Annotated in this window: 36 protein-coding genes (1 of these 36 running past the window's edge); 26 read left to right on the forward strand and 10 right to left on the reverse strand. The window is 45.0% G+C overall.

The features are described from left to right. The first annotated feature begins 243 nt into the window (after positions 1-243). From G8O23_RS10195 to G8O23_RS10205, 3 genes are all read left to right on the forward strand, one after another. A complete protein-coding gene (locus G8O23_RS10195; protein WP_166364428.1) occupies positions 244-2,790 on the forward strand; it encodes a tetratricopeptide repeat protein in 2,547 nt (848 codons plus the stop codon). 88 nt (positions 2,791-2,878) lie between these two features. After that, positions 2,879-3,967 carry a methylmalonyl Co-A mutase-associated GTPase MeaB gene (meaB, locus tag G8O23_RS10200; protein ID WP_166364430.1) on the forward strand — a complete coding sequence of 363 codons (1,089 nt, stop codon included), beginning with the start codon at positions 2,879-2,881 and terminating at the stop codon, positions 3,965-3,967. 42 nt (positions 3,968-4,009) lie between these two features. Further along, positions 4,010-5,110, forward strand: a complete 1,101-nt coding sequence (locus tag G8O23_RS10205; protein ID WP_166364432.1) for a TlpA disulfide reductase family protein — start codon at positions 4,010-4,012, stop codon at positions 5,108-5,110. A gap of 73 nt (positions 5,111-5,183) precedes the next feature. Here the strand turns inward: G8O23_RS10205 and alaS are convergent, their stop codons facing one another. Continuing rightward, positions 5,184-7,808, reverse strand: a complete 2,625-nt coding sequence (gene alaS, locus G8O23_RS10210; RefSeq protein WP_166364434.1) for an alanine--tRNA ligase — start codon at positions 7,806-7,808, stop codon at positions 5,184-5,186. Between the two features lie 158 nt (positions 7,809-7,966). Here alaS and G8O23_RS10215 point away from each other — a divergent pair, with 158 nt between their 5' ends. The 6 genes from G8O23_RS10215 (at position 7,967) to G8O23_RS10240 (ending at position 13,386) form a co-directional block, all read left to right on the forward strand. Continuing rightward, a complete protein-coding gene (locus G8O23_RS10215) occupies positions 7,967-8,923 on the forward strand; it encodes a M23 family metallopeptidase (RefSeq protein ID WP_166364436.1) in 957 nt (318 codons plus the stop codon). A 124-nt stretch (positions 8,924-9,047) separates the two neighbouring features. Next, positions 9,048-10,019, forward strand: coding sequence for a M23 family metallopeptidase (locus G8O23_RS10220; RefSeq protein ID WP_166364438.1), 972 nt, complete (start codon positions 9,048-9,050; stop codon positions 10,017-10,019). Positions 10,020-10,057: 38 nt separating this feature from the next. Then, positions 10,058-11,161, forward strand: coding sequence for a CapA family protein (locus G8O23_RS10225; RefSeq protein WP_166364440.1), 1,104 nt, complete (start codon positions 10,058-10,060; stop codon positions 11,159-11,161). Between the two features lie 4 nt (positions 11,162-11,165). Next, entirely contained in the window at positions 11,166-11,501 is a 336-nt protein-coding gene (locus G8O23_RS10230; protein WP_166364442.1) for a MerR family transcriptional regulator, read from the forward strand. 10 nt (positions 11,502-11,511) lie between these two features. After that, complete coding sequence (locus tag G8O23_RS10235) at positions 11,512-12,606, forward strand: Nif3-like dinuclear metal center hexameric protein (protein ID WP_166364444.1); 1,095 nt, start codon at positions 11,512-11,514, stop codon at positions 12,604-12,606. 6 nt (positions 12,607-12,612) lie between these two features. Continuing rightward, a complete protein-coding gene (locus tag G8O23_RS10240) occupies positions 12,613-13,386 on the forward strand; it encodes a zinc ribbon domain-containing protein (protein ID WP_166364446.1) in 774 nt (257 codons plus the stop codon). A gap of 57 nt (positions 13,387-13,443) precedes the next feature. Here the strand turns inward: G8O23_RS10240 and G8O23_RS10245 are convergent, their stop codons facing one another. Genes G8O23_RS10245 through G8O23_RS10255 form a run of 3 tightly spaced genes read right to left on the reverse strand, consistent with a single transcriptional unit; the run spans position 13,444 to position 15,295 of the window. Then, positions 13,444-14,235: a TPM domain-containing protein gene (locus G8O23_RS10245; protein ID WP_166364448.1), complete on the reverse strand. Its 792-nt coding sequence runs from the start codon at positions 14,233-14,235 to the stop codon at positions 13,444-13,446. 8 nt (positions 14,236-14,243) lie between these two features. Then, a complete protein-coding gene (locus tag G8O23_RS10250) occupies positions 14,244-14,678 on the reverse strand; it encodes a TPM domain-containing protein (RefSeq protein WP_166364474.1) in 435 nt (144 codons plus the stop codon). Positions 14,679-14,704: 26 nt separating this feature from the next. Next, complete coding sequence (locus tag G8O23_RS10255) at positions 14,705-15,295, reverse strand: LemA family protein (RefSeq protein ID WP_166364477.1); 591 nt, start codon at positions 15,293-15,295, stop codon at positions 14,705-14,707. Between the two features lie 143 nt (positions 15,296-15,438). On the opposite strand from G8O23_RS10255, the gene G8O23_RS10260 reads away from it, so the two are divergent. The 3 genes from G8O23_RS10260 (at position 15,439) to G8O23_RS10270 (ending at position 23,258) form a co-directional block, all read left to right on the forward strand. Then, on the forward strand, positions 15,439-17,451 hold the full coding sequence (locus tag G8O23_RS10260) for a urocanate hydratase (protein WP_166364479.1): 2,013 nt from the start codon (positions 15,439-15,441) through the stop codon (positions 17,449-17,451). Positions 17,452-17,680: 229 nt separating this feature from the next. After that, a complete protein-coding gene (locus G8O23_RS10265; protein ID WP_166364481.1) occupies positions 17,681-20,725 on the forward strand; it encodes a PAS domain S-box protein in 3,045 nt (1,014 codons plus the stop codon). 142 nt (positions 20,726-20,867) lie between these two features. Continuing rightward, the gene (locus tag G8O23_RS10270; protein ID WP_166364483.1) at positions 20,868-23,258 is read left to right on the forward strand and encodes a sensor histidine kinase; all 2,391 of its coding nucleotides are present in this window, start codon (positions 20,868-20,870) and stop codon (positions 23,256-23,258) included. A gap of 69 nt (positions 23,259-23,327) precedes the next feature. On the opposite strand, the gene G8O23_RS10275 is transcribed toward G8O23_RS10270, so the two are convergent. Beyond that, on the reverse strand, positions 23,328-25,235 hold the full coding sequence (locus tag G8O23_RS10275; protein WP_166364485.1) for a methyl-accepting chemotaxis protein: 1,908 nt from the start codon (positions 25,233-25,235) through the stop codon (positions 23,328-23,330). A 35-nt stretch (positions 25,236-25,270) separates the two neighbouring features. Next, entirely contained in the window at positions 25,271-25,993 is a 723-nt protein-coding gene (locus G8O23_RS10280; RefSeq protein WP_166364487.1) for a TorF family putative porin, read from the reverse strand. Positions 25,994-26,252: 259 nt separating this feature from the next. On the opposite strand from G8O23_RS10280, the gene G8O23_RS10285 reads away from it, so the two are divergent. The 5 genes from G8O23_RS10285 (at position 26,253) to G8O23_RS10305 (ending at position 42,310) form a co-directional block, all read left to right on the forward strand. Continuing rightward, on the forward strand, positions 26,253-29,156 hold the full coding sequence (locus tag G8O23_RS10285; protein ID WP_166364489.1) for a CheR family methyltransferase: 2,904 nt from the start codon (positions 26,253-26,255) through the stop codon (positions 29,154-29,156). Between the two features lie 313 nt (positions 29,157-29,469). Next, entirely contained in the window at positions 29,470-29,934 is a 465-nt protein-coding gene (gene tnpA, locus G8O23_RS10290) for an IS200/IS605 family transposase (protein WP_166364491.1), read from the forward strand. A gap of 501 nt (positions 29,935-30,435) precedes the next feature. Beyond that, the gene (locus G8O23_RS10295) at positions 30,436-38,532 is read left to right on the forward strand and encodes a PAS domain S-box protein (RefSeq protein WP_166364493.1); all 8,097 of its coding nucleotides are present in this window, start codon (positions 30,436-30,438) and stop codon (positions 38,530-38,532) included. A gap of 105 nt (positions 38,533-38,637) precedes the next feature. Beyond that, a complete protein-coding gene (locus tag G8O23_RS10300; protein WP_166364495.1) occupies positions 38,638-41,316 on the forward strand; it encodes a PAS domain-containing sensor histidine kinase in 2,679 nt (892 codons plus the stop codon). A gap of 25 nt (positions 41,317-41,341) precedes the next feature. Continuing rightward, entirely contained in the window at positions 41,342-42,310 is a 969-nt protein-coding gene (locus tag G8O23_RS10305; protein ID WP_166364497.1) for a response regulator, read from the forward strand. Between the two features lie 328 nt (positions 42,311-42,638). Here G8O23_RS10305 and G8O23_RS10310 read toward each other — a convergent pair whose 3' ends face one another. The 4 genes from G8O23_RS10310 to G8O23_RS10325 form a co-directional block, all read right to left on the reverse strand. Beyond that, entirely contained in the window at positions 42,639-43,070 is a 432-nt protein-coding gene (locus G8O23_RS10310) for a response regulator (RefSeq protein WP_166364499.1), read from the reverse strand. 20 nt (positions 43,071-43,090) lie between these two features. Then, the gene (locus G8O23_RS10315) at positions 43,091-43,612 is read right to left on the reverse strand and encodes a chemotaxis protein CheW (protein ID WP_166364501.1); all 522 of its coding nucleotides are present in this window, start codon (positions 43,610-43,612) and stop codon (positions 43,091-43,093) included. Between the two features lie 219 nt (positions 43,613-43,831). Further along, on the reverse strand, positions 43,832-45,928 hold the full coding sequence (locus G8O23_RS10320; protein ID WP_166364503.1) for a methyl-accepting chemotaxis protein: 2,097 nt from the start codon (positions 45,926-45,928) through the stop codon (positions 43,832-43,834). A gap of 34 nt (positions 45,929-45,962) precedes the next feature. Then, positions 45,963-46,340, reverse strand: a complete 378-nt coding sequence (locus tag G8O23_RS10325) for a response regulator (RefSeq protein ID WP_166364505.1) — start codon at positions 46,338-46,340, stop codon at positions 45,963-45,965. Between the two features lie 317 nt (positions 46,341-46,657). On the opposite strand from G8O23_RS10325, the gene G8O23_RS10330 reads away from it, so the two are divergent. From G8O23_RS10330 to dnaN, 9 genes are all read left to right on the forward strand, one after another. Beyond that, complete coding sequence (locus G8O23_RS10330) at positions 46,658-47,245, forward strand: Crp/Fnr family transcriptional regulator (RefSeq protein ID WP_166364507.1); 588 nt, start codon at positions 46,658-46,660, stop codon at positions 47,243-47,245. Positions 47,246-47,332: 87 nt separating this feature from the next. Next, a complete protein-coding gene (locus G8O23_RS10335; protein WP_166364509.1) occupies positions 47,333-49,189 on the forward strand; it encodes an aldehyde ferredoxin oxidoreductase family protein in 1,857 nt (618 codons plus the stop codon). A gap of 281 nt (positions 49,190-49,470) precedes the next feature. Next, positions 49,471-50,595 (forward strand): iron-containing alcohol dehydrogenase, encoded by a 1,125-nt coding sequence (locus tag G8O23_RS10340; protein ID WP_166364511.1) that lies wholly within the window; start codon positions 49,471-49,473, stop codon positions 50,593-50,595. A 25-nt stretch (positions 50,596-50,620) separates the two neighbouring features. Next, a complete protein-coding gene (locus tag G8O23_RS10345; protein ID WP_166364513.1) occupies positions 50,621-51,163 on the forward strand; it encodes a hypothetical protein in 543 nt (180 codons plus the stop codon). A 165-nt stretch (positions 51,164-51,328) separates the two neighbouring features. Further along, positions 51,329-52,579 (forward strand): iron-containing alcohol dehydrogenase, encoded by a 1,251-nt coding sequence (locus tag G8O23_RS10350; protein WP_166364515.1) that lies wholly within the window; start codon positions 51,329-51,331, stop codon positions 52,577-52,579. Positions 52,580-52,911: 332 nt separating this feature from the next. Further along, on the forward strand, positions 52,912-53,643 hold the full coding sequence (gene gldF / locus G8O23_RS10355; RefSeq protein WP_166364517.1) for a gliding motility-associated ABC transporter permease subunit GldF: 732 nt from the start codon (positions 52,912-52,914) through the stop codon (positions 53,641-53,643). A gap of 28 nt (positions 53,644-53,671) precedes the next feature. Beyond that, positions 53,672-55,375 carry a gliding motility-associated ABC transporter substrate-binding protein GldG gene (gldG, locus tag G8O23_RS10360; protein WP_166364519.1) on the forward strand — a complete coding sequence of 568 codons (1,704 nt, stop codon included), beginning with the start codon at positions 53,672-53,674 and terminating at the stop codon, positions 55,373-55,375. A gap of 5 nt (positions 55,376-55,380) precedes the next feature. Further along, entirely contained in the window at positions 55,381-56,385 is a 1,005-nt protein-coding gene (locus tag G8O23_RS10365; RefSeq protein WP_166364521.1) for a hypothetical protein, read from the forward strand. A 214-nt stretch (positions 56,386-56,599) separates the two neighbouring features. Continuing rightward, a protein-coding gene (gene dnaN, locus G8O23_RS10370) for a DNA polymerase III subunit beta (RefSeq protein ID WP_166364523.1) crosses the window boundary here: on the forward strand, positions 56,600-57,671 show its 5' portion. Its footprint extends 59 nt past the window's final position; the window shows 1,072 of its 1,131 coding nt (coding positions 1-1,072); it begins with the start codon at positions 56,600-56,602; its stop codon lies off the right edge, out of view.

Consider the following 57,671-nt stretch of genomic DNA (forward strand, 5'->3'; position numbering starts at 1 on the left):
GAGAAGAACTTATTTTCTGGATAGCTCGAATTTTTAGGCGTATTCAGTGGGGCTTATAGGTTTTTTTTGCTTATTTTCGAAAAGTTTCGGATGCTAGTGGTATCTTACACAAAGTTCTATTGCCTTTCAATGTTTTGTGCGGCATTATTTGTATTTTTTTGAAAGATATTGGCGTAAGATAATTGGGCAAGTAAACAGTTGAATTTATTTTTTAATTACTTTTGGTGATAAATATTGATTTTGATGCAACGTTTAATTACCCTTTTCCTACTAACCTTTGTAACGACACTATCGTTTGGGCAAGAGCCACAAAGTAAAGCGGATAGCCTACTTTATAGCCTAAGCAAAGCTAATGATTCCGATAAGGTAGCAATACTTCTCGAGCTGAGCGAACAGTTTATCGACAGTGAGATTGGTTTTGACTATGCCGAGCAGGCTCTAGAAATTGCAACATCGCTCAACAAGCCCAACTTAAAAGCAGATGCACTGTACTCCTTGGGCAGATATTTTAACGTGAACTGGCTGGATGATGAGGCCCTTGAGGCATATAGCAAAGCGCTCGAGATTTACACCTCAATAAACGATAAGGAATCAATAACACAAACCAAGCGACAAATAGGAAGGACATATCGTTACCTCGATTCGATGGATTTGGCTATTAGCTATACTTTAGAATCATTAGAACTAGCCGAAAGTATTAACGATAAGGTAAAGGTTGCTGATGCCCTTTTGGACTATGGCGACATCCTAATTAAGCTAAACAAATGTGCTGAGGGAATAGCAAAACAGAATGAAGCCCTAAGTATTTTTCAAGAGTTTGGGACACAAAATGAGCTCTACAGTGCCTATAATAAGTTGGGTAGTTCTTACTTTAATTGTGGGGAGTACCAGCTATCCATTGAATCGTACCTGCGGGAAATAGAGATTAGAGAATCGTTGAATGATATTCGAGGGGTTGCTCTTGCTCAGCACAACCTTGGCCGAACACATAGGGTTATTGGCAATTTTCAGCTTGCCATAGAGCAGTATCAGAAGAGTTTAAGGTTATCGGAGGAGCTAGGCGAGAAGGTCTTTATAGCTGCCAACAGCAGCGAGATAGGCTTGGTTTACGAATCCCTTTCGCGAAGTCCGCTGGCAGTTATGGAGAATGAGCAAAATTATCGACGAGCCCTAATGTATCATAAAGAAGCTTTGGCGTTATATCGTGAGATGGAAAATCAGGGTAGGGTGGCAGAGTCGTTAAATAATATTGCGAACATCAGCTCCCTTTTGGCTATGAACAAATTTGTGGCAGAGTATGGCGAGGAGTGGGAAGACTCACTATCAAGACTAAAAGTGAATGATGTCGATTCGGCCTACCAAAGCACATTCGATTACTACTACCAAGCATTGGAAATTTTTAAAAGCCTAGATAATACCAAAGAGATTGTCAATGTTAACATAAACCTAGGTAGCCATTACATTTATACCCGCGATTGGAGCAGGGTAAGGAGTCACCTAAATACTGCCTTTGACCTAGCAAAGGATATTAATAGCCAGTACGATATTGCGCTAATCCACTTCTATTTCGGTGAGTACCATAGCAAGCTAAGAAATTTCGACAGTGCAGAGCAAAGTTTCCTGCTAAGTCTTAATATATCCGAAGATTTAGGGATTAAAGATCTGGCAAGGCACACTCACCAAAAGCTATCAAAGGTATACGAGAGTACTGGTAATCTGGGTAAAGCTATAAAGCACATTAAAGCCTACAATAAGATCAAGGATGAGCTGTTCTCGGAGCAAAGCCAAAAGATTATTACCGAGATGCAAACCAAGTACGAAACAGAGAAGAAGGAGCAGGAGATTAAGCTGCTGAATAACGAGAAGGAGCTACAGCGATCGGTAATTCAGCGCCAGAAGCTTACAATAGCCATTTCCATAGGTGGTATTATTGTGATTTTGGCTTTTGCAGGTCTGCTAATAAATATGGTACGGCAAAAGCAAAGGGCTAACCGAATTCTGGAGGAGAAGAATGAGCTGATCTCGCATCAAAAGCAAGAGATTACCGATAGTATTAGGTATGCAAGCCGAATTCAAAACGCCATACTACCATCACCCACCATACTTAGGGAGGAGTTGAACGAGCACTTCGTGCTTTTCCTTCCGCGCGACATTGTAAGCGGCGATTTTTACTGGTTTACCAAGCAACAGAACAAAATGGTGCTGGTTGCAGCCGATTGTACAGGGCATGGCGTTCCCGGAGCTTTTATGAGCATGCTGGGTGTGTCGTTCCTTTACGAGATTGTGAACAAGGAGGGCATTATGCAGCCTGCCCAAATACTGAATATGCTTCGCGATTTTATTAAGCTAACCCTATCGCAAACAGGAAAGAAGGATGAGCAGAAGGATGGGATGGACATTTCACTTTGTATGCTCGATACCGAGAATATGAAGCTGGAATGGGCAGGGGCATATAACCCATTGGTGCTTATACGAGATAATGACATTATTGAGTACAAGGCCGATAAGATGCCTGTGGCAATTCACATAACCGATCATCAGCCATTTACAAATCACGAAATCGACCTTCAACCCAACGATCGCTTCTACATGTATTCCGATGGTTTCCCCGACCAGTTTGGTGGAGCCGACGGACGCAAGTTCATGTCGAAACGGTTTAAGCAGCTGCTTCTCGATATCCACCAAAAGCCCATGGAGGAGCAGAAGCAAATACTGTACAACGAGCACCTTGCTTGGCGAGGTGATACCGAGCAAATAGATGATATAGTGGTGTTTGGGGTTAGGGTTTAGTCTCATTTAGCTTGGTGCCCAGGGTTACCATTAGATTAATGATTCAAAATGCCTACCTTTGTCTTTTCTGTAGAGCAATTTTAATGATATGACATCAAAGGAAGGTTTTAGATCTGCACTAAAGGTCAATCCTGGAGTAGAGCAGCCACCCACAATCAATAGCAATATCGCTTCGCGCTTAAAGAGTAAAAAGCGTAAACTGCTTGACCCCGATCAGTATGCACAGGGGATTTTTAATCGTGATATTTCTGTGTTAAGCCAAGCCATTACGCTAATCGAAAGTTCCCTGCCTAGCCACCATGAGCTGGGCCAAAAGGTAATTGAAAAGTGCTTGCCGCATACTGGAAAATCCATTAGAATAGGAATTACCGGTGTGCCGGGTGTAGGCAAAAGCACTTTCATCGAGGCGTTGGGGGGTGCCATTACCCAGGCTGGAGGCCGCTTAGCCGTACTTGCCATTGACCCCAGCAGCGAGCGAAGCAAGGGCAGTATTCTGGGCGATAAAACCCGGATGGAGACACTCTGCAATGATCCTAATGCATTTATCAGACCTTCGCCCTCTGCAGGTTCACTTGGGGGGGTAGCCCGAAAAACCCGCGAAACAATTATTCTGTGCGAAGCTGCTGGCTTCGATACCATCTTTATTGAAACGGTGGGCGTAGGCCAAAGCGAAACGGCAGTGCACTCCATGGTTGATTTCTTTTTACTGCTGATGTTAGCTGGTGCCGGCGATGAGCTGCAGGGGATTAAGCGTGGAATAATGGAGATGGCCGACCTGATTGCCATAACTAAGGCCGATGGCCAGAATGTAAACAAGGCCAAAAGCGCTAGGGTACAATACGAGAGTGCACTTCACCTATTCCCTATGCCCGAATCCGGGTGGTTACCCAGGGCAAAAACCTGCTCTTCGGTTACAAAGGAGGGGATAAACGAGGTGTGGGAACAGATACTCGAGTATGTTGAGTTTACCAAGCAGTCCAGTTTTTTCCAAAAGCGCAGGCTCGAGCAGGCCAAGTACTGGATGTTCCAAACCATAACCGAGTCGTTAAAGGATGACTTGTTCCACAATCCACAGGTTAAGGCGTTGATTAAGGCTACTGAGCAGGATGTGCTTGCCGACAGGATCAGCTCCTTTGCTGCTGCCAAACGAATTCTTGATTTCTACAAATCAATATAAACCTTATTGTTTTTTAATTGTTATCAACCAAAAAAAAGTAAAATGAGAAAACTATTAGTAATTTCTTCGGTAGCCTTAATGCTACTTTCGTGCTCCAAAAGCGAGTACAAAATAAATGGAACCATCGACGGAGCAACCGATCAGATGGTTGTTTTAAAAACTATGCAGGACAACGAGTTGATTTCGGTTGATTCCACCATGATGACCAACGGCAAGTTTCAATTTGCTGGATCGGTTGAGGTGCCTGATATCTATGCCATTGATTTTAAGTTTCCCGAGGATAGGCTTATCCTTTTTCTTGAGAATTCCAATATTACCATTAAGGGTAATGTAGATAATATTATGTCGAGCGACATCAATGGTTCGGCAACTCAGGATCTTTTGCTCGAGTTTAATCAGTTGCAGGAAGAGTTGTCTGGCCCAATGATGCAAATTCAGCAGAAATTTCAGATGGCGGCCATGGATGGTTCGCTTACCCCTGAGCTGGAGGAGCAGCTGCGTGAAGAGTTTATGGCTGAGAACGACAAGATGATGGAGGCGGTAAAAACGTTTGCTATTGATAATAGTAATTCTGTTCTTTCGGCATATATCACCTTAACCCAGCTGGCAAACCAGCTGTCGTTCGAGGAGCTTGAGAGCATTGTATCGAAATTTCCCAAGAGCATTCAGTCGTCGCCATTTGTTATTGCCCTAAACGAGAAGTTAGATACCGATAAGCTTACAGCAGTTGGCCAACCCTTCATGGATTTCACGCATCCCGATCCCGATGGCAATATGGTAACATTCTCATCAGTTACTGGCGAAAACTATGTGTTACTCGATTTTTGGGCAGGATGGTGTACTCCTTGCCGTCGTGAAAACCCCAACCTTGTTAAGCTTTACAATCAGTACAAAGATAAAGGCTTCGATATCTTTGGCGTTTCGCTGGATCGCAGGCAGCAGGAGTGGTTAGACGCGATTAAGGACGATGGCCTTGAGTGGCATCAGGTTTCGGATGTATCTGGATGGGAAAACTCAATAGCCAAAATGTATGGTGTTCAGTCCATACCAGCCAGCTTGCTAATTGGCCCCGATGGTAAAATTATTGCCAAGAATTTAAGAGGCGATGAGCTAGCACAGAAGCTTGCCGAGCTGTTGGACTAACTTTTCAACCATTATAAGTCAGAATAGGAAAGGGGCCGCAAGGCCCCTCTCTTGTTTATGTAATTAGTTTGAATTATAGCTTCACAAATATTTCAACCGCTTTGGCAATGGCCTTTTCGAGTCCCTGTGGGTCTTTACCTCCTGCTGTTGCATAGAATGGTTGACCGCCACCACCACCTTTCATCTCCTTGGCTGCTTCCCTTATAATGGTTGATGCGTCCGCTTTTTTCGATTCAATAATCGATTCAGCCACCATTACGGTTAGCAAGGGTTTCTCGTTAATTTCCGCACCCAGCACTAGGAAAAGGTCTGGCACTTCGTTCCTTATCTGGTAGGCTAAGTCTTTCAATGCGTCGGCGTTATCAATATCAACCTTTTGTGCAATAACCGATGCACCGTTTTTAGAGGCTACAGTTGATATTAGCGAGCCTTTCAGATTTTTAACGTGCTCCTTGGTAAAGGCCTCAATTTGTTTCCTTAAAGAACTGTTTTCGTTCACCAATTTTTCGGCAGCCACCATTACATCGGGTGGGTTACCCATAAGGGCTTTGAGGTTCTTTATAAAATCGACCTGCTGATAGAGGAAATCCTCTGCTTTTTGAGCCGTAATGGCCTCGATCCTTCGTATGCCTGCTGATATAGCCCCTTCGGACACAATTTTGAAAAGCCCAATGTTTCCTGTAGCGCTTACGTGTGTTCCTCCGCATAGCTCAACGGAATCGCCAAAGCGAATAACCCTTACCGCATCGCCATACTTTTCGCCAAATAGCGCAATGGCTCCCATTTGCTGCGCCTGATCCATTGGAACATCGCGGTGCTCATCAACCATGGTGTTCTGGCGAATAGCCTCGTTCACCAAGCTTTCTACCCTTCGTATCTCTTCATCAGTCATCTTTTGGAAGTGGGCAAAGTCGAACCGGAGGTAATCGGGGTGCACCAGCGAACCCTTCTGCTCAACGTGCGAACCTAAAACCTCCCTCAAGGCATGGTGCAGAAGGTGGGTTGCCGTATGGTTATTGGCTGTGCAAATACGCTTGTTAACATCCACCTCGGCCATAAACGTGGAATTTGCTTCGGCGGGAAGCTTGTCTACTAGATGTATAGTTAGATTATTTTCCTTAACGGTGTTCAGTATTTTAATGGTCTCGTTGCTGCTGGTGATTGTTCCCATATCGCCAACCTGTCCGCCCGACTCGGCGTAGAATGGTGTTTTATTGAATACCAGATGGTACTGCTCTTTCCCTTTTTGCTTTACAGTTCGATATCGAGTAATTTTTACCTCCGATTTAAGCGAGTCGTACCCTACGAATTGGGTTTCGGCATTGGGGATGATCTCAATCCAGTCGTGTGTTTCAACGCTTGCCACGCTGCGCGAGCGATCTTTTTGCACTTTCATCTCCTTCTCAAAATCTGCTTTGCTCACGCTAAGGCCATGCTCCCTGAGGATTAGCTCCGTGAGATCGAAGGGGAAACCGTAGGTGTCGTAAAGAATAAATGCGTCGTTGCCGGTAATCTCTTTTTTGCCTTGCTTACTGGCCTTTTCCATAATGCCATCGAGCATCCTAATTCCCGTTTCGAGGGTTCGTAGAAACGATTGCTCCTCCTCAAAAATCACCTTGGTGATTAGCTCCTGCTGAGCGGTAAGCTCTGGAAACCATTTGCCCATTTGGTTGGCCAGGATAGGAACTAGCTTGTTTATAAATGGTTCGTTAAAGTTTAGGAATGTGTAACCATATCGCACTGCACGCCTAAGAATTCGGCGGATTACATACCCAGCCTTAACGTTTGATGGTAGCTGTCCATCGGCAATGGAGAACGAAACGGCACGAAGGTGGTCGGCAACCACGCGCATGGCCACATCGGTTTTAATATCGTTGCCATAGGCAATGCCACACTCGCGGCTTATTTCTTGAATAATTGGTTGGAAAACATCGGTATCGTAGTTGCTTTGCTTGCCCTGCAAAGCCATGCAAAGGCGTTCAAAGCCCATTCCTGTATCGACATGCTTGGCTGGGAGCGATTCCAAGGAGCCATTGGCCTTACGGTTAAACTGGATAAACACCAGGTTCCAAATCTCAACTACCTGTGGATGCCCTTCGTTCACCAATTCTCTTCCCGATATCTTTGACTTTTCCTCGGGGCTTCTAAGGTCGATATGTACCTCGGAGCAGGGGCCGCAGGGGCCACTATCGCCCATTTCCCAGAAGTTATCCTTTTTAGACCCCAAGAGCACTCTGTCCTCGGGTAAAAATTGTCTCCACAAATCCATTGACTCTTTATCTACCTCAAGGCCATCCTCGGGACTTCCCTCAAATACTGTTGCATACAGGTCGCTGCTATTGAGCTTAAGAACATCAACAAGGAACTCCCATGCCCATTCAATGGCCTCTTTCTTAAAGTAATCGCCAAAAGACCAGTTTCCTAGCATTTCGAACATGGTATGGTGATAGGTGTCATGTCCAACCTCATCCAGATCGTTATGTTTACCCGATACCCTGAGGCATTTTTGGGAATTAGCAACCCTCTTTTGCTTTGGTTCGGTGTTGCCAAGGAATATATCTTTAAACTGGTTCATTCCAGCGTTTGTAAACATGAGCGTGGGGTCGTTTTTTACGACCATTGGAGCCGAAGGCACAACCTGGTGCGATTTGCTCATAAAAAAATCTAGAAATGCTTGTCTTGCTTCTCCCGATGTCATAAACTATTATTTTTTGTGTGTTTATCTGTGTTTCTGGCGTTATTTTAAGTGCTAAAAAATATTGAAAACTTTGCAAAAATAAATATTTACATTAGATTTGCTGCTGTTAGTCAATTTAGAAAGTTTACAAACAGTTAACAATTTGCTTTAAAACTCCCATGGGAAAAAAGAAATTTAGATACAATCCAAGCACTCTTTCCTTTGAACCCATTGAAGTATCATTACTTAAAAAGTTTGCAAATTTAGCAATTCAATTCGTTATTAGCTTAGCTGTTGCTGTAATTGTTTTTTTCTCGTATACCTTCTACTTTGATACTCCCAAGGAGAAGATTCTGAAGCGGGAGAATGCAGAAATTGAGCTTAAGTTTGAACTTTTAGGCAAGATGCTTGAGGAGTCTAATGTTGTTCTCGAAGAGATACAACGGCGCGACAACCATACCTACCGAGCCATTTTTGATGCCGATACCATACCGTCAACTCTCCGGATGGGGGGTATGGGTGGATCAAGCAAATACGATCATCTACGAACCTTTAGTAGCTCCGATTTGCTCATCGATATTGCTACCAAGCTCGATCAGGTTACCTGGAAAACCTATATTCAATCCAAATCCTTTGACGAGGTGATAGATCTAGCGAAGAATAAGGAGAAGATGATACTAAGCGTACCAGCAATACAACCTGTTGCTGTGAATGAGGATACGCGCATAACCAGTTACTTCGGATACCGTCGCGATCCATTCCTTCGCACGCAAAGATATCATCAAGGGATGGATTTTGCTGGACCTAAGGGGATTCCCGTTTACGCAACGGGTAATGGGAGGGTAGTTAGTGCTTCCTTCTCCTTCTTTGGGTACGGCAATGTGGTGCTTATCGATCATGGCTTCGGCTACCTTACGCGATACGCACACCTTAACTCCATTGATGTTAACAAAGGCGATACGGTATCTAGGGGGCAGGTCATCGGTACCCTAGGCAACTCTGGCCGCAGCACAGGCCCACACTTACACTACGAAGTAATATATAGGAACAGAACCGTTGACCCAATGAACTACTTCAACGAGATGAAACCAGAAGAATACGAAATGATGGTGAGGAATGCTAACCCCATCGAGTAGCCTGTAAACACTGATCTTTAATCTATATTAACTTTCATTCGTGTCAAATTATTTGGGTTACCATTAGGTTGTTGCACATTTTTTTTATATTTGCTGCAACTTATTATCACTCATTATTTTTGTAATGCCCAAGCACAAGTACAGGTTTAACCCCGATTCGTTGAGTTTTGTGAAGGAGCATTCCTCCTTTAAGAAAAAGTTTTGGAGGGGTTTTAACTACTTTTTATTCAGCATTGTTGTATCCGTTGCTTATTACGTTGTCTTCTCCTTTTTTTTCGATACACCACAAGAACGCGGACTGAGGCGTGAAAATGAGGAGATGTTGCTTCAGTTTGAACTTTTTAACAAGAAGTTCGACCATATAACCACTGTTCTCGAAGATATTCAGCAGCGCGACGATAATATCTATCGAACAATTTTTGAGGCAGAGCCTATTCCAAGCACCATTAGGCAGGCAGGTATTGGTGGGGTCGATAGGTATTCAAATTTGGAGGGGCTTTCCAATTCGGAGATTGTTATCGAAACCGCTAAACGAATTGATAAGCTATCGAAGCAGATGTATATCCAGTCAAAATCTTTTGATGAGGTGATTGAGATGGCCAAACGAAAGGAAGAGATGGTGGCTTCCATACCTGCCATTCAACCCGTATCTAATAAGAACTTACTACGTGTTGCTTCCCCCTTTGGTGTTAGAATGCACCCTTTTTATAAGGTGCTAAAGATGCACAACGGGATGGACTTCACCGCCCCAACTGGTACTGAAATTTACGCCACAGGCGATGGAGTGGTGTCGGATGTAATTCACTCATCGCGAGGTTACGGCAATACAGTAATTATTGACCATGGATTTAGCTACAAAACCCTCTACGCTCATCAAAGTAAGATATTGGTGCGAAAGGGTCAGCGTGTAAAACGTGGTGAGGTTATTGGTTTGGTGGGCAATACGGGCATGAGCATGGCACCACACCTTCACTACGAGGTGAGAAAGAATGACCAACCCATAAACCCCATCAATTTCTACTTTAACGATTTAACACCCGAAGAGTACGATAAAATAATTGAACTAGCTGCCCAAAGCGGCCAGTCACTCGATTAGGGTTTCTCCCAATTTGAACCTGCATAAAACCATTCCATATGTTTCAACAATTTAATAGGATCACTTTGCCTTTTGCATCGCTGTACATAGCTTTAACCATACTTTCTTCAAACAATTTTGTAAGCGCTCAGGATGGTGATGCCATTCAGCTTGCTGATTCAATTGAAACTTTCTCGGTAATTGGTGTTGGTGACATCATGCTTGGCACCCATTTCCCCAACCGATCGTACCTTCCTCACCGTGATAACTGCGAACCACTGCTGAGCCCTGTTAAGCATATTCTGCTCGATGCCGACGTTACCTTTGGTAACCTTGAGGGGTGTTTCCTCAACGACGGAAAGGTGGTGAAGCAATGCCGCGATACCACCAAATGCTTCGCATTTAAAATGCCCGAACATTATGTGCACTGCTTAGCTGATGCAGGTTTCGATGTGGTGAGCCTTGCCAATAATCACGTGGGCGATTTTGGCGATTTAGGACGTAACACCACCATGCGTTTGCTCGATTCTGTTGGAATTAGCTACGCAGGCCTGCTTACGCATCCAACCACCATATTTGAGCGAAATGGCATAACCTATGGGTTCTGTGCTTTTGCTCCAAATAGGGGAACCTGTAGCATAAACGATATTCCTCGGGTAAAGCAAATTGTGTCATCGCTTAAGAGTCAGGTTGATGTAGTGATTGTTTCATTTCACGGCGGAGCCGAGGGCGCCAACCACCGAAATATCACCCGTGAAAGGGAGTATTACTATGGCGAGGACAGGGGCAATGTATACGAATTTGCCCGACATGTTATTGATGCTGGAGGTGACATTATTTTTGGCCATGGCCCACACGTAACCCGAGCAATTGACCTTTACAAAGGAAGGTTCATTGCATACAGCCTGGGGAATTTTGTTACTTATGGTCGATTTAATCTGCGAGGACCCAACGGATTTGCTCCCATTGTAAAGGTAAATGTCGATAAAAATGGTAAATTTGTAGGAGGTCAAATATATCCAATAGTTCAGAGAGGCCGAGGTGGTGCTGTGCCCGATCCGGCAATGCAGGCTGTAAAGGAGATTCAAAGGCTAAATGCCGAGGATTTTCCAGAGCACCCTCTGGTTGTTGGCGATGACGGATCAATTAACATAAAGAATTAGAGCCATGCCCTACAAGGAGAAAAAGGTTGAGAAACTTTACTACAGCATTGGCGAGGTGGCCAATATGTTTGGTGTTAACACATCGTTAATACGCTTCTGGGAAAAAAACTTCGACGTTATAAAGCCCAAAAAGAATAAGAAGGGGAACCGCCTTTTCACCAAGGCCGATATTAATAACTTTAAGCTGATCTATCATCTTGTAAAAGAGCAACGGCTCACATTGGAAGGCGCTCGTAAAAAGCTTGCCGAAAACAAGGAGGATACGGTCAACAACTTTGAGGCCATCGAATCGCTTAAGCGTGTTAGGGAGATGTTGCTTGAGGTAAGAGAAATGTTGTAATGGATACTGTATGGTTGTAAAAGATATAACATCGATAATTGAGGAGTTTGCCCCGCTTGGATATCAGGAGAGTTACGATAACGCGGGGCTTCTTGTTGGCGCAACAAACAACAAGGTGAGTGGCGTTTTGCTATCGGTTGATGTTACGCCAGAGGTGATTGATGAGGCATTGGCCCGGGATGCTGACCTAATTGTTGCACACCACCCCCTAATTTTTAAGGGGCTAAAACGACTGACGGGTTCAAACCCTGTTGAGTTGTCAGTGATTAAGGCCATCAAGCATGGCATCTCTATATACTGTGCCCATACAAACCTCGATAGTGTGTGGAACGGGGTAAGCGCAGCTGCAGCCAAGGTGTTGGATTTGACCAACATCTCGGTGTTGGCCCCTGCAAGCAATCAGCTGGTGAAGCTGGTTACCTTTGTCCCCCATGAAAGGGTTGAACAGGTGCGTTTGGCTATGTTTGAGGCAGGAGCTGGGCAGATTGGTAACTACGACCAATGTTCATACAATATCCAAGGGATGGGGACTTTTCGTGCGGGTGAAAACACCAGTCCGTTTGTAGGTAGCAAGGGGGAACTTCATCACGAGCCTGAGACCAAAATTGAGGTTGTTGTACCCAGACCTGTTCTGTCGAAAACAATTAGCGCTTTGTTGCAGTCTCATCCCTACGAGGAGGTTGCCTACGATATTTATCCCATAGAGAACGCAAACCCAAGGGCAGGCCTTGGTGTGGTTGGTCAGCTAGCCAAACCTCAAGCTGAGGTGGATTTTTTGAAACGAATTAAAAAGATGTTTAGGGCAGGATGCATTAGGCACTCACCGCTAACTGGCAAGCAAATTGAGAGGGTTGCCATTTGTGGTGGAAGTGGGGCCGAGCTTATTGGTCAAGCCAAAGCGGCAGGAGCCGACATATTTATCACGGCCGACGTTAAGTACCATCAGTTTTTTGATGCAGAAGGAAAGCTTGTAGTTGCCGATGTGGGGCATTTTGAAAGCGAACAGTTTGCTTTAGACATTTTTTATGAAGTACTTACAAAAAAAATTCCTAATTTTGCAGTCTTAAAATCAAACGTGAAAACCAATCCCATTAACTACTTATAATAAGGTATGGTAGCAGACAAAAACAAAACCTCAGAGGTAAGCGAGATGCCTGTAGAGGAGAAGCTTAGGATTCTTTACGAACTTCAGCAAATCGATTCGAAAATTGACCAGATCAAAACGCTTAGGGGTGAACTTCCTTTGGAGGTTCAAGACTTGGAGGATGAGATTGCTGGACTCGAGACCCGCATTGAGAACCTGAAGGCTGATGTTGACTCCCTTAACGAGCAGGTGGCAGAAAAGAAAATCGAGATTAAGAATGCTCAAGGCCTTATTGCCAAGTACGAGGAGCAGCAAAAGAATGTGCGGAACAATAGGGAGTACGACTCACTATCTAAAGAGATTGAATTTCAAACCCTTGAGATTGAACTTTGCGAGAAGCGAATCAAGGAGTTTACCCAGCAGGTTAAAGATAAGAAGGAACTTATTGAGCAGGCAGAAACACTTCATGGTGAGCGCTCAGGCGATCTTCAGGGGAAAAAGGCTGAGCTCGATAGCATTATCCAAGACACCCAGAAGGAGGAGGATGAGCTGGCTCGCAAATCGGAAGCTTATCAAGAACTTATTGAACCCCGATTGCTTACAGCCTATAAGCGCATAAGGGGTAATGCCCAAAACGGACTAGCAGTTGTTACCGTAAGGCGGGATGCATGTGGTGGATGTTTCAACAAAATACCCCCTCAGCGTCAGCTCGATATAAAGGTTAGGCGTAAAGTAATAGTATGCGAGTACTGCGGAAGGATATTGGTTGACGATGCCTTTTCAGAGGAATCAGAAGACTAGATAAATAATTGAAAAAAAAATGGGGCCCCGTGCCCCATTTTTTTATGCTGTTTACTTTTACCAGCTGCCACGAGCACCTCCGCCGCCAAAGGAGCCACCACCTCCGCCGCTAAATCCACCAAATCCGCCAAAGCTACCGCTTCCAGAACTAAAGCTACCGAAACCACCGCTGCGCCTTCCACCTCCCGACATCATGCCAAGCGCTATCCATAGCGGTATATTGTGGCCAATGGAACGACCTTTAGTTTTTTTAACATTGAATAGGATAACTAGGAAAAGGGTGAGGAATATGATGAATGGTAATACCAGTAATAGTCCACCTTCGCCCATATATCCCTCGGCAGAGAACTTGCCCGAGGCAAGGTTTATCATGGCCGTGGTTGCCCTGTCGAACCCCCTGTAGTAATCCTCGTTTTGGAAGCTGGGTATCATCTCCCTATCAATAATCCTTTTCGAAAGGGCATCGGGTATTACATCCTCCAGCCCGTAGCCTGTAGCAATAAAAGCTTCACCTCGTTGGTTCCCAATCCGTGGTTTAATTAGAATTATCGCTCCGTTGTCTTTGCCCTTCTGGCCAACACCCCAGCTCTCACCAACACGAATGGTGAAGTCGGCAATGTCATACCCCATCAGGTCCTTAACAGTTATAATGTAAATTTGAGTTGATGTGGTGTCGTGATAATTTTGTAGCTTTTGTTCTAGCCGTGCCTGCTCGTTTTGGTTCAGAATACCAGCAAAATCGTTAACAAGCCTTGGTGGCTGCATGGGCTTTGGCAGTTCCTGAGCAAAAACGTTGGTTAGCAGTAAAGTTGCTAGCACCGCTAGTGCTATGTGTCTTAGTTTTATCATAATCAATGCTATTTTCCAAACGATATCTCGTCGGGTAGTTCGTTTACATCATCTTTTTGGTAAGGGAAGTGCTCCTTGAGTTTTTGTCCAGCCAGTTCTATCCCTTTTGCCAACCCCTTTGCCAGGTTGTTCTTGGCGAATTGCTCCACCATTACGCCCTTAACATCTTCCCAAAAATCATCGGGAACAACAGCGTTAATGCCTGCATCGCCAAGCACAGCGAATTTTTTGTCGTTTAGGGCAAGGTAAAACAGAACGCCGTTGCGTAGTTCCGTTTTATGCATCTTAAGCATTGCAAACACATCGGCCGCCCTGTCAAGCACATCGCCTTTACACTTATTCTCAACGTGTACCCTAATCTCACCCGATGAGTTTAGCTCGGCTTCCTTTATTGCGTTCTCGATATACTTTTTCTGGTCAGAGGTAAAATAGTCCTGTGCCATATTGTAAGGTATTTTTAATTCAATATTTAGTTACCAAAGTCAACTGTGGGTGCCTGCCTAGCAGCCTGATCAGCCTCGAAGTACACCTTCTTCTCAAAGCCAAACCAACCCGCATAGATAACCCTAGGGAATGAGCGGATATATGAGTTGTAGGACTGCACTACCTCGTTGAATTTTCGTCGCTCTACAGCAATTCTATTCTCGGTACCCTCGAGCTGAGCCTGTAGCTCCAAAAAGTTTTGGTTAGCTTTTAGGTCGGGGTAGCGCTCAATGGTTACCAGCAACCGCGATAGCGCGCCGCTAAGTTCACCCTGCGCCTGCTGAAATTGCTGCATATTGGCCTCGGTTAGGTTGGTGGGGTCAATGGTTACCTGCGTTGCCTTTGCTCTCGCTTCAATAACCTGTGTTAAGGTTTGCTGCTCAAAATCGGCATAGCCCTTAACCGTATTTACAAGATTGGGGATAAGATCCATTCTGCGCTGGTACACGTTTTCAACGTTTGCCCATTGTGAGGTTACGCCCTCGTCGAGCGATACCATACGGTTGTACCCACAGCTGCTAAAGAAGGGAACTAGCATAACAAGTGCTAGAATGTATAAAAGATGTTTTTTGCGCATAGCTCTTTGTATTTTAAGTTGATATTGATTTTTGATTACCCACCTCTGTCTGCAAAAACTGTGCAAGGGCCTCCTAAAATTTCTTCAATAATCACCTTTAAAATTGTAACTTTGAGCCCAGAAACTAAATCACACCAAAAGATATGGCTACAGATAATTTCAAAGACCTTGTTCTACAGGGCATCCCCGATGAGTTGCCGCCTGCAAAGTCGTGGGATCCTTCGGTGAATCACGCCCCAAAGCGTAAACAAATTTTAACATCCAACGAAAAAAAGTTGGCTCTAAAAAATGCTTTACGCTATTTTCCCGAGAGGCATCACGCCATTTTGGCAGAAGAGTTTGCCAAAGAGCTAAATGAGTACGGTAGGATATATATGTATCGCTTTAGGCCCGATTACAAAATAACGGCAAGGAGCATAAACGACTTTCCCCATAAATCGGTTCAGGCAGCATCAATTATGCTGATGCTAAGCAATAACTTGGATTATGCTGTGGCGCAGCATCCCCATGAACTTATTACCTATGGCGGGAATGGAGCCGTATTTCAGAACTGGGCACAGTACTTACTAACCATGCAGTACCTTGCGCAGATGACCGATGAGCAAACCCTGGTACTCTACTCCGGGCACCCCATGGGCCTATTCCCATCGCATAAGGATGCCCCTAGGGTTGTTGTAACCAATGGGATGATGATTCCGAATTACAGTTCAAAGGACGATTGGGAGCGTTTCAACGCATTGGGCGTTACCCAGTACGGACAGATGACTGCGGGATCGTTTATGTATATTGGCCCCCAAGGGATTGTTCATGGTACAACCATTACCGTTCTCAATGCTGGACGAAAAAGGCTAAAGGCTGGCGAAACCGATTTGGCAGGCAAGCTGTTTGTCTCCTCCGGATTGGGAGGGATGTCGGGTGCTCAGCCCAAGGCTGGCGTTATTGCCGGTGTGGTAAGTGTTATTGCTGAGATTAACCCTAAGGCAACCGAGGTACGCCATAGCCAGGGATGGGTTGATGAGGTTTACGACGATTTGGATAAGCTTATCCCCCGAATTAGAAAAGCAATGGAGGGTAAGGAGGCAGTTTCAATTGCTTACCAAGGCAATGTGGTGGATCTGTGGGAGCGATTAGCGGTTGACGATATTGCCGTGGATTTAGGGAGCGACCAAACCTCGCTCCACAATCCGTTTGCAGGTGGCTACTACCCCGCTGGGCAATCATTCGAGGAGTCGAATAGGATGATGGCCGATAATCCAGAGCTTTTTAAAGAGAAGGTTTACGAAACCCTGCGCCGTCATGCAAAGGCCATAAATACTCTTACCGATCGAGGGATGTACTTCTTCGATTACGGAAATGCGTTTCTCCTTGAGGCCAGCCGTGCAGGTGCCGATATTATGGGAGAAAATGGTTCGTTCCGTTATCCCTCATACGTTCAGGATATCATGGGGCCAATGTTTTTCGACTATGGTTTTGGCCCATTCCGCTGGGTCTGCACCTCGTCCGATCCTAAAGACCTGGAAACATCCGATAGGATTGCGCAGCAAGTGCTTGAGGAAATTGCCAAAACGGCACCCGGCGAGATTACAGGTCAGCTTCAGGACAATATCCACTGGATACGAGAGGCTGGGAAAAACAAGCTGGTGGTTGGCTCGCAGGCTCGCATTTTGTACGCCGATGCCGAAGGACGTATTAAGATTGCCGAGGCCTTTAACAAGGCCATTCGCGATGGTAAAATATCGGCTCCCATTGTGCTGGGGCGCGATCACCACGATGTGTCGGGTACCGACTCACCGTTCCGCGAAACATCGAACATTTACGATGGATCTAGCTTTACTGCCGATATGGCAATACATAATGTTATTGGCGACTCATTCCGTGGTGCCACATGGGTATCAATCCACAACGGTGGTGGAGTAGGTTGGGGCGAAGTGATGAATGGTGGTTTTGGTATGACCCTCGATGGTTCCGACGATGCTGAGCGTCGCCTGCGTATGATGTTGCATTGGGATGTGAACAACGGGATTGCTCGTAGGAGCTGGGCACGTAACAAGGAGGCCATATTTGCTATAAAGAGAGAGATGGAGCGTACCCCCACCCTTAAAGTTACCATACCTCACATTGCCGACGATTCTATAATCGATAGGGTTCTTGGATAAACCTCTTTAGTACACATTCATTTAAAAGCTCGCTGTATGGCGGGCTTTTTGCTTAATTGATGTTTGTTTATCTCTTAATGCCATAAGGTTGTTGACCTAAACTAGACTTGCGCCATTTGGTAAAAAAATGCGATAAATCATCATTTTTTCTCCTCGCCAAAGGTGTTGCCATAGTTGTAATTACTTACTTTTACAAATATCGTAGAATTTATTCCGTAAAAAACGCCATATGTTTGTTATCGAATTAGTTTACAACCTTTCAATGCTGGTAGCACTTAGCGTGATCTCCGGGTTTTTCGATAACAGGTGGAGCAGTAAAACGTTTAGGGGTGCAGTTCTGCAGGGAATCCTTTTTGGCTTGGTGGCAATACTTGGGATGATTAATCCATTAGTATTCGAAGAGGGTCTAGTATTCGATGGCCGCTCGGTGGTTCTCAGCTTGTGCGCATTATTTTTTGGGCCGGTGGCAGCTGCCATATCTGCAGTGATGGCGATTACGCTTAGGTTATGTCAAGGTGGCATAGGAACCATAATGGGCGTTTCTGTGGCTTCGGCTTCAGCAATTATTGGGTTAATATTTTACTATCAGCGCAAGCTAAAGGGCAGGCGAATATCGAGCATATTCCTGTTGGGCTTTGGTGTGCTGGTGCATATAGCAATGCTATTGCTCACGCTAACACTTCCATTGGAACGTGCCGAGGCCGTTCTGAAAGAGATTGGTTTAGCCATAATTGTATTTTACCCATTGGCCACCATACTTATTGGTAAAATACTCTACGACCAAGAAGTTAAGCGTGAGTCGGTAGGTGCGCTGCGTAAGAGTGAAGAACAGTTTCGCTCACTGGCTCAGTCGTCGCCCATTGGTATCTACAGAATTGACAACTCAGGTGTTATCACCTTTGTAAATGAGCGTTGGTGCGAAATTGTTGGAACAAGCTGCGACGATTCAGTTGGACAGTCACATTCATACATTATAAACGATTACGACCTAAATCGCATTCAGCAGCTGTGGGACGAAAAGGTTAAAACTCGCAAAACGTTTAGCATTGAGTTTCGAACCCCATCGGAGGGGGAAAGGCCCAGCCAATGGATACTTGGCCAGTATGAGCCTGAGTTCGATGAATACGGCAATGTACAAGGGTACGTAGGGAGCATAACCGATATTGATGAGCGCAAAAAATCAGAGGAGCAGCTTAGGCTCTGGGAAGATATCTTTAGGTCTACTCGAATGGGTATCGTGGTTGGTATGGGAGAGGAAAAAGTGTTAAGCGTTTTCAATCCAGCCTTTGCCCAGCTATACGGCTACACAGAGGAAGAGTTAAAGGGAAAACCCGTATCGATAGTTTTTGCCGAAAACGAAAAGGATAAAATTGCCGATGCAATTAAAAGGGCATACAACGATGGGTACTACGTATATCAAACATGGCACATAAAAAAGGATGGGCAGCGCTTTCCTGTTTTGATTAGCATAACCGGTGTGAAGGATGATAAGGGTAATCCTCTTTACCGTATTGTGAATGTTCAGGACATTAGCGAGAGGGTAGACTCAGAGTTTAAGCTAAAGCATGAAAGGGCTAGGCTTGCTGGCATAATTGAGGGTACCAATGTGGGTACATGGGAGTGGAATGTACAAGCTGGCCATACACAGTATAACGCACGATGGGCTGAGATTGTAGGGTATACGCTTGACGAGTTGGCTCCGCATACAGTTAACGTATGGCTTAAACTTATTCATCCGCACGATGAACCCAGGGTAAAACGGGCTCTCCAAAAACACTTCGAGAAGGAGACGCAAATATACGAGTGCGAGTTCCGAATGAAGCATAAGGATGGGCACTGGGTTTGGATACAGGATAGGGGTAAGGTTGCGCAGTGGACCGACGATGGTAAGCCATTCATGATGTTTGGCTTCCATATCGATATAACTGAGCGTAAACATTGGGAGCAGAAACTTAAGCAAAGCGAACAAAGGCTGAAAGAGCAAAACGAAGAGTACTTGGCGCTAAACGAGGAACTCACCGAGATAAATGATAGGCTTAAAGAGAGGGAAAGGCAGCTTAAGGAGCAGAACGAGGAGTACCTATCGCTAAACGAAGAACTTACCGAGTCGAATCAGCGCATAATATCCATAAACAGCGAGCTGGCACTGGCTAGGGAGAAGGCCGAGGAGAGTGATAGGCTCAAATCATCATTTCTGGCCAACATGAGCCATGAAATTCGAACTCCCATGAATGCCATCGTAGGGTTTTCCGAGATACTGCTTCGCCCCAATATTACATCTGAAAAGCAGAAACTATACACCGAGGTGCTTAACGCCTCATGCAATCAGCTGCTTGGCATTATTAACGATGTGCTCGACATCTCAAAAATCGAAACGGGTCAAGTGGTAATTCATACTTCTGAACTTAACGTAAATAAGATGCTTCGAGGTGTTAAGTCAATGTTTGAGCATAACGCCAATAACAAGAAGAATCGTCTCACCCTCTCGCTACACCTTCCCGATAGCCATAGTTACATGATTACCGATGAAGGTAAAGTAACACAGGTTGTTACAAACTTGGTGAGCAATGCCATAAAATTTACCGACAATGGCACAATAGAAGTTGGCTACCAGGTGAAAGGAGAACAGGTTGAATTTTGGGTAAGCGACACGGGTATTGGCATTTCTCCCGAAGATCAGGCCATTGTGTTCGATAGGTTTAGGCAGGTCGATTCATCACCCAAAAAGAACTACGGAGGAACCGGGCTTGGGCTATCAATATGTAAGGCATATGTTGAGATGCTTGGCGGGGAGATTGGGGTGCAGTCGCAGGAGGGCAAGGGGTCGCGTTTTTACTTCACGTTGCACTTTATACCCGTTCAGTCCAAGGGTGATAGAGCTGTATCCTCATATCAACCCAAGTACGATTTTAGCGGAAAAACCATACTGGTGGCCGAGGACGAGCCAGCCAATTTCTTCTACCTTAACGAGTTGCTTCACGATACAGGGGTAACCATTATCCACGTTGAGGATGGTGCTCAGGCTGTAAAGCAGGTTGAATCAAATGATAAAATAGACCTTGTTCTAATGGACATTAAAATGCCCGTTATGACTGGAATTAAAGCTACCGAAATTATTCGGGGCAAGGGAATATCAACACCCATTGTTGCGCTTACCGCCTATGCCATGTCGGGCGATAAGGAAAGATGTTTGGCTGCCGGTTGCTCCGACTATGTGGTAAAGCCCATTATTCGTAACGAGTTGCTCTCTACCATCGAGATGTTCTTAAAGTAGCACCATTACTCCACCGCATCAATCCCTTCCTTCATCAAAATTAACACACTTTGTGTTAAACAAAGGTTTTATTTTCTTGTACATTTTTATTAATTTGGGGTATGGAATAATTATGACATAATTGAAAAAGCAGTCATTGTTTATGGATAGCAACCCCAATCGCAACGAACTTCAACGTCGAGCCAAAGAACTTCTAGAGAAGAGGGATAGTTTGAATCCTCAAGAGTTTGAGAGGAATCTTGAGGTACTTATGGAAAATATTCAGGTATATCATATCGAGCTCGAGATGCAAAACCAGGAGCTTATCCGCTTGCAGGAACAGCTTGGCAAATCAAACACCAAGTTTCAAACACTCTTCAATCGAGCTCCTGTTGGCTACTGCATGTTGACTTTGGATGGCGATCTAATTGAAGTTAATGAAGCATTTGCTGATTTTGTTAGTTTGGATAAAGCCCAAATTAGGGGTAAAGGTATTAGCACTTTCGTTCACCCGCACGATCAGGATTTACTACATCTCCTTCTGCAGAATGTTCGAAAAAATGAGGTAGTAAAGGGAGAAACCCTGCGATTTGGTGCTGGCGAAACCTACCTTTATACCAAGCTACATATGGATTTGTTGGAGAGAGAGGGTGATGAAAAGGTATTGCTGTGTTCAATCAGCGACATTTCAAGCGAAGTAGCCTATCGGAAAAAGTTGGTAACCAGCGAGGCGCGCTTCCACTCCCTGATTTCTTCCATGGACGATTTGGTATTCTCCCTGGACATACAGCAAAGGTGTACAGGGGTATATGGTAAGTGGGTGTCCCAAATGGAGTTGACACCCAAAGATTTTTTGGGTAGGACAGCTACCGAGATTTTTGGTTCAAGCTCTGCCCAAATACATACCCTCAATATATCCGAAGCACTCAAGGGGAAGAACGTGGTTTACGAATGGTCCGTATCCGCTCCCAATGGCGAGCAATTTTTCCAGACCTCTCTATCGCCTATTTACGACGAGAAACAAGCAGTAGTTGGGGTTGTTGGGCTTGGTAGAGACATTACCAGCTACAAGCAGGCCATTCAATTGCTAAAGGCTAGCGAAGAGAAGTATCGAAACCTTGTGGAGAATGTTAATGATATAATTTATTCTCTTAGTCCCGAAGGTTTCTTCATGTTTGTATCTACCAACTGGCCAAATATCTTGGGGCATAACCTGGAGGAGGTTCAAGGAAAACATTTTACCGAATTTGTACACCCCGATGATGTTGAAATTTGCCAATCGTTCTTAGAGGTTGTAACAGAAACGAAACAAAAGCAAAGTGGTGTTGAATATAGGGTAAAGCATAAGGATGGATCTTGGCGTTGGCATCACTCCAGCGGATCTGTAAACCAACAACCCGATGGTTCGGTTGAGTTTATAGGCGTTGCCTATGATGTAACTGAAATTAAAACGACCCAAAACCAGTTGAAGGAACGGATTAAGGAGATTGATTGCCTTTACAAAATTACTACCCTGGGCAACGAGAGTTCCCTGTCGCTGGATGGGTTTATTCAGAGATGTGTTAGTATTATACCCAAGGGTTTCCAACATCCCGATAGGGTTGCCGTTAGGATTATTCTGAATCAAAGAGAATACTCAACCCCAAACTTTATTGGCAATCGCATTGGGTTATCAGCACAGCTTAAAATTCATGAGGATCACAACGGGCTTATCGAGGTTGAACTGCAAGACGAAAGTTTAGGGTTTCTAAAGGAGGAGGAGCTGTTGTTGGGGTTACTGGCCGAAACCATTAGCCAAGTGGTTATGCGGTATAGGGCTACGATTGAGCTATTCGAAACAAATGAGAACCTGAATGCAATAAATGCCGAGAAGGATAAGATACTTACCATTATTGCCCATGATTTACGTGGCCCTCTTTCAACAATCATTGGGCTAAGCGAGTATATGAAGGTTGAGGTTGGTGCGATGGAGGTGGAGAAGCAGCAGATGTTTGTTGATGGAATACATAAAACAGCCAAAAACCTTTCGCAGCTTTTAGATAATCTTTTGGTTTGGGCAAGGCTCAAACGGGGTAGTATTGAGTTTAAGCCTAGGTGTAATAACCTTTTCCGGTTAGCCGAATCGGCAAGTGTGTTATTCGAAGATCTTTTAAAGAAGAAGCAGGTTACCCTAAGCAATGATATTAGTAAGGATCTGCAAGTATTGGTAGATGCAAGGATGGTAGAAACAGTATTTCGAAACTTGTTGTCAAATGCCATAAAGTTTTCGTACCGGGAGGGATACATTGTGCTATCGGCAAAACCATACCATGACGGTAAGGTTTTGGTATCGGTTACCGATAACGGTGTGGGAATGGATGAGTATATTCTAGGTCACTTGTTTAAGTTCGACAACGAAGTTGGTCGCGAAGGGACGGAGGAGGAGCCCAGCACAGGCTTTGGCATGCCCCTTTGCAAAGAGCTGGTAGAGAAAAATAATGGTGAAATCTGGGCCGAAAGTAAGGAGGGAAAGGAGAGCACAATATTCTTCACTTTGCCCACAACTTCTTGCTAAAGGTGGATTAAAGCAATTAATGCCCGTGCAGCTTTGTGCACGGGCATTCAATTTTTCTACAACAGGTTACTAGCCCTTAAGCTTGAAGTACGAAATTAACTCTTTCAGCTGCTCTGCCTGGCTGCTTAGCTCCTCCGAGCTGGTTGCAAGCTCCTCGCTGGCAGCAGCATTCTGCTGCGTTACCTGGTTTAGCTGCTGAATTGCGCTATTAACCTGATCGGCACCGGACGATTGCTCCATGCTTGCAGCAGCAATTTCTTGTACTAACTTGGCTGTTTTTTCAATCTCTGGCACAAGATTACCCATTAAGTCCGATGCGCTCTCGGTAACCTCAACGCTTTGCCCCGAAAGGGTTACAATTTCATCTGCTGCAAGTTTACTTCGCTCGGCCAGCTTGCGCACTTCGGCGGCTACAACGGCAAAGCCCTTGCCGTGTTCTCCAGCACGAGCGGCCTCAACGGCTGCGTTTAGGGCAAGTATATTTGTTTGGAATGCAATATCGTTGATGATTCCAATTTTTTCGGAGATGTTTCTTATGGAGAGTAGGCTTTCCTGAGCGGCTGAGCCCACTTTTTGCACACCACTCTGAACTTTCTGCGAGATTTTGTCGGCCTCCTGCGCATTATCGGTGTTCTGCTGGATATTGGCAGCCATCTCCTCCATGGAGCTGCTCACCTCCTCGGCTCCCGATGCCTGCTCACTGGCGCCCTGCGATAGCTGCTGCGATGCGGAGCTCATCTGGCCACTGGCTCCCGATATGCTATCGGCTCCTGAGATGATATTCTCCACAATGCCCCTGAGGTTTTCAACCATCGATTTGAAGGCGTTGTATACCATGCCCACTTCGTCGTTCGAAACGTTTACCTTCTCAACGGGCGATAAATCTCCTTCCGATATCTTATTTGCAATGGATGCAATCGATACCAATGGGCGAATAAGCCGGGTAACAAGCGTGTTTATCACCAGTATGCTCAGCACGGTTAAAACAATTCCAATTAGTATTAGCCTCCACATGCCCATGGTGGCCTCGCGGGTAACATAGCTTAGGGGTACAGCAAGATGAACCTGCCAGGGGGTGTCGGTGCGCCCAATGGCAATGGGTACGTAAATGTGTAGTTCGCCACCTTCCTCCCGAATAGCTTCGCTACCCGACTGGATATAGCCAAGCTGTGTTTGGTAGCCCGATTGGTATATCTCTCGGAGCGAACGGTTTATATTCCTTTCGCTCTCGGTTGATGCAGCAACAATTCCATCATATGATACAATCTCGATTTGTGCATTTCCATCAAACATTCGTGCATTGCTTGCCATCTCCTGGATAAAATCGATGGAGATATCAATACCGGTAACACCCACGAACTGTCCCTGCTTTAGCACTGGAGTCATATACGATACCATCAGCATTTCAACCCCTTGCACGGGGTATAACACGGGGCCATTTATGGCATCTCTACGCGTTTGCTTGGGTATCCAGTACCAAGGCCCAGTCTCTGCTGTTTCATAATCGACAAGGGCTTCAATTACATACCTGCTGTTTCCCTCACGGGTGAGGTATGATATAAAACGACCCGTGCCATCGGAATGTGCAGAGTTTTCAAACTCTTCATCCATCCCATCGAAAGCGTTGGGCTCAAAGGCTAGGGTAAAGCCTAAAAACGCGTTGTTGCTTAGCAAAACCCTAGCGGCCATTTGCTCCGCTTCATGCCTGCTAACTTGGATGTCGTTAGCCCCCAATCCAACTGCTGATAGCGAGTTTGCTACCGACGAGGAAACATTCAGAGCCTCCTCCATGGGAGCTTTAACTCGTGCGGCAAACTCTTTTGCCATGGCCATGGCCTCCTCTTTGGCCGCTTCAATGGACTTGTTTCTAAACGTTACCGTTGATATGGCAACAAGTATGATGGCAGTGGTTAGTACTCCTATGCCAAGGTTTAAGCCAATTTTATAGCTTAATGATACCATTCTTTTTGTACTCATACATTCAATATTTTTGGTTTTAATATTTTATGACCCTAAAGTGTAAAGCCAAACACAAAAAAGATATCTTGCGCGCTGGGGTTTACTACTAACGATGCAAAAACTGGAAGCTTAAAAGTACTACTTAGGCTTAGCTCATGGCTTACACCAACACCAAGATTGACAATTGCTGCCTTTGATGCGTATAGCCCTTTTGCCGGCGTTCCTCCCGCAAAAAGGTTTAGCTCAAAGTTACCGAGCTGGCGTGTGTGCCCTACTTCAAAGTAGGTAGAGTAGTTGCTGTTGCCGTTCTCGTCCCAATCGTTTCCGAAGAAGAAGGTGGCAGCGGTAATGCTAATTGGAAACCTATCGGTGCCATTAAACGTGGCTGACCCCTCGAGCGAGTGTGGGGTGGCTCCTTTGTTCCAGTTAAAGTAGCTATTCAGCCCCAGGTCGGTTTCGTCCTCCACGTAGTAGTTGTTGATGGTGAAAGTAAAGGCCGATATGCTGTACGATAGGTATAGATCAACCTCTGCGTAAGGAACCCCAACGCCATACGAACCCCATGCGCCAACGGAGAAATTCCCTTTTGTAAAATCAAGCGTAGGCTGAATGTTGGGTGCTGCGCTATAGAGCAGCCCTCTCCAAACATATCGGCTCACAAAATCTGCATTTAGGCTCAACGAGCCTTTATTATCAGCATTTAGCTGTGGAGTGTCTTGTCCGCTGCCCGTTGCGTAAACCGTGGCAAGAATAAGCAGGAGTAGTGTTTTTTTCATACGCTTAGTTTGATCAGTTGTTTGAATCAAAGATAAAGCACAGAAGGGTAGTTTTCAATTTTTTTTTGGTGAGGCATCGCAATCTATAGGATGATTTGGGTCATCATAATTATATGCTTAATGGAGATTTTGTGATATCCAGACAAGTTGCTTTCTAATTTCTGTTTCGAGGAAAACACATATCAACAGTTTTACAAATGCAACTATTTAATTATATTTGGAAAAAGGAACCAAACCTTTTAAATAAAATAGATTGTATATGGGAAAACGACGGGATGTTGCCACGCTAGATAACCTACAAAACACAGAAGAGCAGATGGTGATTGCTATTGGTGCCTCGGCCGGAGGCCTAGAGGCTCTTCAGGATTTTTTTAGCGCCATGCCAACCGATACAAATCTGGCTTTCGTTGTAATTCAGCACCTTTCGCCAGATTACAAAAGCCTCATGGATGAGCTGTTGGCGCGCCACACCTCTATTCCAATTCAGGTGGCTAGCGATGGAATGCCAATTAAGCCCAACAACATTTACCTTATACCTCCCCGTAAAAATATCTCAATATTTCATGAAAAGCTTTACTTAGATGACCAAGGAGCTAAAAAGGGGCTAAACCTGCCCATCGATATCTTTTTTCGGTCTTTGGCAACCGATAAGGGAAAGCATGCCATTGGCATTATTTTGTCGGGTACAGGAAGCGATGGAACCCTAGGTACGCGAGCCATTAAGGAGGCCGGAGGGATGATCATGGTGCAGGACGAGATGACAGCCAAATTTGATGGTATGCCCCGTAGCTCCATTGCAACAGGGCTGGTGGACTATATTCTCCACCCCTCCAAAATGCCTGAAGCATTGCTAAACTATGTTGAGCACCCATTTATTCGCAAATCGCAGAGCAAAGAGAATATTCTGGGTAAGGACTTAGATACGCTCACAAAGATTACTCTGATTTTAAGAGATTACTGTGGGATAGATTTCTCGTACTACAAGGAGAACACCATTATTCGCAGGCTCGAACGTAGGGTGAGCATCAATCGGTTCAACACGCTGGAGGAGTACCTGATTTTTCTATCGGAATCCGATAAGGAGAAGGATATCCTGTACCGCGAGATGCTCATTGGGGTTACCCGTTTCTTTCGCGACACCGAGGCATTTACCAGTTTAACCAAAAATATTTTATCGCAAATACAGTATAACCCAAAGGTTGGGGTTAGGGTTTGGTCGGTGGGTTGCTCAACGGGCGAGGAGGTTTACACCTTAGCCATGCTGTTCATGGAGTACATGAGCAAGAACCAGATTGACTGCGACATCAAAATTTTTGCCACCGATATCGACCGTCAATCCCTCGATGTGGCAGGCCAAGGATTTTACCCCGACAGCATAGTGTCCGATATTGATCCTGCTCTTCTTGCCAAATATTTTACCCGAAAGGAGAATGGTTACCAAGTGAATGAGAACGTTAGGAAGATAGTGGTTTTTGCCACCCATAACTTGTTAAAAGACCCTCCATTCTCCAAGCTAGACCTTATCGTTTGCCGCAACCTCTTTATTTACTTCAAGCCCGAGATGCAGCAGCGCATACTCGCCATGTTTTACTACGCGCTAAAGCCATCGGCATACCTGTTTATGGGAAGCAGCGAGAGCATAGGCGAGATGAGCGAGGCCTTTGAAGCAGTTGATAGCAAGTGGAAGATCTACCGTGGCAGGGAGGGCTACAAGTCGCCAATTATAAGGGATATGCCGCTTCCCCGGTCTCACTCTAACGAGTTCGAAAACCAGTTTGTTCTACGTTCGCCTCTAAAACCTAATCTTAGAATTGATAAACTCCTCGATAGCGCGCTCGCCTCGTTTATGCCACCATCTTTTATTGTGGACGAGAACGATAATATTGTGCATGTGGTGAATGATATTAACCCCTTTATTGAGTTACAACCCGGTCGATTCTCACAAAATCTGTTAAGCATCCTTAAAAACGATCTTTCATTATTCGTTAACAATATCCTTCGCAAGGTGAAAAAGGATAAGAAAAATGTTGTTTTCGAAAACATTACGGGTGTTAAGGGCCTCGAGGGGAACTCCGTGAGGATTGAGGGGCGTTCAATGGCCATCGATAGGAACACCTACTACATTATTAGCTTTAGTTTCGATGAACAAAAAACATCAAAAAGAAGAACAAAAAAGTTAACAGTTGATGTGGAGTTGGAGGTAAACAACCGGGTGGTTGAGCTGGAGAAGGAGTTGCAAACATCCCGTGAAAATCTGCAGGCCACCGTTGAAGAGTTGGAGACATCGAACGAGGAGCTGCAGAGTAGCAACGAGGAGCTTATTGCCTCCAACGAGGAGCTGCAAAGCACCAACGAGGAGCTGCAATCGGTTAATGAGGAGCTTTTCACGGTAAACTCAGAGTACCAAACCAAGATTGAGGAGCTAACCCGTATGACCAACGATTTGGATAACCTCCTGAAGAATACCGAGGTGGGAGCTTTATATCTCGATCGAAAGCTGTGTATCCGGAAGATAACGCCAGCTGTAACCAAGATATCAAATATTTTACCAACCGACATCGGTCGACCCATATCGCATATTGCTTTCATGCCAAACTATAAGGATTTGGTTGACGATGTAACTAGTGTTGTAGAGAATCTACAAAGTATTGATAAGGAAATTGCAGGTGCCGATGGTAAGATATGGCAAGCCAGTGTGCGACCCTACCGAACCGATTACAACGCGGTAGAGGGTATTATGATAACCTTTGTGGAGGTTACTAAGCTTAAAAATGCCGAGTTGGAGCTGCGACAGAGTAAAGATCTTTTGCAGAGGATATTGGATAATAGCCCACTGGCAAAAACCTTACTGGATAAGAATGGCAATATAATATACGCCAACAAACCCGCCGAGAAAATTTTTGGCATTACCCAAACCGAAATCACTAAGCGCACCTACAATGCCACCAAGTGGGAAATTACTGGGCTTGATGGCAAGCCTATTCCATCGGAGGAGCTACCATTTTCAATTATAAAAAGAACAAGGGAAAATATAGCCGATTTTAGGCATTACATAGAGATTCCGGGTAGAAGCAAGGTGCTTCTTTCAATATACGGCTCCCCAGTTGCTTCGCAAAACGGCGATTTTGAGGGTGCTGTTTTTAGTATTGGGGTGGTGGAATAAAATAAACCTGACAGGTTTGGAATGTAAAAACTTGATTCCGTACTTGTGTGCTGGCAAACAGGCCTAACGACACGGTAAAGTTCTTTCAAGTAACATTTTTACTGATATTCTGTCCCTAGCGGGACAGAGAATTGACATAACAAATACAGCAAGGTACGAATTGTCCCGTAGAGACAGAATATTGGTAGATAAATAATTAACAACAAACACCTGTCCTGTCGGGGACAGAATATCGGTAGTAGCAATATCAAGCAACCCCGCAGTTTGTCCCGTAGGGACAAAATATTGAACAAACCAATAAATTATTATTATTATGGCCAATACCTACACCCAATTACACATACAGGCAGTTTTTACCGTTCAGAATCGAGAATGCATAATCCAGCCCAGTTGGAAAGATGAACTTTACAAGTACATCACAGGGATAGTGCAGAACAATAAACATAAACTGCTAACCATTAATGGGATGCCCGATCATATCCATATTCTTTTTGGATTCAGACCCACCCAATCACTTTCTGACCTAATCCAGGATATTAAGGGTGATTCATCAAAATGGATTAATGAGAAGGGATTTGTAAGAGTTAAGTTTTCCTGGCAGGAAGGTTATGGGGCTTTCTCGTATAGCAAATCGGAATTACATAGAATTATTAATTACATTGAGAGCCAAGAGGCACATCACAAAAAGGAGACTTTTATTGAGGAATACTTGGATTTCTTAAAGGAGTTTGAGGTTGATTTTGATGACCGTTATATTTTCAAACCAGTTTTTTACTAATTATCCCGTACCTAACGGCACGGTTACGCTTTTTCACAACACCTTTTTACCAATATCCTGTCCCTAGCGGGACAGAGAATTGACATAACGAATACAGCAAGGTACGAATTGTCCCCTAGGGACAAAATATTGGTATTAGATAAATAATTAACAACAAACACCTGTCCCATAGGGATAGAATATCTGTAGCAATATCAAGCAACACCTGTCCCGTAGGGTCAGCATATTAAACATACATTAAATCCCGTACCTAACGGCACGGTTACGCTTTTTCACAACACCTTTTTACCAATATCCTGTCCCTAGTGGGACAGCGAATTGGGAAACCAAGCATTTTGTCCCGTTAGGGACAATATATTGGTAGGAAGAAATATACCGTTCAACCCCGCAGTTTTGTCCCGTAGGGACAAAATATCGGTAGCAAGAAATAAACAGCGCAACACCTGTCCCGTAGGGACAGCATATTGGAAACAGACAGGCTAACGCAGAAACCATAAAATTATGGAAAACCAAAACAACCGCAAGGAAGCTCTCCGCAAAAGGATTGAGGATGTGCTGAAGAATAGAAAGCCGGATCTTAGCGAATTGGGCAGCAAAACGCTAGAGGAGATTCTCCAGGAGGTAAGCATTTATCATCAGGAGTTGGAGTACCAGAACCTCGAGTTGCAAAGGGTTTACGGTGAGTTGGAAAAGACCCAGAGCCATTATGTTGAGCTTTTTCAAGATGCGCCAATGGGTTACGTTGTTGTAGATGAGGAGAATAAAATCCTTTCGGCAAATAAAATGTTTGCAAGGTATTTTGAAGGCGAAATAGTTGATGTTAAAGGGAAGTCCATTACCACACTCATACACCCCGATTTTCAGGATCAGTTTTACCTGCTGGTGAAAAAGGTTCATAAGGAGAAGGCCAAAAGCAGTGTTCTGGTTAGGTTGAACTGCAAAAAGGAAACTTTTGTAAAGTTGGAGTGCAACATCCAGAAGGAAAATGGTAAGGTTTATTACCGTATGGGTTTCCTAGATGTTACCCGCGAGGTGATTAACGAGGAGCAGCTAATTGAGAGCCGTGAAAGGTTTCGAGCCGTGGCCGACTATGCCTACCACTGGGAGTACTGGCAAGATCAACAGGGGCGATTGCTCTACATGTCGCCTTCATGCGAGCGGATAACGGGCTATTCAAAGTATGAGTTTTTCGATAACCCCAAGCTATTGGAGGATATTATCCATCCCGACGATAAGCACCACTTCGATGAGCATAAATCGGTTGCCCTGATTCCGGGCGAAACCAGGGTTGAGCATATTGCCGAGTACCGGATTACCCGCAAGGATGGAGGGATTAGGTGGATTGGCCATGCATGCCAGAGTATATTTAAGGAGGATGGAACACACATTGGTCAGAGGGCCACAAATAGGGACATAACAGAACGAAAGAAGATTAGGGAAAAGCTCGCTGAAAACCTAAATCTTCTGAGCAAAACCCAGGAAATTGCACATATCGGGAGTTGGGAGTTAGATATGGAAAATGATAAGCTCTACTGGTCCGATGAGATTTACCGTATTTTTGGTTTGGAGCCCCAGCAACCTAAGGGATCATATGAGTACTTTCTGGAGATAGTGCACCCCGACGACCGAGAGGCAGTTCATACGACATACGTTAATTCCTTAAGGGATGATGCTAATGTTTATGAGATTGAACACAGAATAGTAAGGCAAGACAACAAAGAGGTAAGGTATGTGTATGAAAAATGCTACCACGAGAGGGATAATAATGGTAGGGTTATCCGTTCGGTGGGAATGGTTCAAGATGTAACTGAGCGAAAACATAGAGAGCAAAAGCTGGTAATGAGCGATAGAATTTTTAACCACGCTTTAGATATGCTCTGCATTGCAGGGTTCGATGGGTATTTTAAAATCCTAAATCCGTCGTGGTCCAAAGTGTTAGGGTACACCACCGAGGAGCTTATGGCAAAGCCATGGCTAGAGTATGTACACCCCGACGATAGGGAGGCCACGAAAAACATTAAGGCTTCCATTGTGAATGGTCAGGAGATTTACCAATTCGAAAACAGGTACATCTGTAAGGATGGTACAATCAAGTGGTTATCGTGGAATTCCTTTCCTTACCCAAAAGAGAATATAATGTATGGGGTGGCAAGGGATATTACCTTTAAAAAGCAGGCCGAGGAACGGCTTAAGTCAAGCGAACTTAAGCTTAAGGAGCAAGTTGAGGAGTACACTGCGCTAAATGAGGAACTCAATCAGGCAAATGATGAGCTCCGCAACGTAATGGAGGATCTTAACGAGAGTAACCTGCGAACTAAAGCTATACTTTCCGCTATACCCGATATGATGTTTGTTCTCAATCGAGAGGGTGTATACATCGATTACTATTCGCCCAACGATTCGCTTTTGGCAGCAAATCCCTCAGAGTTTCTGGGTAAGCCTGCATCCGATATACTACCCCAAGAGGTTGCTGAGATTAATAAGTGGGCTTTGGAGCAGCTTTTCGAAACTGGTGATTATCAGTGTTATTCGTATAGTCTACAAGAGAACAACGACACAAAATACTTTGATGCCAGGCTGGTAAAATTTGGCGTTGATAAGGCGCTAGCCATAGTTAGAGATATCACTGAGCAGAAAAAAGGACAGCTAACCATAGCAAAAAATGAGCAATATCTAAACACCATCCTCCAAACCACTGCCGATGGATTTTGGATAACTGATCTAGAGGGTAACCTTCTCGAAGTGAATGAGGCATACTGCCAAATGTCGGGTTATTCACTTACTGAATTGCTAAATCTAAGAATAGCACAAATTGACGTTACCGAAAGCCCTGAGGATATTAGGAAGCATATTGATAGAATAGCTGAGGAAGGCTCAGATATTTTTGAAACCAAGCATCGCCGAAAGGATGGAACCCTTTTCGATGTTGAGGTATCGGTATCGTACCTAGATGCCGATGGTGGTCAGCTAATTTGTTTTACCCGGGATATATCGGAACGAAAATATGCTCAGGAGAAACTGCGCGAGAGCGAGGAGCGCTTTAAGCTTAGCATGGAGGCCACCAACGATGGGCTGTGGGATTGGGATGTTAAAGCTAAGACGAACTATTATAGTCCGGCTTACTACACCATGCTGGGGTACGAGGTGGGCGGATTTTCAACATCAAGTTCTGAATGGGAAGGCTTGGTTCATCCCGATGATCTGGATGGGGTTAGGGCTGAGCATGCTAAATGCGTAAATGGAATTACCGATACTTTTGATATTGAATTTCGCATGAAATCATTTAGCGGGGAGTGGAAATGGATTTATTCCCGAGGAAAAGTGGTTGAGCGAGATGATACTGGCATAGCACTAAGATTGGTTGGCACCCACGTTGATATCACGGAACGAAAGCAGTTTGAAGAAACTCTAAAGCAGAGGAATCATTTTATTCAAACCGTACTCGATAACCTTCCCATTGGCGTTGCCCTAAATAATATTGATGAGGGCCAGGCCACCTATATTAATAAAAAGTTTCAGGAGATTTATGGCTGGAGCGAGGAGGCGTTAAAAAATATCTCACAATTCTTCGAAAGGATTTACCCCGACAAGACTTATCGAGAGGAGCTAATGGGGCGCATTATGGCCGATATCCAGTCGGGCGATCCCGAGCGGATGCGTTGGGAAAACATTAAGGTTACCCAGGAGAATGGCAGCGTTAGAATTGTTAATGCAGTAAATATCCCGCTCTTTGAGCAGAACACCATGGTATCAACCGTTATGGATGTAACCGAGCAAAAGGCGTTTGAGAATGCCCTTAAAGAGAGCGAAACCCGCTTCAAGGCGCTCCACAATGCATCCTTCGGAGGGATAACCATTCACGACAAGGGGCTTATTCTCGATTGCAACCAGGGGCTATCCGAAATTACAGGATATAGTCAGGATGAGCTAATTGGTATGAATGGCCTACTGCTTATTGCAGAGGAAACCCGTGATATGGTGCTCGATAATATCCTTGCTGGTTATGAGAAGCCCTATGAGGCTATAGGGGTGCGAAAGGATGGCTCAAAATATCCCGTACGTTTGGAGGCCAGAAACATCCCATACAAGGGCAAGCAGGTTCGGGTGGTTGAGTTTAGGGATATTACCGAGCAGAAGCTTGCCGAGGAAAAGTTGGCTCATTCGCATTATTTAATGCGCTATATCATTGAGCACAATAGGGGAGCAGTGGCTGTTCACGATAGGGATATGAATTATGTTTATGTGAGCAAGCGATATATTGATGACTTTGGTGTTAAAGAGAAGGATATCATAGGTAAGAATCATTACGAGGTGTTCCCCGATCTACCTCAAAAACTAAGAGATGCACATCAGCTTGCCCTTAGGGGAGAGGTAGTAAGAAAGGACGATGATCCGTTTGAGATGCCCAATGGCTCTATGGAGTGGACCCGCTGGGAGTGCCGTCCTTGGTACGAGGCGAATGGTTCAATTGGAGGGGTAATAGTGTATACCGAGTTGATAACCGAAAGAAAGCAAGCCGAACTTGCCCTTCGCGAGAGCGAGGAGAAGTACCGAATGCTTTTTGAGGCGAATAGGGACGGTATCGCCATTTTTAGGTTTCAACCCGACGGAGGCGCTACAACCTTTATTGAAGCGAACCCATCCGCCGCCAAAATGCTTGGCTATACCTACGAAGAGTTCCTTCAGATTACCGTAAACGACTTGGAGGTAGAGGTGGGTAAGTCCATTATGGAGAGAAGGATGAGGGATTTGAAATCTACCGGTTTGGCCGAATTCGAAACAACGCTAAGGCATAAGAATGGCCATTTTATATACGCCAATGTTAAAGCAATTGTAATTAACTATTTGGGTGGACCGGCAGTGCTAAATATTACCCGAGATATTACTGATCGCAAACAGGCCGAACTAGCCATTAAGGCCAAAACGGCCGAGCTGGAGGCGATATACAATAACTCCCCACTCATGATGTGCATACTCGATGAGCATCAGAATGTGGTGTATGCCAACAACTACCTGGTGGAGTTTTTTGGAAAACCATACGATGAGATAATCAATGGCAGGGCCTGTGGCGTATTTGGCTGTATAAACGCAAGCGAGCATAAGTTGGGGTGCGGGTATGGTAGCAAATGTCCCAGCTGCGACCTAAATAATGCCATTGCTCAAACCATTAAAACAGGCGAAAGCCTGCGCGATGTGGAGTACAATGCGGTTGTGGATACCCGTGGCAAAAAAGATATCTCGCTGATGGCTTACACATCACTTATTAAAACCCAGAAGAAGTTGGTCTCCCTTATATTTGTTGATGTCTCAGAGCGGAAACAGATGGAGGATGCCCTCCGCGAAAGCGAAGAGCGGTTCCGGGGCCTATACGAGAACGCCACCGTGGGCATTTACCGCACAACGCCCGATGGGAAAGTATTATTGGCAAACCCGGCCCTCGTAAGAATGCTGGAGTACTCAAGCTTCGAGGAGTTAACCAGGCGTAACCTCAATAAGAAGGACTACGAAACGGGCTACGAAAGAACCCAGTTTATGCGGCTAATTGAGGAGAGAGGAGAGGTCAAAGGGTTGCAATCGGGCTGGAGAACAAAGAGCGGAAAGGTTATCAATATCTCCGAGAGTGCTAGAGCCGTTTACGACAATAAGGGAAATGTGCTTTACTACGAGGGCATTGTGGAGGATATAACCGAACGCACAAAAGCTGTGGATGCGCTTAGGGCAAGTCAGGAGCGCATATCGAGCATATTCCGCGTGGCCCCCATTGGCATTGGCGTGGTGGTTAATCGGGTTTTAACCGAGGTGAACCAAACCATTTGCGATATTACAGGATATGCAAAGGAAGATCTGCTGGGGCAAGGTGCCCAAATACTTTACCCCACCAAGGAGGAGTTTGAATACGTTGGTAAGGAGAAGTACAGGCAGATTGCCGAGAAGGGAACAGGCTCTGTCGAAACAGCTTGGCAACGAAAGGATGGTGCTATTATTAACGTTCTACTATCATCAACCCCAATTGTTAAGGGCGATTTATCGCAAGGGGTAACTTTTACCGCGCTCGATATTACCCAGCGCAAGCAAACCGAAAGGCTAATGAAAGGGCGTTTAAAACTTCTGGAGTTTGCCGACACGCATTCCCTTCCCGAGCTGCTAAAGGAAACTCTTGCAGTGGCCGAGGATCTTACGGGTAGCCAGATTGGTTTTTACCATTTTATTGATGAGGAGAAAGGTGTCATTAAGCTTAATCAATGGTCGGAACGTACAGAGAAGGAGTTCTGCAAGGTTACAAGTGAATTCGATATGCACTACCCTATTGATAAAGCTGGCGTTTGGGTTGAATGTATTAAGAAGCGTAAGCCCATAATTCATAACGATTATCAAACATTAGCCCATCGAAAGGAGTTACCCAAGGGGCATGCGCTTGTTTCACGCGAGCTAACTGTCCCCGTTATCCGCAATAGGCGTATAGTAGCGGTTCTTGGCATAGGGAACAAAACTACCCATTATACCAAGAATGATATTGATATAATAACCCAGCTGGCCGATATGGCCTGGGATATTGCCGAGCGTAAAATGGCTGAGGAGCAGGTGCTTAAACTTTCAAAGGGAATAGAACAAAGCCCTGCCACCGTTGTAATTACTGATATAGATGGGAATATCGAGTTTGTAAATCCAAGGTATACCGAAGTAACAGGATACACTGCTAAGGAGGTAATGGGGAAAAACCCACGAGTGCTAAAATCCGATTACCACAGTCAGGAGTTTTACAAGGAACTTTGGGATACCATTAAAAGTGGTAACGACTGGAAGGGTGAGTTTTGCAATAGGAAGAAGACCGGTGAACACTACTGGGCATCTGCATCAATATCGCCCATTAAGAATGAGAGGGGCGAGATTGTGAACTTTATTGCTGTTAAGGAGGATATTACCGATCGCAAGAACGCAATACTTGCCCTTGAGCAGAACAACAGGCTAATTAACACCATGCTCGATAATCTTCCCATTGGCATTTTTATGGTTGATGCGCTTAATGGAAAGCCTATTATTGCCAACGAGCATGCCAAAAAGCTGTTGGGTAGAGGAATTGTTGACGATGCCAGCACTGAAACCCTATCGGAGGTTTATATGGCTTACAAAGCGGGATCAGCTAATTTATACCCTACTGAGGAAATGCCTATTGTGAGGGGGATAAACGGACAAGCTTCGTACGTTGACGATATGGAGGTATTACAACCCGATGGTAGTAGAGTACTTTTAGAAGTATACGGATGTCCTGTATACAACAGCAACGGCGAGGTGTGGGCAAGTCTGGTTGGCTTTACCGATATTACAGAAAGGAAAAAGGCCGAGGAGGCATTAAGGGAAAGTGAACTCACCCTAAAGGAGAAGAATGAGGAGTATTTGGCTCTAAACGAGGAGCTAACAGAGAGTAACGAGCGCATTGCAAAGATTAACAAAGAACTGGTTGATGTTACCAAAAAGGCGGTTGAGAGCGACAAGCTAAAATCGGCATTCCTGGCTAATATGAGCCATGAAATCCGTACGCCAATGAATGCCATTATTGGCTTTTCGGAGATGTTGCTCAATCCTAAGCTTCCCACCGAAAGGAAAGATTTCTTTGCGCATATTCTCAACTCCGCTTGTCATCAACTCCTTAGCGTGGTTGAGGATGTGATAGATATTTCGAAGATTGAGACAGGTCAAATGGAGGTACATCTTGGTAAAGCGAGCATCAATAAGGCCATATATCGGATTAGGGACATCTTTGAGCCCCAGGCTCAAGCCAACGGTGTCCAAATCCTTGTTTCGTGCCATCTCCCCAATAATCGCGACGAAGTACTTACGGACTCGAGCAAGCTCAATCAGGTGCTTACCAACTTGCTTAATAATGCCCTTAAGTTTACCGAGAGTGGCACAGTTGATATTGGCTATACGCTTGCCGATAGTATGCTGAAGTTCTATGTGAAGGACACTGGGGTTGGTATCGACCCAAGCAATCACGAGCTTATATTTGAACGCTTCCGTCAGGTTGATATGGGCTCTACCCGGAACTATGGCGGTACAGGTCTGGGCTTGCCAATTTGCAAGGCCTTTATCGAGATGCTTGGCGGTACAATATGGGTCGAGTCTGAGCTTGGTAAGGGGGCAAAATTCTACTTTACCATTCCCTACGAACCCGTTATTACACCCGAGGTAACCCAAGGGAAAATGGTTGAATCCGATTCGTTCTGCTTTGCCGATAAAACCATTCTTATTGCCGAGGACGAGGAGGCAAACTATTTATATATTAGTGAGCTGCTCGAAGATTCAGGGGCAACACTAATTAGAGCCTTCGATGGCCAAGCGGCGGTTGATATTGTGCAGAGCAACTCCGATATCGATTTAATTCTTATGGATATAAAGATGCCTGTAATGACAGGGGTGGAAGCTACAAGGGTCATTCGTGAAATGAATGTGAGTATTCCCATTATTGCCCTAACAGCATACGCTATGACCGGTGATCGTGAGAACTGCCTAGCAGCAGGATGCAACGCCTACATTTCTAAACCAGTTAGACGAGTTGAGCTGTTAAAGGCCATTGCCGAGTATCTTACTAAACCTTGACTTTGTGTAGAAAAAGTCTAAATACATTAACCCAATTTCACTTTCTGGGTATAAAGGTTATCTTTGGTAATTCTGAGGTTGGCATAGAATTTTTGAGGTAATAATATGGCTTTAGTTAACAATCATAGTGTTAATTTTGAAATAGTTGGCAGCCTTATTGAGGGTGTTGGTGTGCCAATGCTGATACTCGATGCCAAGGGAACAATCGTAGATCGTAACAGCGAAGCTGCCATGCTTTTGGGTGATGCTGAGGCCATACCTACTGAGGATTGCTTAGGCAAGCTGGGGATATCTATGGAATTATTGCAGCGGGAAGTAATGGCCTTGCCAGATTCCAATCTGCCCAAAACCATTGCCATTGATATTACATTAAGCGAGGGGCCTACAGCCTACAGTATGATTTGCAACAGGATTAGTATAGCGGACAAAACCTACTATACCGTTGCATTGCATTCCATTGTAGAGCGAAAAGTGCAGCAGCCGGATTGTTGTGAAGATGAACTTATTGATAGATTTATACAGAGTTCAACTTTGCCAGTACTTTTTGTAGATACTGAAGATTTTATAGTAACTAAGGCCAATAGGCAAGCATTCGATTTTTTTGGACTACCCGAAGGTAAACTCGTGGGATTGCCCTTGGCAAGTTTTACCAACACCCCCACAAGCCAGTTCAATAGTTCGCTAAGTTCTTTTGTGAAAAGCAGATACACTGGGTTGGAACAAAGTTTCATAACTCCCAGTGCAACTCGTGATGCACAGATTCACTACAGCGTTATCGACTACAGGTGTCAAAAGGTTTTGTTTTGCATACTAATAGATATTACCCAGCAAAACTTGGCATTCTCCGAGTTGCAAAGGATAAAGAATAGCCTGGCCAGCGAGGTGGCAAGCCAAACCAAGGACTTGGTGAGGATTAACAACGTGCTACTGGAGCAGATTAAGAAGAAGCAGATTATTGAGCAGGAGCTCAGGCAGTCGCAGGAGCTGTTTATGCACCTATTTAGGCTTAACCCCAATGGCTTGGTACTTCGCGAGCTGCAATCAAAAAAAATAATCGAGTTAAACCAGAGCTTTCTCAAAATTTTTGGCCTCAAGGCAAACGAAACCAAAGGGAAAACCCTCGAAGACTTTAACCTGCTTATAAATAGCGAAGCCTATAATCATCTTTTAGCTGACCTGCATGAAAAGAGGAGGCTAACCGGTGTTCCGCTTACCATGATGTCCAATTCGGGGCACGTGGTTTTTGTGCAATGGAGTGGCGAAGCTATCAAAATAAACGACCAGGAGTTTATCCTTGAGGTTTTTCATGACACCACCCAAACCCAAATCTATCAGCAAAAACTGGAGGAGAATGAGGAGCGATATCGAACCATGTTTAACAATGCCCTTGTGGGAATCTCCCGAACAAGAACCACTACGGGTATTATATGTAACTGCAATACCTACTTTGCCCAGCTAATTGGCTATAGAAACGAAAAGCATATTGCTGGAAAATCTATAGAAAAACATTTCAAAAATGCTACCCAAAGATCGAAATTCCTTAAAACACTGAGGGAAAAGGGTTCAGCCATCGGTGAGTTTGAAATTACAACCCTGCAGGGTAAGGGGATTTGGGTTGTCGATTATGCCGTTATCAATATTAAAGAACGATACATTGATGAGGTTGTAGTTGATATTACCGATCGAAAGATAATGGAAAACCTGCTGGTTAGCAACGAGAACCGGTTCAGGAGTATGATTGAGAAAGCCTCGGATCTTATTGTTATTGTCGATAGCAAAGGTATGATATTGTATTTAAGCCCATCGATTGAAACCGAGCTGGGATATGGTATTGATAACTATTTTAATGATAATATCCTGGATTACCTAGATCCAGATCAGGCAGAACTGGTGATGGAGGTTCTAAATAGGAAGGGAGCAAAGCATTATAAAGCCTTCGACGTGAGCGTTAAGCACAAGGATGGATATGATAAGGTTTATGAGGTTAGCGTAACGGATTTGCGCAACGACCCTGCTGTTGGAGGCATAATCCTGAATGCACATAATATCACCGAGAAGATTAAAGCTCGAGATGAGATAAAGGCTGCATTGGAGAAGGAGACGGAGCTTAGCCGACAGAAAACACAGTTTATATCTACCGTATCGCATGAGTTCCGCACCCCGTTAACCAACATCTCGCTCAATGTGCAGCTGCTGCAAAAATACCTTAAGGATAATCGGTTGGAGAAAGCGCATTATGCTATTAATAGGTTATTAAATGCCGAACGTAGGCTTACCTCCCTCCTTAATGAGGTATCGCTGGTTAGCAAGGATCAGAGCGGAAGGCTAAGCTTTACTCCCGAGCTATGGGATTTGCGAATGCTTACCGACGATCTATTGGAGCAGATCGATTATCAGCTGCAGACCAATGTTAATGTAGTTATTCTTGATTGCTCTGGAACGAAGGCTCAGATGGATAAGAACCTCTTAACCCATATTCTTGGTAACCTTGTTAGCAATGCGATAAAATATTCACCTAGCGCTACGCCTATTGATGTGAGGATTGGTCTGAATGGTAGCGGAATATTTGAGATAGGGGTTAAAGATCAGGGTATTGGTATACCCAAGGAGGAGCAGCAATTCCTTTTCGATCCCTATTTTAGGGCATCAAACTCAAAGGACGTTTCTGGCACGGGCTTGGGGCTCAATATTGTGAAGCGGTGTGTGGAGCTTCATGGAGGAGAGATTACCCTTAATTCCGAAGAAGATAAGGGGACAGAGATAGTAGTTACTATACCGATATGATTCTAAATACTTATAATTGCAGGCTATGGGCAAAAAGGTACTCCTGATAGAGGATGATCCGGATTTGAGAGAGACAACGGTAGAGTTGCTCAGGGACGAAGGCTTTGAGGCGCTTGCTGCCGAAAATGGGGCGCAGGGTATTCAAATGTCTTTGCTCCATATTCCCGATGTGGTGGTTTGTGATATCAATATGCCGGGGCTATCGGGTTATGAGGTATACAATATGCTCCATCAGGTCAATACCACATCGGTAATTCCGTTTATCTTTCTTTCGGCCAAATCTACCCGCGACGATATCCTGGCAGGCCTTCACCTGGGGGCAGATGATTACATTACAAAGCCCTTCGAATTCGATAATCTTGTTGCGGTAATCAAAAGGCGTATTGAGCGCCGCAAGCGCATAGCCGATCAGCATGACGAGAACTTTAAGGTACTTTTTGAAAACACCCGAAATCCTGCCTTTATTCTAAATCAGTGTAAGTTCGACTATGTAAACCGTCCCCTTAGCAAGATGGTTGGTTATAATCAGGAGCAGATTGAGGGGATGTCTGTTACTAACATTTTGAGCGGAGGATCGTTAACCCAGTTCTCCGAAGCAGCTGAGCAATGCAAGGGAGGACTTAAAACCTCATTCAATTTGAATGTAGATATCCTGTTGAAAGACAAAAGGATTGCTAATGTTGACCTTGTTGGCATGCAGATTCAGTTCAGAGGTCAACCCTGCTTGCTTTGTACCTTAGAGTTTACCGACACCTTTGAGGCTGATAATGAGGAGTCTGCAGCAAGTGGTGATAACCTGTCGGTTACTAAGCGGGAGGTAGAGGTTCTAGATCTTATTTGTCAGGGGTTTACCAATGCCGAGATCGCCGAGAAGCTTTTTCTTAGCGAACGAACCGTTGAGGGGCATCGATCGAGGCTATTCTCCAAAACAGGAACTAAAAATGCCGTGGCGCTTGCCATGTGGGCAGTGAAAAACAATATTTATAAGGTGTAGCCAAGCAGCCCCACACAGAACCTACCTGCCGAAATTAGTCAGGCAGGCATCCAATCATCCAACCTGCCTGCTCTGACGTCAGTCAGGCAGCTTACCTGCTGGCAAGCAGGGTCAATCAATCACCCAACCATCTAATCAATCTTAGACGCTGACAGGAGCTTCGCACCCTGTCTGCTGTCGCCTACCTCGGTAGGCAGGGTAAGCAAGCGACAGGCAGGGCTGTCAGGTCATTCAATCATTCAATCAATCAATCACCCAATCCCCCAAAACAAACCAGCCAGCGGCTAGTAATAGCGGCTGGCTGGTTTCACTCTCAAAGCGTATGTATTTACGCTGGTTTCTCAATACCAAGTAATCGTCGAACTCCCGATAAAAGGCTCTTTATTTCAAAAGGTTTGCAGAGAACAATTTTTGCACCCAATTCCTTGGCCATAAGCAGGTAATCGCGCGAATCGAAGTAGCCTCCGCCCGATATGGCTATAAGTTTGGTGTTGGGGTGCGTCTTTCTAACCCACATGATCACCTCAAGGCCATCCTCTTCGGGCATTACAATATCGGTGATAATTAGCTCGTATGGCATCGTGTTTTGTAGGCGTATTCCCTCCCGTCCATTGCTGGCCATATCAACCCGAAATCCTTCTTCTACAAGAATTTCCCTGATGCTTTGAGCCAACTCCCGATCGTCATCTATTATTAATATCCGTTGCTGCATTTGTATGTTGGTAGTATCAAACATCATTTGTGCCTTTAGTTTGTTCACTTTGCTTTGCGTATGGCTATTTATGCAATTTCTTCCACCGATTGTTTTAACGAACCCTGGGTGGTCGTTTCAACAAGTGAAGTTAAATCGTCCGACGAAAAAATGGCGTCCATATCTAGAATCATCACGAATCGATCATTAATACTCGTTACCCCATCAATAAATTCGCTTCTATATCGGCTACCAATGCTTGGAGCGGGCATAATTTGGCTTGGTTCAATCTCCAGTACTGCCTGCACAGCATCAACCAGGGCCCCTAGTTTTACCGACTCATTGTCCACCACTATATCCATTACAATTATACATGTGTTAGTGGTGTATTCTGTGGGGCTCATGCCAAACTTAATTCGTGTATCAATTACCGGCAGAACAGTGCCTCTTAGGTTGATAACCCCTTTCATATACTCAGGAGCTTGAGGGACTACTGTAATTTTGCTTAGTTCCAGAATGTTGAGCACCTTACTGGCGTGTGCTGCAAACTCCTCATCGCCTAGTTTAAACGATAGGTATGAGTTAATCTTTGTATCTTTTTCGTTGCTCATAATTTCTTAGTTTTAGCGGTTTGTTTTTCCCATGGTTCTTTTGTTGTTGCGCTTCTTACCATAACACCCAGTGGATTCCTTACCATATACTTGTACAAAGTATACAATGTAGCCTCCTGCTATATCAAATGGATCCAAAGGGTGGTAAAAGGTTAACATTTTAGCAGATCTATTGAGCGTTTAGCGTGGCAAAACACGCTAAACGCTTTGGATGAATGTTTAGAAGTTTTCAAAATCGCCGTCGTTACTTGTAACCTTTGCCTTACTTGTTACTTCATGGAATTTATTGGTCTTACCATTGCCCTCCATCTTTAGGCTAACACCCTTAGTATTCTCTTGTTGCTTTGTCTGCACGTTGGGGGTTGCCACTTTTTTTGGTGCGTAGTGACTCTCGGCCTGGAACTTATTGATTCGGCGGCTATCAATTCTAAAGTACCCAATGATCTCTTTAAGCTGCTCGGCCTGGCTGCTTAGCTCCTCGGCGCTGGTGGCCATCTCCTCGCTAGCAGCGGCATTCTGCTGGGTAACCTGGTTAAGCTGCTGAATAGCGGTATTCACCTGATCGGATCCGCTGCTCTGCTCCATACTGGCCGCAGCAATCTCCTGAACCAGCTTGGCTGTTTTCTCAATTTCAGGAATTAGTCCAGTCATAAGCTCTGCAGCATTCTCGGTAACATCTACGCTTTTTGAGGCTAGAGCAACAATCTCATCGGCGGCAATCTTACTGCGCTCTGCCAGTTTGCGTACTTCAGCGGCAACCACTGCAAATCCACGTCCCTGCTCACCAGCCCGGGCTGCCTCAACAGCTGCGTTAAGCGCAAGAATATTGGTTTGGAAAGCGATATCGTTGATGATGTTAATCTTCTCAGCAATATTTTTAATGGATACTAAGCTGTCCTGAGATGCTGCCCCAACCTTACTAACGCCATCCTGTACCTTTTGCGATATTTTATCGGCCTCCTGGGCATTATCGGTATTCTGCTGAATATTGGCTGCCATCTCCTCCATGGAGCTGCTTACCTCCTCGGCGCTCGATGCCTGTTCGCTGGCACCCTGCGATACCTGCTGGCTGCCTGAGCTCATCTGCATGCTGGCTGCGGCAATATTATCCGATCCTAGCATCACGCTACCAATCACCTCTTTCAGCTTATCCACCATGTTCTGCATGGCCTTGCCAAGCTGTCCTACCTCATCTTTACGGTCGAGTATCTCGTTTTCGAGTTCGGCGGTTAGGTCGCCCTCGGCAATGGTTTGAGCAAAACCAACGCCCTTAATAATTGGTGCAGAAATTATGCGAGTGATTAGAAGGCCAAGGATGAGGGCAAGAACTAACCCTACAATTATTCCCCCTACTACCATTGCTGTGGATGCACTCACAGCCCTATCACCTAGATTAACAGCAGTTGCAGCCTCGTTGTCGTTGTAGGTAATAAGTTGAGTTAAGTTTTTAACGGCTGCTTGATTTAGGGGTAAAGCTTCTATTAAACTTTTACGACTAGCCTCCTCCGCTAATGCCACTGCTCTTTCTGCTTCCTGAATGGCTACATCAAAATACTTAAATACATTCTCGGCACTTGGTAACATTTCACGCTCGTATATTGCCCAGGCAGCATTGTTATTTCCATTGCGAAGCAATCTGTTCACCTCATGCACTGCGCGATGGAACTGGCCGTGGGGTTCACGAAGATCGTTAAAAGCCGCAGCTAGCCTTGGGTTTGTTGATGCAAAGTTTGGAAGCCAGCGGCCAAGATTGCACAGGGTATGATCATCGCCGCCTTCAAAAGTTCTTCCACTCCTGATGGCATTTGCAACTCTTACCTGAAGTTCGTGGTGATCTCCCTTAAACTGCTGCAAATCCTTTAACAATTCCATGGGGTAGCTGATGTCAATTGTGGCCATATCGTTAACTAACGATTCAAACTCTAGGTTAACGCCCCTACGGTTGTCTCGGCTTCTTACAAACTCGTCCCACATCTGTGCCTCCTCAGCCGAGTGGGGTAACGACTCGTACAATGCCTGCGCTTCGGCTTGCCGTTTACGAGCGTTGTCAAGGTGCTGAAATTGTTGTGATTTTTCTGATGCGTCCAGATTTGGAATTAGTAGCGTACGATGTGCCGATTGAACCATCTCGAATGCTAGCTCAATTTCTTGTAATGCCCCTACCGAAGGCATATTTACATCGGCCACATCATGGAATGATTTTGAAACCCGGTTCAAACCTACGAACCCAATGATTCCAATTGCTAGGGCTATTAGCGCCACTAGGCCAAACCCAGTCATAATTTTTGTTCCAATTTTTAAGTCTCTAAATTTCATAGCTTTGTCCTCCTGAATTTTTAGCGAAGCAATACTATTGCTTCTGTTGGTTTAGGTGTTTAGTTATTAGTGATTTAAATGTTTCCGATCTAAATGGTTTTACTAAGAAATCTACTGCACCCAGATCCTTTGTGCGCTCAATGCTTGCTTTATCGGCTTTGGCCGACACAACTATTACTGGCGTGCTATCGTTAAGCTGATGCTTATGGTTAAGAAATTCAAACCCATCCATTTCTGGCATCATAAGGTCTAGAATGACTAGTTCAAAATGCTCGTTAGCTAGATTTTTCAATGCTGCCTTGGCATCTTTGCAGGTTGTAGTTTCTATACCCCAGCTGTTTAGCAACGACTCCACAAGCACCTGGTTGAAGTAGGAATCTTCTACAATTAGTATCTTGGGAACTGGGTTCATTTTCGTGTGATTAATTTCTTATACAAAGCTAACCCCAACACCCTCCCAATAAAAGAGTGCTAGCACCTGTTTGAAAAAATGAGGTATAAATACGTACTGCTTATATAGGGCTAAGGTGCATAATAACAGATATTTATGAAATTAGAAGAGGGTCTCCCTATGAATTGTTTAGGTGCTTTATGTTGACCATAGGGTGGAAACACCTAATGTGTAATTATTATCGATGCCGTTTTATGGTTATTTTTCGGAATTAAGTATTTACCTGCGATTACCACAAGACAATAATTTTCATTACTTTAGGGAAATAACTTACCAAGATGATGAGTTCAGATTACAAGTACACCCAGTTCTTCAATGCTCTCCAATCTCTTATCGAGATAGATTCAAATGAAATGCTATACTATAGTGAGTTGCTATCGGTGGTAAGATTTAAAAAGGGAGAACTTCTTCTTAAGGCGGGTGAGACCTGTAAGAATATTTTTTTTATCAACCAAGGTTTATGCCGCACCTTTTTTCTCAATGCTAAAGGTGAGGAAAATACTTTCCATTTTACTATGGAGAAAGAATTTATAACCGATTACGAGAGTTTTGTTGCAGTTGAACCAGCATACTTCTCCATTCAGGCGCTTGAGCCCGTTGAGGCTGTAGTAATGACGTATCATACGGTTCACGATGGATATAAGAACTTGCAGAATGGCGAAAAGCTAGGTCGATTGCTTGCCGAAAAATATCTTTTTATGTTTATGAATAAGGTAAGAGATATTTATACCGAGGATGCCATTACGCGGTACCGAAAAATGAGTAAACGCTATCCATCCATTCTGCAAAGAGTTCCGCAGCATCTTGTGGCTTCGTACCTAAACATTACGCCAGTTCACCTAAGTCGATTAAAGGGTATAATATAATAGCCCCATTTTATTAACATATGTTATTGTTTTGTAACTTGTCAATGGCATATATTTGTTGCTGATACTGAAAACAAAACCCGGCTTATGGACAAAATTACTGGCACCAGCAATCGCGTACTTGAGGTAAATCTCTCAACCGGCAAATCCACCGTAATAGAAATTACGCCCGAACTCCGAAAAAAATATATTGGAAGCAAGGGGCTAGGTATGAAGCTCCTTTTCGATAGGCTAAAGGTGGGTGTCGATCCGCTATCCGACGAAAATATTATAGCCTTTATGCCCGGCGTGTACATGGGGACCGGAGCACCCTGCTCGGGACGCTGGTCGGCCATTACCAAATCGCCACTAACAGGCATTATGGTCTCCTCATCGTGTGGTGGGCCATTTGGAATGAGCCTTAAAACCTCGGGTTGGGATGGGCTAATTCTTAAGGGCAAAGCACCTGTGCAATCATACCTACACATTACATCCAAGGGATGTGAAATAAGAAGCGCCCAGCACCTCTGGGGCAAATCGACCACCGAAACGCAGGACGCACTTAAGGAGGAGGGTGGCGTAATTGCCATTGGCCCGGCGGGCGAAAACCTGGTTCGCTTTGCCAATATTATCTCCGGACATCGTTTCCTGGGCAGGGGCGGAGTGGGAGCCGTGTTGGGATCTAAGAACATAAAGGCCATTACGGCCTTGGGTGGCGAGTTTAAAATTGTTCCAGCGCAAAAGGAAAAGTTCGACAAGGTTCGTAAGCTGGCCAGCAAGCAGATTAACTCCAACGAGATGACCTCGGGCTTTTACCGCGATTTTGGTACTGCAGCCAACGTAATCCCCTGCAACGAGGCCAATATATTTCCCATAAACAACTTTAGCGATGGCTCGCATCCGCAGCATTACGAGCTGTCGGGACAAAACTTTAGGGAGAAGCACAGTAGCAAGCATCATACCTGTAAACCCTGCACTATTCTCTGCGGGCATAAGGGCGATTTTAGTGGCGAAACGCTGGCCGTTCCCGAGTTCGAAACCATTGGCCTTCTGGGGTCTAACCTCGGCATTTTCGATACCGAAGTTGTTGCACGTTTGGGCAAACTATGCGGCGAGCTGGGTATGGATACCATATCAACGGGTAGCACCATTGGCTGGGCCATAGAGGCTACGCAGAATGGTTTTATTACAACCGATTTGAAATTTGGCGATATTGATGCGGTAACCCAAATTATCAACGATATTGCCCATGGCAAGGGTATTGGTGCCGATCTGGCGTTGGGCTCACGGGCTGCAAGTCGTAAGTACGGTGGCGAGTCGTTTGCCATTCACGCTAAGGGGCTCGAGCTGGCCGCTTACGATCCTCGCGGATCGTTTGGTCAGGCACTATCGTACGCAGTGGCCAACCGTGGCGGGTGTCATCTTAATGCCTACGTTATTGCTCAGGAAATCCTCTTTAAACTGCTCAACCCAACCAAATCGCTGGGTAAGGCCGCTTACGTGGTATTTCTTCAGAATGTTAAGGAGATTATCGACTCGCTACATACCTGTGCCTTTACGCAATTTGCCTACATGCTTGAGCCCCCGTTGGTAAAGTATACGCCCAAGCCAATTCTGGCTTTTCTCATGCAGTATATGCATCCGGTTGCCATTCAGCTTATCGATTACAGCTTGTACACCAAGATGTGGAGCACCATCACGGGTATAAAACTCACCAATAAGGAGTTGATAACTGCTGGCGAGCGAATTTACGTTCTGGAAAGATATATGAATACCCGCGAGGGTATCTCGGCCAAGGACGATAAGTTACCAGCAAAGCTAATGAAGGAGTTTCGCCAAAGTGATAAGCAACAAAAGTCAATCCCATTGCAGAAGATGATAAAGCAGTTCTACACCAAGCGTGGATTCGATAGCAACGGTATCCCAACAGCGAAGACTTTGAAGAAGTTAAAAATTTTAGATTAAACAGAATAGTTGGCATTTGGCCAAAAAGCATTTGGCAATGGAGTGGGAGCAATCAATCAACTTGCCCGCTTTTGGCGGATCAACCAACCTGTCCGCTCTACCTGCCGCCTGCCGGTAGGCAGGGTAGACAGGCCACTGGCGGGTCACTCAATCATTCACCCAATCATCCAATCCACCTAGTATTAAACACACAGAAAATATAGCGATACAGACACATATAGATAACACAGCATCGTAAAACGTAAAACGCCAAACGCCAAACCCTAAACGATCACTCAACAATGACCCAGCCCAGTCACTCCTCATTCTTTGCCCAACCCAAGTTCCTCGTGGGACTTCGGGCTATGGAGCATATCCCCGTTGAACTCGATGGATTCAATGCCCGCCGACCAATGGTTATTGTTCATCCGCAGGCCAAGGGGCTGGTAAAGCGGTTTGTCCGTTCGCTGGCCGATTCCAACCTATCGGTTGGTGCACTGGTTCACTGTGCGCTTCCCTACGTAAATCAATATGAGTTGGAGCGACTAGCGGGTCTCTTCCGGTGGCGCCAGTGCGATTCGGTGGTAGCTATTGGCGGTGAGTTTGCCATGGATATTGCCAAGGCACTGGCTACAACTTTAACTGATGGGAATGAATTGAAGCATAGAGAGATTAAGGACAGAACAATTCCTCTTGCTTATATTGCTACTCAGGCAGTTGGCGGAAACGAGGTTACAACCACAATGAATTTAGATGGGAGGGAGGTGATCTCCGATTTTCTCTACCCCGATATTGTTTGTATCGATAATCGTATGGTGGGGCAAAAGGCTGGGTTAAACTCAACGGTTGTAGCCGCAATTGGCTCATTGGCTTGGTGTGTTGAGGGGGTGGCCAACGAGCAGTGCAGCCCTTTTGCCGAGGCATCGGTTCTTACGGCTATAAGCCTAATTGCTGATAACCTTCCCAGCTTGGCCAAAAGGCCTGCCGATAAAAAGTCGGCATTAGCTGTGGTGAATGGGGTTGCTGTGGCCGGTACCGTTAAATCCAACTGTAAGGGTGGCGTGGCTTGCCTTGCGGCTGAACTGTTGGCTCGAGAGACGGGTCACAACACCAATCTATTGGCAGGCCTTCTTTTGCCCTACGCCCTACGTTACAAGCAGGAGCGGAATCAAACCATAAAAGATGATTTACTGCTAGCCCTCACCGGCATTGATGCTTATAGTACCATTGCTGCTGATGATAGATCGAAAGAATCCATAAGGATAATAGAATCATTAGTTTCATTAGCGGGTGTTGAACTAAATCAACTGAAGATACAGCAGTATCTGCTTCAAAAAATCGCAATAGATGTAGAGGATATAAGCGAATCACGTGTATCGATGGATTACTGTTTGGGCTTTCTACAATTTGTTTTTGGAGATAATTAGCTTAGATGATAAAATCTGAATAGCAATGAAGAATTACGATTTTCCCCAGATCTCACCCGGCACTAAGCCTCTAAAGAGGTTTTACGTTTGGCTGCTGCTCCTAATTTTTGGTCGCGCATTTCAGGCCGTGGCCAAGGTCGATCCGGCAGCTAAGCAGGAGTTCGACAGGATGCCCTCCGACTTTATGCTGGACCTCTGCGTAGCCCCCAATGGGCCGCATATGATTGTGGGTAAAGATAAGCAGGGGCAAATTCGTTACTACGGTTGGAAACCAAAGGATAAGAAGATTACCCTTTCGATGAAGATTAAGCATCTGGAGGCAGCCATTCTGATGTTCACATTTCAGGAATCGTCGTGCGTGGCAACCGCAAGGGACAGGCTGATTGTTGAAGGCGATATTGTGGTGGCAAGCGGCGTGCTTAGGATAATGGACTTGCTGGAGGTTCTGCTACTCCCCAAATTTATTGCCCGCCTTGGCGTAAAGCGATATCCCAACCGCACTCAAATGTCGCTTGCCCGCAAGCTGCGCAGCAGAGTTTTAACCTATGCTAGGGTAGTGGTAGGGTAACGAATTATGAATGATTAATGCCAAATGATAAATATCCAAACACTTTCTGAACCCTAAACCCTAAACTTTAAACTCGAAACCCAATCACCCCTGCCTGCCGCAAACGTCAGTCAGGCAGGCAATCACTCAATCACTCAATCACTCAATCACTCACCCACCCTCCCCATGAAAACCCCAGGTTACTACGAATACTGCAATAGAGTTAAAGTGATTTCAGGACATCAAGTGCTTGAATCCATTCCCCAATACCTACAGGAACTAAAGTCTAAAAATCCTCTAATCATAACCGACCAAGGCGTAAGTGGTGTTGGACTGGTCGACATTGTGCTCCAGGCTATGGGTAGGAGTGACATACCCGTTTTCGACAATGTGCCAGCCGACTCCGATTTGCAAACGGTTAGGGCAATTGCAGAGGTTTATCGAACCAACCATTGCGATGCCATAATAGCCATTGGTGGAGGCTCGGTAATCGATACGGCCAAAGGTGTGAACGTGCTAGTGTCGCTGGGAGGCGATAATCTTATGCGGTTTGCCGGTTCGGGTAAGGTGAAAAGTAGGCTAAAACCACTGCTGGTTATTCCTACCACATCGGGCACGGGATCGGAGGTAACACTGGTAGCGGTGATTGCCGATCATGAGCGCAGCGTTAAGCTGGGCTTTGTATCGTACAACCTGCTGCCCGATATTGCCATACTCGATTCGCGTATGACCCAAACCCTCCCTCCGCATCTAACGGCGCTAACGGCTATGGATGCCCTTTCCCATGCCTGTGAAGCCTATACATGTTTATCTAAAAATCCACTTAGCGATGGGGATGCGCTCTTGGCCATCCGCCTTATCGGCAATAATATCATTAAAAGTATTACTAATCCCGATGATTTGGATGCCCGTTTGGCGCTAGCCCACGGATCTACATTGGCTGGTGCTGCTTTTTCGAACTCCATGGTGGGTATGGTGCATTCGCTTGGTCACGCCACAGGCGGGGTTTGCCATGTGCCTCACGGTACATGTATGAGTATCTTTTTACCCTACGGGTTGGAGTATAACCTGAAAAAGGTTGAACCCCTAATTGCCGAGTTGCTTTTTCCACTGGCAGGCGAAACGGTTTTTGCATCAACACCTAAAGAGCAAAGAGCACACAAAGCTATTCAGTATATCAGGGATTTAAATCAGCAGCTGTTCGATGCAACGAATGGCAGGCACTCGCGCAACCTAGGTGAAATTATGGATAGGGATGGCAATGCTCTTGTGCCAAGAGAGAAACTTCCCGAGATAGCCAAAACTGCTACGGGCGATGGAGCCCAGTTCTACAACCCCGAGGATTTGGACTACAGCGATTTTTTAATGGTGCTTGAGCATGCTTGGGAAGGGAAAGCCTTGGAGAGGATTGGCTTCCAATCACCCAATCATCCCTGACTGCCGCAAACGTCAGTCAGGCAGGCAATCATTCAATCTTCCCTAGACGCTGACAGCTTGCCTGTTCTTTCCTTTGGCAGGGAGCTTCGCACTCTGTCAGGTCTGTATCCCATCTCACCGCTCAATTGCTCAATCGCTCAATCACCCAATCACCCAACCTGTCTGCCTTTGGCAGATCACCCAACCTGCCTGCTCTGACGCCAGTCAGGCAGCTTGCCTGCTGGCAAGCGGGGTCACCCAATCATCCTTCTCCCCATTTAAAAACGTTTAACATTCATTAATACATTCCCGTTCCGTAAAATCAACTATTTTTGTGTCAAACTTTTCTGTGTATGTATGCAATCTTCATAAAGGAGCTTAATAGCTTTTTCTCATCGTTAACAGGACTTATTGCTGCGGTTGTGTTTTTGGTGGCCAATGGTTTGTTCATTTGGGTTTTTCCGGGTGAACTCAATGTACTAGATGGCGGGTACTCCACGTTGGATACGCTTTTCATCATGGCGCCATGGATATTCCTATTTCTTGTGCCAGCCATAGCCATGCGCACATTCTCTGAGGAGAAGCGTACGGGCACCATTGAGCTGCTTTTAACACGCCCCATAACAGACATTCATTTAGTGCTGGGCAAGTACCTTGCAGTGGTTACTCTTGTTATAATTATTCTTTTGCCATCCTTAATCTTTTTCCTATCGGTTTATTTGCTTGGGAGTCCTGTTGGCAATATCGACACAGGAGGAACTTGGGGCTCGTACATAGGTTTGTTCTTTTTGGCAGCTGGCTATGCCGCCATTAGTGTATTTGCATCGAGCCTAACGCAGAATCATATCATCTCGTTTATTCTTGGTGTAATTCTTAGCTTCTTTATTTACATAGGGTTTGAGTCTATTGCTTCGGTTTACTTGCTAAAGGATGTGGAGCATATTGTGGTCTCCCTTGGTATAAATGAACATTACCAGTCGCTTAGCCGTGGTGTAATCGATTCTAGGGATATTGTGTATTTTGTTGGCCTTTCGACTTTTTTCATCCTGTTAACCCGCTTGGTTCTGCAGAGCCGAAAGTGGTAAGTTTTCAAATCTACTAATGTTACCATATATGAGTGTTTCTTCAACAAGGAATAGAAGTTTAACCGAACTAGCCATTGGTATCGTTGCCATTGCATTGCTTGCCTATATCTCCACCTTTGTGAACTTTAGGCTCGACTTAACTTCCGAGAAACGATATACCTTGGATCGTTCCACCAAGGAGGTGCTTTCCGACTTGGATGATGTGGTGTATATTCGGGTTTATCTTGATGGGAATCTACCCATGGGTTTCAGGCGGATGCGCCGTGAGCTAAAGGAACTTCTCGACGAGTTCAGGGTGCATGGAGGAAGGATGATTGAGTACGAGTTTATTGATCCTCTAGGGTCGGTTGATAAGGCTGAGCGTGATGCCTTTGTTCGCGACTTGTATGACATGGGTTTGGAACCCACAAATATTCAGGAGCGCGATCCCCGTGGGGGAACCACGCAGCGTGCCGTTTTTCCAGGTGCCATTGTTAGCTACAAGGGCAAGGAGCAGGTGGTGAACTTGCTTAGGAACAACCCCGCTCTGAGTGGCGAGGAGAATATTAATATATCAGTCCAAGGTTTTGAATACTCACTTGTTAGTACAATTCTTTCGCTTAAACCCAACGAACTCCCCAAGCTAGCCTTTGTGCATGGGCACGGACAGCTCGATGAGCTAGAAACAGGCGATATTGCCCAAGAGCTGGTTAAGCAGTTCGAGGTGCATCGGGTGGTGCTTGGTGGCGAGGTTGGTGGGCTAAATCCCTACTCTGTGGTGGTGGTGGCTGGGCCCACTGAGCGAATACCCGAGGCCGATAAGCTGGTGCTCGATCAGTATATCATGGGAGGTGGCAATGTCCTTTGGATAGTAGATGGTGTAAAGGTTAGCGTCGATAGCCTATCGCAAGGAGCCACTACGCTTGCTTTCCCAAACGATCATAACTTAGACGATATGCTGTTTAGGTACGGAGCAAGAATTAACCCAACGCTTATACAGGATATGCAATCGGCGGTTATTCCAGTAAATGTATCGCTTGAGGGACAGGATTCGAGGTTTGTTCCCGCCCCTTGGGTATACTACCCCCTAATCAATGCCCCTGGCACACACCCCATAACCCGCAACCTTAACCTGATTTCGAGCAAGTTCGTTAGCCCAATAGATACAGTGGGGATGGACTCCAATATTGACAAGCAGATTCTTCTTAAAACATCTCCATACAGCCGAACGCTTAACGTGCCGCTATTTATCAATCTGAGGCAGATTGAGCGTAGCCCTCTCGAGAGTGAGTTTAACCTTTCTAATCTGCCTGTTGCTGTGCTCCTCGAGGGAGTGTTTCCTTCGGCATTCACAAACAGACCCTTGTCCTCCTATAACAACGGTCGCCCATTCAGTTTTCATGAGCAGAGCATGCCAACCAAAATGGTTGTTATTTCCGATGCAGAAATCATTCGCAACGAGGTGAGCCGTCGGCCCGACGGGGCTTATGTTACACCCCTAGGCTACGACAGGTACTCGCGCCAAACCTATGGTAATAAAGAGTTTATTGTGAACGTAATAAACTACCTTAACGACGACAGAGGTTTAATGAACCTGCGCACCCGTGAGTTTAAACTCCGCTTGCTCGATAAAAGCAAGGTGTTGGAGAATAGGGTAAGGTGGCAGGTCGTAAACCTTACGCTGCCCTCTTTGGCTTTATTGATTTTTATTGGGGTGTGGCTACTTATCAGGAAGAAACGATATACTAAATAGCTGTTATGGGGATTAAAAAGTTTGCTATACGTTTTTGGTGGTTCATCGTTCTGCTTTTAGTGTCAGGTTATTTTCTCCTATCCACCGTGTTGCAAAACAGGCAGAATGATAAGGAGATAGCCTTTGCCATTGACAATGTAGATGATGTTAATAGAATTACCATAGCACATGCCCATGAGGAGGTTGTGCTGCAGCGTACTAGAACCAATGGCTGGCTCGTTAATTATGACTCTCCTGCGTCAATCGATGCCGTGAATGCCCTACTACGAGTTATTTCCAGATTGCAGGTAGATGGACCAGTACCAATTAATGCCAACGATTCCCTTTTGCATCTCATGCAAAAGCAGGGGACTCAGATAGAGCTGTTCTCAAATCGTAGGAACCTTCGCAGGTATACCGTTGCCACTACCGACAGCGAATATCTTATCAGTATAGGTCATCTGGAGAAAGCAAAGCGCGTTTACCGTATTAGCTTACCTCGATACGATGGTGCAATAGTTGACCTATTCAAAACTGTTCCAGAGTATTGGGTTGGCAATCAAGTTCCTACGCCAAGCTACGAAAGTATTACAGCGGTTCAGTTAGAGGTGCCAGCCGATTTGGAGCAATCGTATCGCATTGACATTGGTGATGATGGGCAGTATAGGCTTTTTCATATATTTTCAGGTACAGAGATTGATGCCTTTGAGGAAAGTCGGGTAAAGCACCTAATCACTAGCCTAACCCAAATACCCTACGCCAGTATTGTGTCGATGAGCGACGAGGAACGAGCGGCAGTGATATACTCCGATCCCGATTTTATCTATACCATATATAGCACCGAAAGTAGTAAGTTTGAGCTAAAGGTATATCCTATCCCTGTTGATGAGTATATCGATGAGCTGGGTAGGCCTGTAAATGTTGACCTAAACAGGGTTTATGTTATTGTTTCGGGAAGTAAGCAGGTGTTTGTTGTCAACTACATCGAGATGCATAGCGTGCTGCAGGGGTTATCGTCGTTCTTATCATAAAATCTATTTATATCTTTGCCTTTTTGCTTAAAAAATTGTAATATTGATTCCAATTTTTTTACAACAAACTATGTTGATAATCAAAAGGTAATACCTTTGTCAGGTAGTCTGTTCGCAAGGTGGCTTCAGCCAGCACATCCCTAATTGCGTGAGGCACACAAAAATTATTCGACATAAGTGTTACATTTGCTAACAATTTTAAAATTCGATACTGATGAAATTTGTAGTTTCCAGCACAGAACTTCTTAGCCACCTATCGGTGGTTAGTAGGGTTATCAGTTCCAAGAATACCCTACCTATTCTTGATAACTTTCTTTTCAACCTCAACGGAAACGATCTCGAAATTACGGCTTCGGATCTTGAGACCACCCTTACCACTACCATTAAGCTTGAGAATGTAACCAATGATGGGCAGGTGGCCATTCCATACCGAATTCTTGTTGATACGCTTAAGGAATTCCCCGAACAGCCCCTTACCTTTGATGTAAACCAAGATACCCTTGCCATCAAATTGGTTTCCGATAATGGTGAGTTTAACATCGTTGGTCAACCTGCAGAGGATTTTCCTGCAAAGGCCGTAGTTGATGAGGCCGAAAAGATGACGGTAAAGGTGCCTGCTGTAGCGCTGCTCAATGGTATTACCAAAACCATTTTTGCTACTGCCGATGATGAGATGCGCCCTGTGATGAACGGAATTCTTTTGGAGTACTCTGCTGAGGCACTAACCTTTGTTGCATCCGACGCTCACAAGCTGGTTCGCTACAAGAGGCTGGATGTACAGGCCGATCAGGAGAAATCATTTATTCTACCTAAAAAGCCTGCAGGGCTTCTTAAGAATATCTTAGGCAAAGGGAATGCAGAGGTTTTGGTTGAGTTCGACTCCAAAAACGCACAATTTACGCTCGATCAGTATACCTTGGTTTGCCGCTTAGTTGAGGGAGTATACCCCAACTACAACTCGGTTATCCCTGATAATAACCCTAATAAGGTAACCATCGATAGGCTCGACTTTTACAACTCGCTGCGCCGCGTGGCCCCATTTACCAATCAGGCCAGCAACCTAGTGAAGCTGTCACTCAAAGGAAATCAGATTGTTGTATCAGCACAAGATTTGGATTTCTCCATCTCGGCTCACGAGAACCTTCAGTGCCAATACGATGGCGATGATATGGAGATTGGCTTCAAGTCGGTATTCCTGATCGAAATATTGGCCAACATTTCGGCTAGCGATGTTATCCTTTCGCTTTCCGATCCGTCAAGGGCTGGTCTACTCTTCCCTGCGGTGA

It is taken from the genome of Perlabentimonas gracilis (genome assembly GCF_011174675.1).
Lineage (GTDB): Bacteria > Bacteroidota > Bacteroidia > Bacteroidales > Tenuifilaceae > Perlabentimonas > Perlabentimonas gracilis.

Bases quoted from the DNA above. Each gene is read 5' to 3' on its own strand.
- meaB (WP_166364430.1), top strand. From the start codon at position 2,879: ATGACATCAAAGGAAGGTTTTAGATCTGCACTAAAGGTCAATCCTGGA.
- G8O23_RS10295 (WP_166364493.1), top strand. From the start codon at position 30,436: ATGGAAAACCAAAACAACCGCAAGGAAGCTCTCCGCAAAAGGATTGAG.
- G8O23_RS10215 (WP_166364436.1), top strand. From the start codon at position 7,967: ATGGGAAAAAAGAAATTTAGATACAATCCAAGCACTCTTTCCTTTGAA.
- G8O23_RS10260 (WP_166364479.1), top strand. From the start codon at position 15,439: ATGGCTACAGATAATTTCAAAGACCTTGTTCTACAGGGCATCCCCGAT.
- G8O23_RS10345 (WP_166364513.1), top strand. From the start codon at position 50,621: ATGAAGAATTACGATTTTCCCCAGATCTCACCCGGCACTAAGCCTCTA.
- G8O23_RS10320 (WP_166364503.1), bottom strand. From the start codon at position 45,928: ATGAAATTTAGAGACTTAAAAATTGGAACAAAAATTATGACTGGGTTT.
- alaS (WP_166364434.1), bottom strand. From the start codon at position 7,808: ATGACATCGGGAGAAGCAAGACAAGCATTTCTAGATTTTTTTATGAGC.
- G8O23_RS10265 (WP_166364481.1), top strand. From the start codon at position 17,681: ATGTTTGTTATCGAATTAGTTTACAACCTTTCAATGCTGGTAGCACTT.
- G8O23_RS10245 (WP_166364448.1), bottom strand. From the start codon at position 14,235: ATGATAAAACTAAGACACATAGCACTAGCGGTGCTAGCAACTTTACTG.
- G8O23_RS10305 (WP_166364497.1), top strand. From the start codon at position 41,342: ATGGGCAAAAAGGTACTCCTGATAGAGGATGATCCGGATTTGAGAGAG.
- G8O23_RS10275 (WP_166364485.1), bottom strand. From the start codon at position 25,235: ATGAGTACAAAAAGAATGGTATCATTAAGCTATAAAATTGGCTTAAAC.
- G8O23_RS10250 (WP_166364474.1), bottom strand. From the start codon at position 14,678: ATGGCACAGGACTATTTTACCTCTGACCAGAAAAAGTATATCGAGAAC.
- G8O23_RS10330 (WP_166364507.1), top strand. From the start codon at position 46,658: ATGATGAGTTCAGATTACAAGTACACCCAGTTCTTCAATGCTCTCCAA.
- G8O23_RS10280 (WP_166364487.1), bottom strand. From the start codon at position 25,993: ATGAAAAAAACACTACTCCTGCTTATTCTTGCCACGGTTTACGCAACG.
- G8O23_RS10195 (WP_166364428.1), top strand. From the start codon at position 244: ATGCAACGTTTAATTACCCTTTTCCTACTAACCTTTGTAACGACACTA.
- G8O23_RS10240 (WP_166364446.1), top strand. From the start codon at position 12,613: ATGGTAGCAGACAAAAACAAAACCTCAGAGGTAAGCGAGATGCCTGTA.
- G8O23_RS10350 (WP_166364515.1), top strand. From the start codon at position 51,329: ATGAAAACCCCAGGTTACTACGAATACTGCAATAGAGTTAAAGTGATT.
- G8O23_RS10255 (WP_166364477.1), bottom strand. From the start codon at position 15,295: ATGCGCAAAAAACATCTTTTATACATTCTAGCACTTGTTATGCTAGTT.
- G8O23_RS10365 (WP_166364521.1), top strand. From the start codon at position 55,381: ATGGGGATTAAAAAGTTTGCTATACGTTTTTGGTGGTTCATCGTTCTG.
- tnpA (WP_166364491.1), top strand. From the start codon at position 29,470: ATGGCCAATACCTACACCCAATTACACATACAGGCAGTTTTTACCGTT.
- G8O23_RS10315 (WP_166364501.1), bottom strand. From the start codon at position 43,612: ATGAGCAACGAAAAAGATACAAAGATTAACTCATACCTATCGTTTAAA.
- G8O23_RS10235 (WP_166364444.1), top strand. From the start codon at position 11,512: ATGGTTGTAAAAGATATAACATCGATAATTGAGGAGTTTGCCCCGCTT.
- G8O23_RS10270 (WP_166364483.1), top strand. From the start codon at position 20,868: ATGGATAGCAACCCCAATCGCAACGAACTTCAACGTCGAGCCAAAGAA.
- G8O23_RS10300 (WP_166364495.1), top strand. From the start codon at position 38,638: ATGGCTTTAGTTAACAATCATAGTGTTAATTTTGAAATAGTTGGCAGC.
- G8O23_RS10285 (WP_166364489.1), top strand. From the start codon at position 26,253: ATGGGAAAACGACGGGATGTTGCCACGCTAGATAACCTACAAAACACA.
- G8O23_RS10225 (WP_166364440.1), top strand. From the start codon at position 10,058: ATGTTTCAACAATTTAATAGGATCACTTTGCCTTTTGCATCGCTGTAC.
- G8O23_RS10325 (WP_166364505.1), bottom strand. From the start codon at position 46,340: ATGAACCCAGTTCCCAAGATACTAATTGTAGAAGATTCCTACTTCAAC.
- G8O23_RS10340 (WP_166364511.1), top strand. From the start codon at position 49,471: ATGACCCAGCCCAGTCACTCCTCATTCTTTGCCCAACCCAAGTTCCTC.
- G8O23_RS10230 (WP_166364442.1), top strand. From the start codon at position 11,166: ATGCCCTACAAGGAGAAAAAGGTTGAGAAACTTTACTACAGCATTGGC.
- G8O23_RS10205 (WP_166364432.1), top strand. From the start codon at position 4,010: ATGAGAAAACTATTAGTAATTTCTTCGGTAGCCTTAATGCTACTTTCG.
- G8O23_RS10220 (WP_166364438.1), top strand. From the start codon at position 9,048: ATGCCCAAGCACAAGTACAGGTTTAACCCCGATTCGTTGAGTTTTGTG.
- G8O23_RS10335 (WP_166364509.1), top strand. From the start codon at position 47,333: ATGGACAAAATTACTGGCACCAGCAATCGCGTACTTGAGGTAAATCTC.
- gldF (WP_166364517.1), top strand. From the start codon at position 52,912: ATGTATGCAATCTTCATAAAGGAGCTTAATAGCTTTTTCTCATCGTTA.
- gldG (WP_166364519.1), top strand. From the start codon at position 53,672: ATGAGTGTTTCTTCAACAAGGAATAGAAGTTTAACCGAACTAGCCATT.